Annotated in this window: 34 protein-coding genes and 1 pseudogene (2 of these 35 only partly in view); 12 read left to right on the forward strand and 23 right to left on the reverse strand. The window is 74.7% G+C overall.

Going from position 1 to position 57,671, the window contains the following annotated elements:
- On the reverse strand, window positions 1–385 hold the 5' portion of the coding sequence (locus ACTEI_RS24685) for a carboxylate-amine ligase (RefSeq protein ID WP_122979839.1). 752 nt of this gene lie to the left of the window's left edge; 385 of the gene's 1,137 nt are visible here — the first part of the coding sequence; the start codon lies at window positions 383–385; the stop codon falls past the left edge of the window.
- Window positions 386–745: 360 nt separating this feature from the next.
- On the opposite strand from ACTEI_RS24685, the gene ACTEI_RS24690 reads away from it, so the two are divergent.
- From ACTEI_RS24690 to ACTEI_RS24705, 4 genes are all read left to right on the forward strand, one after another.
- Window positions 746–1,522, forward strand: a complete 777-nt coding sequence (locus tag ACTEI_RS24690; RefSeq protein WP_122979840.1) for a SigB/SigF/SigG family RNA polymerase sigma factor — start codon at window positions 746–748, stop codon at window positions 1,520–1,522.
- Window positions 1,523–1,565: 43 nt separating this feature from the next.
- Complete coding sequence (locus tag ACTEI_RS24695; RefSeq protein WP_145830927.1) at window positions 1,566–2,297, forward strand: GAF and ANTAR domain-containing protein; 732 nt, start codon at window positions 1,566–1,568, stop codon at window positions 2,295–2,297.
- A 131-nt stretch (window positions 2,298–2,428) separates the two neighbouring features.
- Window positions 2,429–3,553, forward strand: a complete 1,125-nt coding sequence (locus ACTEI_RS24700; RefSeq protein ID WP_122979842.1) for a baeRF2 domain-containing protein — start codon at window positions 2,429–2,431, stop codon at window positions 3,551–3,553.
- A 122-nt stretch (window positions 3,554–3,675) separates the two neighbouring features.
- On the forward strand, window positions 3,676–5,721 hold the full coding sequence (locus ACTEI_RS24705; RefSeq protein WP_239082519.1) for a cellulose binding domain-containing protein: 2,046 nt from the start codon (window positions 3,676–3,678) through the stop codon (window positions 5,719–5,721).
- 480 nt (window positions 5,722–6,201) lie between these two features.
- Here ACTEI_RS24705 and ACTEI_RS24710 read toward each other — a convergent pair whose 3' ends face one another.
- Both ACTEI_RS24710 and ACTEI_RS24715 read right to left on the reverse strand, forming a co-directional pair.
- Window positions 6,202–7,419 carry an SMP-30/gluconolactonase/LRE family protein gene (locus ACTEI_RS24710; RefSeq protein ID WP_145830928.1) on the reverse strand — a complete coding sequence of 406 codons (1,218 nt, stop codon included), beginning with the start codon at window positions 7,417–7,419 and terminating at the stop codon, window positions 6,202–6,204.
- Window positions 7,420–7,486: 67 nt separating this feature from the next.
- Entirely contained in the window at window positions 7,487–8,476 is a 990-nt protein-coding gene (locus ACTEI_RS24715) for a LacI family DNA-binding transcriptional regulator (protein WP_122979844.1), read from the reverse strand.
- 116 nt (window positions 8,477–8,592) lie between these two features.
- On the opposite strand from ACTEI_RS24715, the gene ACTEI_RS24720 reads away from it, so the two are divergent.
- On the forward strand, window positions 8,593–11,907 hold the full coding sequence (locus ACTEI_RS24720; RefSeq protein WP_122979845.1) for a GH92 family glycosyl hydrolase: 3,315 nt from the start codon (window positions 8,593–8,595) through the stop codon (window positions 11,905–11,907).
- A gap of 50 nt (window positions 11,908–11,957) precedes the next feature.
- On the opposite strand, the gene ACTEI_RS24725 is transcribed toward ACTEI_RS24720, so the two are convergent.
- From ACTEI_RS24725 to ACTEI_RS37870, 3 genes are all read right to left on the reverse strand, one after another.
- Window positions 11,958–12,410: a hypothetical protein gene (locus ACTEI_RS24725; protein ID WP_145830929.1), complete on the reverse strand. Its 453-nt coding sequence runs from the start codon at window positions 12,408–12,410 to the stop codon at window positions 11,958–11,960.
- Window positions 12,411–12,554: 144 nt separating this feature from the next.
- Window positions 12,555–14,069 carry a serine/threonine-protein kinase gene (locus tag ACTEI_RS24730; protein WP_203723734.1) on the reverse strand — a complete coding sequence of 505 codons (1,515 nt, stop codon included), beginning with the start codon at window positions 14,067–14,069 and terminating at the stop codon, window positions 12,555–12,557.
- Window positions 14,066–14,827 carry a serine/threonine protein kinase gene (locus ACTEI_RS37870; protein ID WP_239082520.1) on the reverse strand — a complete coding sequence of 254 codons (762 nt, stop codon included), beginning with the start codon at window positions 14,825–14,827 and terminating at the stop codon, window positions 14,066–14,068. The genes ACTEI_RS24730 and ACTEI_RS37870 overlap by 4 nt, the downstream gene beginning before the upstream one ends.
- A gap of 168 nt (window positions 14,828–14,995) precedes the next feature.
- Between ACTEI_RS37870 and ACTEI_RS24735 the strand changes: the two genes are divergently transcribed.
- Window positions 14,996–15,742 carry an AfsR/SARP family transcriptional regulator gene (locus ACTEI_RS24735; protein ID WP_122979847.1) on the forward strand — a complete coding sequence of 249 codons (747 nt, stop codon included), beginning with the start codon at window positions 14,996–14,998 and terminating at the stop codon, window positions 15,740–15,742.
- 56 nt (window positions 15,743–15,798) lie between these two features.
- On the opposite strand, the gene ACTEI_RS24740 is transcribed toward ACTEI_RS24735, so the two are convergent.
- A complete protein-coding gene (locus ACTEI_RS24740; protein WP_239082521.1) occupies window positions 15,799–16,707 on the reverse strand; it encodes a peptidase inhibitor family I36 protein in 909 nt (302 codons plus the stop codon).
- A gap of 353 nt (window positions 16,708–17,060) precedes the next feature.
- On the reverse strand, window positions 17,061–18,020 hold the full coding sequence (locus ACTEI_RS24745) for an NBR1-Ig-like domain-containing protein (RefSeq protein WP_145830930.1): 960 nt from the start codon (window positions 18,018–18,020) through the stop codon (window positions 17,061–17,063).
- Between the two features lie 136 nt (window positions 18,021–18,156).
- Between ACTEI_RS24745 and ACTEI_RS24750 the strand changes: the two genes are divergently transcribed.
- From ACTEI_RS24750 to ACTEI_RS24770, 5 genes are all read left to right on the forward strand, one after another.
- On the forward strand, window positions 18,157–18,573 hold the full coding sequence (locus ACTEI_RS24750) for a hypothetical protein (RefSeq protein ID WP_122979850.1): 417 nt from the start codon (window positions 18,157–18,159) through the stop codon (window positions 18,571–18,573).
- A 49-nt stretch (window positions 18,574–18,622) separates the two neighbouring features.
- On the forward strand, window positions 18,623–20,248 hold the full coding sequence (locus ACTEI_RS24755; protein WP_239082522.1) for a serine/threonine-protein kinase: 1,626 nt from the start codon (window positions 18,623–18,625) through the stop codon (window positions 20,246–20,248).
- Window positions 20,249–20,483: 235 nt separating this feature from the next.
- Window positions 20,484–21,317, forward strand: a complete 834-nt coding sequence (locus ACTEI_RS24760) for a metallophosphoesterase family protein (protein WP_122982386.1) — start codon at window positions 20,484–20,486, stop codon at window positions 21,315–21,317.
- Window positions 21,317–21,976 carry a 4'-phosphopantetheinyl transferase family protein gene (locus ACTEI_RS24765; RefSeq protein ID WP_122982387.1) on the forward strand — a complete coding sequence of 220 codons (660 nt, stop codon included), beginning with the start codon at window positions 21,317–21,319 and terminating at the stop codon, window positions 21,974–21,976. The genes ACTEI_RS24760 and ACTEI_RS24765 overlap by 1 nt, the downstream gene beginning before the upstream one ends.
- A 119-nt stretch (window positions 21,977–22,095) precedes the next feature.
- The gene (locus ACTEI_RS24770) at window positions 22,096–23,502 is read left to right on the forward strand and encodes an MFS transporter (RefSeq protein ID WP_122979851.1); all 1,407 of its coding nucleotides are present in this window, start codon (window positions 22,096–22,098) and stop codon (window positions 23,500–23,502) included.
- A 53-nt stretch (window positions 23,503–23,555) separates the two neighbouring features.
- Here ACTEI_RS24770 and ACTEI_RS24775 read toward each other — a convergent pair whose 3' ends face one another.
- The 4 genes from ACTEI_RS24775 to ACTEI_RS24790 form a co-directional block, all read right to left on the reverse strand.
- Window positions 23,556–24,185 (reverse strand): malonic semialdehyde reductase, encoded by a 630-nt coding sequence (locus ACTEI_RS24775; protein WP_122979852.1) that lies wholly within the window; start codon window positions 24,183–24,185, stop codon window positions 23,556–23,558.
- Between the two features lie 25 nt (window positions 24,186–24,210).
- Entirely contained in the window at window positions 24,211–24,954 is a 744-nt protein-coding gene (locus ACTEI_RS24780) for a class I SAM-dependent methyltransferase (RefSeq protein WP_122979853.1), read from the reverse strand.
- Window positions 24,951–26,468, reverse strand: coding sequence for an FAD-binding oxidoreductase (locus tag ACTEI_RS24785; protein ID WP_239082523.1), 1,518 nt, complete (start codon window positions 26,466–26,468; stop codon window positions 24,951–24,953). The genes ACTEI_RS24780 and ACTEI_RS24785 overlap by 4 nt, the downstream gene beginning before the upstream one ends.
- 279 nt (window positions 26,469–26,747) lie before the next feature.
- Entirely contained in the window at window positions 26,748–27,749 is a 1,002-nt protein-coding gene (locus ACTEI_RS24790) for a LuxR C-terminal-related transcriptional regulator (protein ID WP_122979855.1), read from the reverse strand.
- Window positions 27,750–28,297: 548 nt separating this feature from the next.
- Here ACTEI_RS24790 and ACTEI_RS24795 point away from each other — a divergent pair.
- Window positions 28,298–31,015 carry a helix-turn-helix transcriptional regulator gene (locus ACTEI_RS24795; RefSeq protein ID WP_122979856.1) on the forward strand — a complete coding sequence of 906 codons (2,718 nt, stop codon included), beginning with the start codon at window positions 28,298–28,300 and terminating at the stop codon, window positions 31,013–31,015.
- On the opposite strand, the gene ACTEI_RS24800 is transcribed toward ACTEI_RS24795, so the two are convergent.
- The 11 genes and pseudogenes from ACTEI_RS24800 to ACTEI_RS37645 all read right to left on the reverse strand — a co-directional run.
- Window positions 30,990–31,931: a 3-deoxy-7-phosphoheptulonate synthase gene (locus tag ACTEI_RS24800; RefSeq protein WP_122979857.1), complete on the reverse strand. Its 942-nt coding sequence runs from the start codon at window positions 31,929–31,931 to the stop codon at window positions 30,990–30,992. The genes ACTEI_RS24795 and ACTEI_RS24800 overlap by 26 nt on opposite strands.
- Entirely contained in the window at window positions 31,928–32,662 is a 735-nt protein-coding gene (locus tag ACTEI_RS24805) for a thioesterase II family protein (RefSeq protein ID WP_145830931.1), read from the reverse strand. Before ACTEI_RS24805 ends, ACTEI_RS24800 begins: the two co-directional genes overlap by 4 nt.
- Entirely contained in the window at window positions 32,659–33,528 is an 870-nt protein-coding gene (locus ACTEI_RS24810; RefSeq protein WP_122979859.1) for a 3-hydroxybutyryl-CoA dehydrogenase, read from the reverse strand. The genes ACTEI_RS24805 and ACTEI_RS24810 overlap by 4 nt, the downstream gene beginning before the upstream one ends.
- A complete protein-coding gene (locus ACTEI_RS24815) occupies window positions 33,525–34,538 on the reverse strand; it encodes a 3-oxoacyl-ACP synthase III family protein (protein WP_122979860.1) in 1,014 nt (337 codons plus the stop codon). Before ACTEI_RS24815 ends, ACTEI_RS24810 begins: the two co-directional genes overlap by 4 nt.
- Window positions 34,535–35,896 carry a crotonyl-CoA carboxylase/reductase gene (gene ccrA, locus ACTEI_RS24820; protein WP_122979861.1) on the reverse strand — a complete coding sequence of 454 codons (1,362 nt, stop codon included), beginning with the start codon at window positions 35,894–35,896 and terminating at the stop codon, window positions 34,535–34,537. The genes ACTEI_RS24815 and ccrA overlap by 4 nt, the downstream gene beginning before the upstream one ends.
- A gap of 14 nt (window positions 35,897–35,910) precedes the next feature.
- Window positions 35,911–36,675 (reverse strand): arylamine N-acetyltransferase family protein, encoded by a 765-nt coding sequence (locus ACTEI_RS24825; protein WP_203723735.1) that lies wholly within the window; start codon window positions 36,673–36,675, stop codon window positions 35,911–35,913.
- A gap of 41 nt (window positions 36,676–36,716) precedes the next feature.
- Window positions 36,717–41,933: pseudogene (locus ACTEI_RS24830) on the reverse strand (type I polyketide synthase); the annotation flags it as partial.
- Window positions 41,934–41,962: 29 nt separating this feature from the next.
- Complete coding sequence (locus ACTEI_RS24835) at window positions 41,963–47,092, reverse strand: type I polyketide synthase (protein ID WP_122979864.1); 5,130 nt, start codon at window positions 47,090–47,092, stop codon at window positions 41,963–41,965.
- A gap of 1 nt (window position 47,093) precedes the next feature.
- Complete coding sequence (locus ACTEI_RS24840; RefSeq protein ID WP_392390166.1) at window positions 47,094–50,351, reverse strand: type I polyketide synthase; 3,258 nt, start codon at window positions 50,349–50,351, stop codon at window positions 47,094–47,096.
- A 35-nt stretch (window positions 50,352–50,386) separates the two neighbouring features.
- A complete protein-coding gene (locus tag ACTEI_RS24845) occupies window positions 50,387–56,629 on the reverse strand; it encodes a type I polyketide synthase (RefSeq protein WP_122979866.1) in 6,243 nt (2,080 codons plus the stop codon).
- Between the two features lie 28 nt (window positions 56,630–56,657).
- Window positions 56,658–57,671, reverse strand: partial view of a type I polyketide synthase gene (locus ACTEI_RS37645; RefSeq protein ID WP_122979867.1) — the end only. Its footprint extends 5,148 nt past the window's final position; 1,014 of the gene's 6,162 nt are visible here — the last part of the coding sequence; the start codon falls outside the window, past its right edge; it ends in the stop codon at window positions 56,658–56,660.

The raw sequence follows: 57,671 nt of genomic DNA on the forward strand, positions 1-57,671 counted from the left end.
GGCCGTACCGCTGCGCCATGGTGTGGTACCGCGGCCGGTCCGGCACCGCGCGCTCGTCCTCCGCGACCGGGGTCGCGCCGACCGCCACCAGCCAGGTCCCCATGCCGGCGGCGGCGCCGGAGGCCGCCCGGCGCAGGCCGGTGAGGGCCCGGCCGGCCTGTGCCAGGTCGGCGCAGACCGGCGTCACCATCTCCACCATGCTGTGGCGGAACTCCACCCGGCTCTGCGCGCGCGCCTGTTCGGGCAGAGCGTCCAGCACCCGCGCGGCCATCGGGACGTTCCGGCCGGTATCGGGGTCGAGCAGCATGAACTCCTCCTCCACCCCGACGGTGAGCGCGCCGGTGACCGTCAGGGTGGGTTCCGCAGCATGGATGGTCGTGTACATCGTCGCCACCGTTCAGGCGGGCGACGCGCGGACACCGCGTCGCAGGAATGCCTGGGTTGCCCCCCTCTGTGCCCGTCAAACGTGGACACTTCAGCCAGCTGCCCCGGGGCCGCGCGACGGGTCGCCACGGGTGCCGCCTCCAGGTCCGGCAGCGTGGCCGGCGGATCCTCCGTTCGGGCCACAGCGACTCGTCCGCGCGGATAGTGTGTGAGTCATCGGTCGCGTAGATGCCGAGAACCCCCCGGGGCTGACAAGGGTGTCAGGGTGGCATCTCGCCGAGACCGTGGACGACAGTCGTCCTCCCCCGCGTTCCCGGCTACCGCGGACAGCTTCACGCCGCATCCGGTGAGGGGAGTTCCGATGCATCTCTCCACTGCACCATCCGCCGAGGACCACGCTGCCGGCCTGATCCTCGCCATGACGCAGCGGGCGCAGACCGACCCGGCGCGGCCGTTGCTGCGCGAGGCGGCGATCACCGCCTGGACGCCGATGGCCCAGCGGCTGGCGCGCCGCTACGCCAGCCGGGGCGAGTCGCCGGAGGACCTGAGCCAGATCGCCGTGGTCGGGCTGATCAAAGCCGTCGACGGGTTCGAGCCCGGGCGCGGCGCCGACTTCACCAGCTATGCGATCCCGACCATCCTGGGTGAGCTGAAGCGGCACTTCCGGGACCGGACCTGGAACATCCGGGTCCCGCGACGGCTACAGGAGATGATCATGGCGACCGCCAAGGCGCGCGAGGCGCTGATGCAGGCGCACGGCCGCGAGCCGACGGTCGCCGACCTGGCCGAGCATCTGGGCGTCGGCGAGGAGGCGGTCATCGAGGGGCTGGAGGGCTCGTACGCCTACCGCGCGACCTCACTGTCCAAACCGATCGGCGCCGACGGCGAGGTGGAGCTCAGCGACACCCTGGGCGCCGACGAGCACGGGTACGACCTCGCCGAGCTGCGCCTGGTGCTGGGCCCGGCGATGGCCTGCCTGACCCCGCGCGAGCAGCGGGTCGTGACGCTGCGCTTCTACGGCAACCAGACCCAGATCCGCATCGCCGAGCAGATCGGCGTGTCCCAGATGCACGTGTCCCGCCTGCTGACCCGGGCGCTGGCCAAACTGCGCACGGAACTCGCCCCGGACGCCTGGTGAGCAGCCGCGCACGGGTGTGACCGCGACCGAGGGGAGCGGCGCCATGGCGCCACCGCAACCGGCTGCCGACCCGGGCGGCGCGCACCGGCAGCCGCTGGCGGAGGCCGTCGTCGCCCTGGTGGAGCACCCGGAAGGCGCCGGGGACCGCCTGACCCGGATCGCCCAGCTCGCCGTCGAGCGGGTGGCCGCCGCCGACTACGCGTCCATCACCACCCTGCACGGCGACGCCTACACCACCGTCACGGCCAGCGACGACATCGTGCGGGCCGTCGACGAGGCGCAGATCGCCGACCGGTCCGGCCCGTGCCTGCAGGCGCTGCGCACCGGTGAGCCGGTCACGGTGCCGGACACCGGCGCCACCATGCAGTGGCCCGGCTTCCACCGGATCGCGCCCGCGCTGGGGCTGGTGGCCTCGGTGTCGGTCCCGCTGCACACCGGCTGCGGCCCGCCCGAGGCCGTGCTGAACCTGTACGGCCGGGACAGCACCGCGATGACGCCGCTGATCCTCGGCCTGGACGGCGCGCACGGGACCCAGCGCGATCCGGACCCGGCCCTGGAGCGGCTGCTGCAGCGGGATCCCGGCGCGGCGGAGCTGCTCACCGGGTACGCCGAGGCGCTCGCCGCGCGCGCCACCATCCGGCTGGCCGTGCGGGTCCTGGCCCGGGACACGAACAGCACCGACGACGACGCCTACCGGGTGCTGCGGGCGTGCGCCGCGGACGAGCACACGCCGCTGAGCGCCGCCGCGGCCGCCGTCCTCACCGGGCAGCGCTGACCGGCCGTACCGGACAGGCCGCCGGGTGTACGGAACATCCCGATCCGACGTGATTTCTGACGATCGCCGGGTACGCCCACGTCCGGGAAGAACCTTCGCTTTGCCGCGATCAGAGGGGAAAGGGCCCCGGCATGAATCTCGATTTCCTGCGCCCGCTGCTCGACACTCCGGGCAGCTGGGTGTCCGTCTACCTGGACGCCACCCGGGCCGGCGAGAACGCCGACCACGAGGTCGGCCTGCGCTGGCGCGCCCAGCGCGAACGGCTGGCCGGGCAGGGCGCCGACCCGGCCACCCTGGAGGCGGTGGACGCCGCCGTCCGCGACCACCCCTACCAGCCGGGCCGGTACGGGCTGGCGGTCTTCGCCCGGGACGGGGAGGTCGCCCTGGTGGAGACGCTGCCCGCGCCGCCGGGCGTCGACGAGGCCGACCTCGCGCCGCTGCCACACCTGATGCCGCTGATCCGGCAGCGGCACGCGGAGGTGCCGTACGTCCGGGTGCTCATCGACCGCACCGGCGCCGAGCTCGACGCGCTCTCCGCCGGCGGCGTCCCCCGGCACCGGGAGGTCACCGGCAGCGCCACCTTCCCGCTGCGCAAGGTGAACGCCGGCGGCTGGTCGCACCGGCGGTACCAGCAGGCGGCCGAGGAGTCCTGGAAGCGTAACGCCGGCGACGTGGCCGCGGCCGCGGCCGACCTCGCGGAGGCCGTCGACGCGGAGGTGATCGTGGTGGGCGGGGACGTCCGGGCGGTGCAGACGTTCGCCGGGCGGCTGCCCCGACGCTGGCAGGACCGGGTGGTGCAGACCGACGCCGGGTCCCGCGGCGCGGGCGCCGACGAGAGCGCCCTCGACGACGTGACCGTCCAGGCCGTGGCCGAGCTCGCCGACCGGCACGCCGGTGAGGTCATCGATCGCTACCGCGCCCAGCGGGCCGGCGACACGGCGGGCCACGGCCTGACCGACGTGGTCACCCGCCTCCAGCGCGGCCAGGTCGACACGGTGCTGCTGGCCGACGACCCGTCCTCCACCGACACGCTCTGGATCGCCCCGGACGACCCGTCGCTGATCTCCGTCGACGACCACGTGCTGCGCGAGGCCGGGGTGGCCGAGCCCTGCCGGGTCCGGGCCGACGCCGCGCTGGTGCGCGCGGTCGCCGGCACCGGGGCACGCCTGGTCCTTCTCGACCCGGACGAGGTCGAGCTGGAGCACGGCATCGGCGCGGTCCTGCGTTACGCCGACGCCGATACCGCTGCCGGCTGACCATCGGCGGTGACGCGCCGCGGGCCTGGCGCGTCACCGCCGGCTCCCGGATTCATTGACAGACATTGGTACGAGCATCACGATGGGAACGCTCCCACCCGTCCCATGCCGTGGAGACCCTCGTGCACATCCCCACCCTGCGGCGTGCCCTGGCGAGCACCGTCCTGCTCGCCGCGGTCACCGCCACCGCCATCGCGCCACCGGGCGCCCACGCCGCCGGCCCCGCCACCGACACCCGCGTCGACGTCGACGTCCGAGCCGGGCTCGCCACCGTCGGCAACGCGGCGCTCGGCGTCAACCACGCCATCTGGGACGCCCAGCTGGGCACCTCGGCCGTCGCCGAGCTGCTGCAGGACGCCGGCGTGCGGATGCTGCGCTACCCGGGCGGCTCGTACGCCGACATCTACCACTGGCGCGACCACACCGCGCCCGGCGGCTACGTCGCCCCGGGCACCGACTTCGACACGTTCATGGCCGCCGCCCAGCGCACCGGCGCGGAGCCGATGATCATCGCCAACTACGGCACCGGAACCGCCGAGGAGGCCGCCGACTGGGTGCGGTACGCCAACGTCACCAAGAACTACGACGCCACGTACTGGACCATCGGCAACGAGAACTACGGCAACGGCCACTACGGCAGCGCCTGGGAGGCCGACGAGCACGCCGACAAGAGCCCCGAGGAGTACGCGGCCACCGTCGTCGCGTACTCGCGGGCGATGAAGGCGGTGGACCCGACGATCAAGGTCGGCGCCGTGCTCACCATGCCCGGCAACTGGCCGGACGGCATCGTCGGCGCCGGCGACCAGGGCACCTGGAACCAGGAGGTGCTCACCCGGGCGGGCGCGGCCATCGACTTCGTGGACGTGCACTGGTACCCGGGCGGCACCACCCCGGCCGAGACGCTCACCACACCCGCCCACATCCGGGACGCCGTACACCTGCTGCGGCAGCAGATCGACCGGTACGCCGGCGGCGACGCCGGCCGGATCGGCATCAGCATGACCGAGACCAACGTGGAGATCGGGCGCAACACCCAGCCCGGCGCCCTGTTCCTGGCCGACGTCTACAGCGGCCTGCTCGCCCAGGGCGTCTTCACCGTGCACTGGTGGAACGTGCACAACGGCATCGGCGACGTCACCACGGTGGCCGGGCACCCCGACTACGACGACTACGGGCTGCTGTCCAGCGGCAACTGCACGGCCGACAACTCGGTCTGCCAGCCGCCGCTGAACACCCCGTTCGCGCCGTACCACGCGCTGTCGCTGATCGGCGACCTCGCCCGGACCGGCGACCGGTTCGTCGGCGCCGGCACGGACAACGAGCTGGTCAGCGCGCACGCCGTACGGCGCGCCAACGGCGACGTCGCGGTGCTGCTGATCAACAAGGACCCGGACGCCGCGCACACCGTCGCGCTGAACTACCAGGGCTTCACCCCGGCCGCCGCCGCCCCGGCGGTCGCCACGTTCACCAACGGCGCCGACGGCGTGACCACCACCACCGGCGGCACGGCGGCCGCGCAGACGCTCGCCCCGTACTCGCTCACGCTCGTCACGCTGCACCCGGCGCGTGCCGAGACGGCCGGGCCGAAGGCTCCGGCGCAGCCCACCGCCACCGTGACCGACCGGACCGCCACGATGTCCTGGCCGGCCGCCGGCTCCGGTCTCAAATACGAGGTGTACCGGCAGAACGGCGGCACCGCCGAGCTGCTCGGCGAGACCACCGGCACGTCACTGACCGCACGCAACCTGGAACCCGGGCGTCGTTACACGGTCAACGTGCTGGCCCGCGACGCCGCCGGGCGGGTGTCGCCGCCCTCGCCGCCGCTGACGTTCACCACGGGCACTCCCGCGGACGCGGCCTGCACGGTGACCTTCCGTGACACCAACGACTGGGGCAACGGCTTCGTGGGCTCGATCGACATCACGAACAACACGGCCGCCGCGGTGGCCGGCTGGACGCTGGCGTTCACCTGGCCGACCGGGTGGCAGAGCGTGAGCAGCGGCTGGAACGCCACCTGGGCGCAGAGCGGGCGCACCGTCCGGGTGACCGGCGACGCCGGTCTGGCCGCCGGGGCGTCCACCTCGGTGGGATTCGTCGGGTCGTACAGCGGCCCGAACGTGCTGCCCCGGGCGTTCACCCTCAACGGCACCGTCTGCACGACGAAGTGACGGCGCGGCCGATGGCCCGGCGTGGGCGCGATGCCCGCCGCGGTCACCGGCCGCCTCCCTCTTTGCGGTACGCCCGGTCAGGCCCCGTCCGCAGCCCGCCGGCCGAGCCCCGTCCGCGGCCCCGGAGACCGAACCCGGTGCGTACCGCGCCACCCGAGCCCGGACATCCGGCGACCGAGCCCCGTGCCTGTCCGCGCGAGGCCGCCACGCCCCCGGACCGCAGCGCGACGCACGCTCTCGGGCTGGTGCTGACGGTGGTCACCCGCCGCGCGTGCGCCCGGGACCGCGCTGCAGGGAGTGATCCCCTCCAGCGGGGGCGGGATCAGGGCGGGGCGGGATCAGGGCGGGGCGGGTGGGCGCCGGCGGGGAGCCGGTGTGGGGTGGGGCGGGCGACGGGCGCGACCGGCACGGGGCTCGGCCGGGCGGCCTGCGCACGGGGCCACCAGGGCGTACCGGGAATGGGTTCGCCGAAGGCGCGCGTCACGGGGCGCGTTCGGGCGGACGGCTGCCGCAGCCGTAGCGGCAGGTGCGGAACTGGGCGAAGCGCGGCCGGTCGTGGCTGCCGAAGGAGGTGAACTCGCCGCCGACGGTGATCACGCCGAGGCGGGGGTTGGCGTTCATGGTGAGCACGCCCCACTTGCCGTTGCTGCGCGGGTTCCAGTCCAGCAGCGCGCCGGTGGCCGCGTCCCAGGCCGCCAGCTTCGGCTGCTTGCGCAGCGTGGCCGGGCACCACGAGGTCGCCGTGCGGGAGCGCTGCGGGCAGGCGACGGTGAAGTGCCCACCGGCGTAGACGGCGCCGTTCAGGTAGGCGATGGCCTGGATGTCACCGTCGGTGACGCTACTCCACAGCATGGCGCCGTCGGGCCGATAGGCGACCACCCGGCCGCCGACGCCGGACAGTCCGGCGTACACCCGGTCCGCGGTGACCGTGACGGCCAGGGCCGGGTACGGCGTGGCCGGGTGGAAGCCGCTGTCCACCTGCCCGTCGCTCAGGCGCAGCGCGCCCAGCCGGGCGGTGGCGGTGTCGTTGAGGTGCTTGAAGCCGCCGCCGACGTACAGCCGGGAGCCGGCCGAGGTCAGCGACTGCACCTTGCCGTCGGCCTCGCCGCGGAACCCGGTGTCGAGGGTGGCGTCGGAGAGCCGGAACGCCGCCAGGTTGCGCGCCGGTTTCGCGTCCACGGCGGTGAACTCGCCGCCCAGGTAGAGCCGCCCGCCGCCGGCCGCGAGCGCCTTGCCGGTCCCGGCGATGGTGTGCCGGATCGGGCCGACGGCGCCGGTGGCCAGGTGGATGCCGGCCAGGCCGGGGCGGGGCTGGCCGGCCACGGTGGCGAACTTGCCGGTCGCGTACAGCGACGACCCGGAGGCGGCCAGCGCGAAGACGGTGCCGTCCGCCGGTGGCGCCCAGGGCAGCAGGTCACCGGTGCGCACGTCGACCGCCGCCAGGCGCTTGCGGGGCACCTGCCGGCCGCCGACGATCGCGTTCCGGAAGCTGCCGCCGACGTACACCGTGGTGCCGACCTGGACGCTGGCGTAGACCAGGCCGTCGAAGCCGACGGTGCGCGCCGGCGTGGCGGACGCCAGCGGGATGGCGGCGACGGCGGCGGTGGCCGGTCCCGCCGCGAGCAGCGCGGCCAGCAGCAGCACCGGCAGACGCCGCCACCGGGAACGGGACGATCGGGTGATGCGTACTCGATACATTCGAGTGACGGTAAAAGCGTTGATCACCCGGTGAGCGGCTGTTCGCCGGGCTTACCCCCAAAGTGCGTCAGGGCCGTGCGGGGCGTTCGCCGGAGCCGCGGGCGATCAGCGTCGTGGGGATGACCACGGTGCGCGGCGGACCGGTGTGACCGCCGATCCGCTCGTACGCCAGGCGCGCCGCCGCCCGGCCCAGCTCGGTCATGTCGTGCGCCACCACGGTCACCCCGACCACGTCGGCCAGTTCGAAATCGTCGAAGCCGACCAGCGCCGGGGGCCGGGCACGCCCGCGCAGCGCCCGCAGCGCGCCGGTGGTGAGCCGGTTGTTCGTGGTGAACAGCGCGGTCGGCGGCTCGGGCCCGGCGAGCAGCTCGCCGACGACGCGTTCGGCGGTGGCCGCGTCGTGCACGTCGGTGCGCAGGTACGGCTCCCACTCCGGGTTGCCCGCGGCGCGCATCGCCGCGGCGAAACCGTCGATGCGGGCCCGCTGCGATGCGGTGCGCAGCAGGTCGGCGACCAGCGCGATGCGACGGTGGCCGCCGGCGAGCAGGTGCTGTGCGGCGGAGCGGGCGCCTCCGGCGTTGTCGATGAGCACGCTGTCGGCGGCGTGGTCGACGGGCGGGCGGTCGAGGAACACCAGCGGCACGTCGTGGCCGCCGATGACACCGTCGCCGCTGGGCACGATCAGCAGGGCGCGGACCCGGCGTTCCAGCAGGGCCTCGGCGAGGCTGCGCTCCAGTTGCGCGTCCTCGTCGTTGTTGACGGTGACCAGCAGCAGGCCGTGCCGGCGCAGTTCGCGTTCCACGCCGCTGGCCACGGCCGAGTAGAACGGGTTCGCCAGGTCGCCGCTGATCAGGCCGACCAGCGCCGAGGTGCCGCCGGTGCGCAGCTCACGGGCCAGACCGTTGAGGCGGTAGCCGAGCTCGTCGGCGGCCTCACGCACGCGCCGGCCGGTGGCGCGGGAGACGTACGGCTCGCCGTTGAGCGCGCGGGACGCGGTCTTGACGCTCACCCCGGCGCGGGCGGCGACCTGGCTGAGGGTCGGCGGCCGGATGTTCATGGGGACAGTATGGCGGTTGCACAATTCGTGTAGGTGAATACGTTGACAGGGGCGAGTCGACAGGGCAGGTTACTGACAACGATGACATAGATGTACTCCATTGTCTGGAGCGGCTCATGGACCTCCGCGTTCGCCTCGGCGCCGGCATCCTGCTCGCCGGATTCCTGGTCGCCACCCCGGCCGCCGCGGCGGACCGTGACCCCGGACCGCCGACCGCCACCCCGGCCACCGCCACGGACCGAGACTCCGGACCGCTCACCGCCACCCCGGGCGCCGCCGCGGACGGCGACCTCAGCACCGGCTTCGAGACCGGCCAGCCGCAGCCGACCTGGACCGACAGCACCGAGGCGAGCACCGGCGTCGGTGGCTACTGCTGCGGGCTGACCGGGATGCAGAGCGGTGTCCGCACCGAGCGGGCGCACACCGGCTCGGCCGCCCTGATGTACTCCGGCAGCGACCAGAGCGCCACCGCGTCCTACTCGTACCAGCGGATCTTCGACGTGAACCTGCCGGTCACCGCCGCCAGCCGGCTGTCGTACCGGGTGTACCCGCAGTCCGGCGGGCATCTGGACGTCGCGGTAGACCTGGCCTTCACCGACGGCACGTTCCTGCGCGACTCCGGCGCGCTCGACCAGCACGGCGTGCGGGTGCACCCGGCGTTCCAGGGCAGCGGCAGCGTGCTGCGCTTCGACACCTGGAACAACGTCGTCTCGGACATCGGCCGGTACGTCGCCGGCAAGACGATCGACCGGATCCTTCTCGGGTACGACCAGCCCGCCAACACCGGCACGTTCCGCGGCTACCTCGACGACGTCACGATCACCCGCGACGCCGCCCCGGCCCGGCTCAGCGACTACGTGGAGACCCGGCGCGGCTCGGACTCGACCAGTGCGTACTCGCGCGGCAACACCTTCCCCGGCGCGACCGTCCCGCACGGCTTCAACTTCTGGACACCGATCACCAACGGCAACAGCGACACCTGGCTGTACGAGTGGGCCGACACAGGCGTGCAGGGCTTCGGGATCAGCCACGAGCCGAGCCCGTGGATCGCCGACTACGCCCAGTTGCAGGTGATGCCGATGACCGGTGCGGTCAAGTCCACCCCGGACGCCCGCAGGTCCACGTTCCGCCATGCCGACGAGGTGGCCCGGGCGCACTACTACCGGACCCGGCTGGACACGTACGGCATCACCGCCGAGATGGCGCCCACCGACCATGCCGGGGTGATGCGGTTCACCTTCCCGGCCACCAGCGAGGCGGTGATCCTGTTCGACACGGTGGACAGCGGCACCGGCTCGCTCGCCGTCGACACCGCCGCCCGCACCGTCTCCGGCGAGATCACCCATCGGGGCCAGCGGATGTACGTGCACGCCACGGTCGACAGGGCGATCACCGCGACCGGCACGGTCACCGGGCAGGGCGTGACCAGCTGGGTGCGGTTCGCCACCGGCGCCGGCGAGCCGGTCACGCTGCGCATGGCGACCAGCTTCATCAGCGTGGCGCAGGCGCGCGACAACCTGGCGCAGGAGGTCGGGACGAAGAGCCTGGACACGGTCCGCGAGGAGGCGGCCGCGCTGTGGGACGCCCAGCTCGGCAGCGTACGGATCGAGGGCGCCTCCACCGACCGGATGATCACCTTCTACTCGAACCTGTACCGGGCGCTGATGTACCCGAACAACCGGTCCGAGCTGGTCGGCGGGGTGCGGCGGCACCGGAGCCCGTACGACGGCCAGGTCCACGACGGCCAGATGTACGTCAACAACGGCTTCTGGGACACCTCGCGCGCGGCGTGGCCGCTGTACACGCTGCTCACTCCCACGCGCACCGGCGAGATGCTGGACGGTTTCGTCAACGCGTACCGGCAGAGCGGCTGGACGCCGCGCTGGTCCGGCCCGCACAACGTGGGCATGATGGTCGGCAGCAATCAGGACCTGGCGTTCGCCGACGCCTACGTCAAGGGCGTGCGCAACTTCGACCACCGGGCGGCCTACGCCTCGATGGTGAAGAACGCGACGGTGTACTCGGCGAACGGCGCGAACGGCCGGATCGGCAACCAGGTGTCACTGTTCAAGGGGTACGTGCCCACCGACGTCGCCGGGGAGTCCGCGGCCTGGACGCTGGAGGACGCCAACAACGACTTCGGGATCGCGCAGCTGGGCGCCGCCCTCGGCTACGGCGAGGACGCCGCGTACTTCCGCAACAAGGCGCTCGACTACGCCCAGCTCTTCTCCCCCTCGGTCGGCTTCTTCCGCGGCCGGCAGAGCAGCGGCGCGTGGCGCACCGGGGACGCCGACTTCGAGCCGCACCTGTGGGGCTGCGAGTTCACCGAGGGCGCGCCCTGGCACTACGCGACGCCGGCGCCGCAGGACCCGCAGGGCATGGCCAACCTGTACGGCGGCCGCGCCGGGCTGGCCGCGAAGATCGACTCGGTGTTCGCGGCGCCGCGCGACTACCTGCCCGGCTGCTACGGCGGCGTCATCCACGAGATGAGGGAGGCCTACGACGCGAACCTCGGCCAGTACGCGCACTCCAACGAGCCGATCCACCACATGATCTGGATGTACAACTACGCCGGCGTCCCGTCGAGGACCCAGGACCGGGTCCGCACCGTCCTGACCACCCAGTACGGCCCCGGCCCCGGCGGCGGCTATCTCGGCGACGAGGACAACGGCCAGATGTCGGCCTGGTACGTCTTCGGCACGCTCGGCTTCTACCCGGCGCGGATGGGCAGCACCGACTACACCATCGGCGCCCCGCTGCACCCGCGGGCCACGATCACGCTGGAGAACGGCCGCACGTTCGCGATCTCCGCGCCCGGCGTCAGCGACACCAACCGGTACGTGCAGAGCGTGACGCTCAACGGCGTCGCGTACTCGAAGAACTACCTGACCCACGCCGACCTGGCCGCCGGCGGCACCCTGGAGTTCGCGATGGGCCCGAACCCGTCGTCGTGGGGCAGCGCCGCCGCCGACCTGCCGCCGTCGCTGACCACCGGCTCCGGGCCCCCGGCGCGACTGACCGATCGGGCCACCGGCGGCACGCTGACGGTCACCGGCGAGAACCCGCCGAACGAGGGCAGGGCCGCGCTGACCGACGACACCTCGCTGACCAAGTGGCTCACCACCGCGGGCACCGCCACCCTCACCGACCGCCTCGCCGGGAACCCGGTCGCCGTCCGGCAGTACACGCTCACCTCGGGGAACGACTCCCCCGAGCGCGATCCGCGGGCGTGGACGCTGCAGGGCTCGGCGGACGGGGTCACCTGGGTGACGCTGGACAGCCGCAGCGACGTCGACTTCGCCGACCGGCGGCAGACCCGCGCCTTCGTCGTCCCCGGCACCCCGCCCGCCTACCAGCACTACCGGTTGCAGATCACCGCCAACCACGGGGCGCCGATGACCCAGCTCGCCGAGTGGCAGCTGCTCGGCTGACCGCGCCACCCGCCCGTCCCGGCCGGGACGGGCGTCGCCCGTGCGCGACCTCAGTGCCAGACCGTGTAACGCACCTGCTGGATGGTGGGCTCGATGTACTCCACGGCGTACAGCACCCGGTACACCGCGCCGTCGGGCACGCCGGACGCGAGCACGGTCCGGGTCGAGGGCCGCTCGGCGCACGCCGTGACCGGATCGGTGTAGGTGGCCGCGGAGCCGTCCGCCGGGAAGAATCCGACCAGGAACGTCTGACAGCGGTCCGACGCGTCGGCCACGTCCCGGATGTGCGAGACGCTGATCGTCGAGCAGGCCGACCGCGGCACGATGAGCGGCTGGCTGGCGACCCGGCCGCCCGCGTAGAAATCGGTGGCCGGACGTGCCGGCGCGCACTGCGGCGCCGTCGCCTGCCCGCGGCCGGGCGAGGCGGTGGCCGCGGCGGGCGCCGCCACCGCCGTCAGGGCCGCCGAGACGACCGCCGCCGTCACGCTCCACGCTCTGCTCATCGGAACTCCCTCCAACGCTATGTGACTCAGGTCACAACAGCTTTCTCCCGGGTTCCGCCGGAGGCAAGTCGTGCACCGTGCCAATCCGTCCGCCCGGTGACCGGTGCCGGCGGAGCGGGTCCGGGCGTGACCGGCGCCCGGACCTCACGGCGTGTACAGCGCGCGGTAGCGGGCCACCTCGGAGGTGTACCTGCGCCACTTCGGCGAGATGCCCCTCGCCTGGATCACGCTGGTCGCCGACGAGCGGTAGGCCGCCGCCAGCAGCAGGCCGGGGTCACCGGGCACCGACTTGAGCTTGTCCGCCTGGAAGCACAGCAGCCGGCCCATCGGCGGGATGGACATCTCCGGCGGGAACGGCGGCTTCGGCGGAACCGCGGGCGGGGTGCCCGGCAGATAGCCGGCGAGCACACTCGGGGTCCAGCGGGCGATGCCGTACTCGTCCTTGGCCGGGTCGCTGAGATCCGGGTCGAAGTTGCTCTCCACCTTCAGCATCGCCGCGATCAGCGGCGGGTTCAGCCCCTCGGCGTCGCACATGGTGCCCGCCGCCACGATCAGCGGACGGTACTGCTCCGGGATGCCGACGCCGCGCTTGAGCAACTCGTCGCCCGCGAAGCTGGGCGACGGCGCGGCGTCCGGCCGGTCGTCCCGCCGCGACACGGTCACCGCCGTGGCCGTCCCGGCGGTGGCCAGGATCAGCGCCGCCGCGCCGGCCGCCACGAGCCGGCGAGGCACCCGCGACGCGCGCGGCGCCGGCTGCTGGCGCATCCGGGCCAGCAACTCGGCGGCCGGGTGCCGGGCCCGCTCCCCGTGGGTGGGCGCCAGGCAGTCGCGGATGATCGAGCGCCACGCCTCCGGCACGGTGTCCGGGACCGGCACCTCGGCGCGGGTCCGCACGTACTGCGCGGCGGCCAGCGCCCACGCCCGCTGGCCCGCGCCCGGGAACGGGAAGTCGCCGGTGAACGCCTGGTAGGCCAGCACGCCCAGCGCCCAGATGTCGGAGGTGGTGCGTACCGCGATGCCCCGCTCGCCGAGCGATTCGGTCCAGTACTCCGGCGGCAGGTAGCCGGAGGAGCCGATCGGCGGCAGGTAGCCGTGGGTGCCCTCGATCTCGGCGGTCAGCCCGAAATCGGCCAGGCGCACCGATCCGTCGTCCATCAGCAGCACGTTGGCCGGTTTCAGATCGCCGTGGATCCAGCCGTTCCCGTGCATGTACGCGATGCCCTCGCACACCTGGGTCACCAGCGCGGCGGCGTCCGGCAGCGGCCGCCCGGCGTGCTCGCGCATCAGGTCGGCGAGCGAGCCCCGGGCCCGCTCCATCACGATGACGGCCGCCCCGTCCAGGGCGGGAGCCTGCGGATCGTCCACGACCAGGGTGTCGTAGCAGCGGATCAGCCGCTCGTGCGCACCGCCGCGGTGGAACCGCACCTCCCGGCCGGCCATCGCGGCGAGGTGGCTCAGCTGGCGCGACGTGACCGTTCCGGTGGGCAGGAACTTGAGCGCCGCCCGTGCCGGGAGGCCGTCGGCGCCGGCGCCGACCCACCGGGCGTCGTAGACACTGCCCCAGCTTCCGGTGGCGATGCCGCCGGTGACCTCCCACCCGCCGACGCGATAGCCGGCCGGCACCTCGACCGCCCAGGCGCCGGGCCGCGGCGGGCTCACCCGGCCCCCACCGGCGTGGGCAGCAGCCGCAGATGGTCCTCCCGGACCAGGTTGAACCGCAGCGCCAGCGACACCAGCGCGGCCCGCTTGGTGTCCAGCCGCCGCGCCCCGTCGACCGCGTCCTGTTTCACCCGCAGTTTCGTGCGGGCCAGGTAGTCGATGTGGAAGTTGACCGCGGCGACCGTCAGGTCCGCGCAGGCCGGCAGCGGCCGCAGCCGGTTCACCACGTTCTCCACCGTCGGGATCGCCACGTGCGAGCGGTCGCGCAGCCGTGGCTCGCAGAGCGCGACCAGCACCAGGAAGTACTTCGCCGACTCGTCCAGCGGGAACGCCGCCAGCGTGCCCTCGCCGTCCGGCGCGCCGGCCGCGGCGCGGTCCAGGTAGGCGTGCATCGGCGCGAAGACACTGAACCGGACGAAATCCAGCCCGGCGGGCAGCACCACGCGGGAGATCTCGAACGGGATCGGCGCCGCCAGCCGGCCGGGCGGCACCTTGACGTGCTCCCCCGCGCCCTCCGGGTTCTCCACCACATAGGTCTTGTCGGCGCTGAAGTTGCTCAGCAGCCAGTGGTCGGCGGCGCCCTGGATCTCCCCGGCCAGCCGCGGCACACCCGGATCGGCGAGCCGCACGTCCACCGCGACGCCCGGGGCCCCGCGCCCGAACCGGACCTTGGCCCCCGGCCCCAGCGCCACCGTCGTCGTGCGCGGCCTGCCGTCCCGATCGGTGCCGTCGGCGAGATGGATGAGCACCGTATCCATCGACCCACACCTCCGCGTCGCACAGTGCCGTCGCCGAGCAGCCAGTCTACATATGCCGCGGTCTATCCCGGTCCGCGCCACCCGATCTTCCCTAAGAATTCGCAGGACCGCTGACCTGGGCTTCCGTGCGTCAATGGGGGTACCACCGTCCCCTCGGGAGCGAGGCAGATGAACACTCTCACCGCCAGCGGGCTGCGCTTCGGCGTCCTCGGCCCGCTCGCCCTGTGGTCCGACGGCGCCGGTGACACCCTGACCGCGCCGAAACTCCGCGGCCTGCTCACCCTCCTGCTGCTCGACAGCGCACCGGTGCCGGCGGCGCGGGCCCGTTCCGTGCTCGACGAGGACGAGCGCCGCCGCGACAGCACCGGGGCCCTGCACGTCGCCGTCCACCGCCTGCGCCGCTGGCTGGTGCAACACGGCGGCCACCGCCTCGACCTGGAACCGGCCGGCTACCGCCTGACCGTCGCCGGCGGCGAGGTGGACGCACAACGCTTCCGCCGCCTGCTCGCCGCCGCCCGGGGCGGGACCGACCCGGCCGAGCGGGCCGAGCACCTGATGCGGGCGCTGGCGCTGTGGCGCGGCCCGGTCGGCGCGGACGCCCCCTGCGCGGTCCGCCGGCAGTACGCGGCGCGCCAGCTGGAACGCCTGCGCCGCCAGGCGACCGTCGCGCTCGCCGACACCTGCCTGGAGGCCGGGCTGGCCGACCGGGCGCTGCCGCTGATCGAGCGGGCGGCCGCGGAGTCGCCGTACGACGAACGGGCCCAGTCGCTGTTCGCGCTGTCGCTGGCCGCGTGCGGGCTGCCGGCCGAGGCGCTGCAGGTGATCGAGGGCACCCGCCGCACCCTCGCCACCGAGCTGGGCATCGACCCGGGCCCGCACCTGCGCGACGCGCAGCTGCGCATCCTGCGCCCGTGACGGGGGTGCGCCGCCCGCCGCGGTTCGCGGCGGGCGGCGCGGCGCGCGGGGGCCCGTCAGGACAGGGCCATGTCGCTGTAGTAGTGGCGCAGGATGGCCCGGTGGTCCCGGCCCGCGTTGGCCAGGTCACGCGAGCCGTACTGGGACATCCAGTCCCCGTCCACCCAGGCCGGGCACTCGGTCGTGGTCGCGCAGTAGTGCGCCTGCAGGATGTCGCCGCCGCGGGTCATCCGCGTCGACCAGGTCCGGTCCACCGCGGAGGACGTCGACGCCTGCGCCGACGACGGCCGGTAGACCTGGTCCTGGACGTCGTCACGCACGTCGTAGCACTGCCCGGCCGGGGTCTTGCGGGTCGAGTGCAGCGCCCAGTACCAGCCGTAGCTCTTCACCGCCATCGCGCCGGCGTCCAGCGAGGCGGCCGGCCAGCTCGCCACCCACTCGTTCGGCAGGACGTTCTTGACGTACGTCTTGAAGTCCACCCGGTCGACCCGGCCGAGGCCGACCCGGTAGACCAGGATCGTGCTCGGCAGCGTGCTGTTCGTGCCGTCGGTGCTGCACCCACCCGTGGCCGCCAGCAGCTCGTGCGAGGCGTTGTTGTTCTTCAGCGTGGCGTTCAGGTTGCCCTTCGCCCCGGGCGCGAAGTCCTGGCCGGCGCCGGCGTAGTTGCTGTTGAAGTAGACCCGCACGGTGTGGCCGGTGCGGTTCCACACCGACGCGGCGTTGTTCTTCACGCACACGCCGTTGCCCTCGCCGGCGCCCTTGAACTCGTAACAGGACGGCTGGGTGGTGCCGTAGTCGTCCAGCGAGCCGGTGAAGTCGGAGACCGAGCCGGCCTGGTTGCTGTTGTAGTAGTAGCAGAACTCGCCGCTGTCGCACGCCCCGTCGCGGTCGGCGGCGGACGCCGCGCCCGGCGCCACGACCGTCCCGGCGAGCACCGCCACCACGAGAGCCAGGATCCCCGACACGCCACGGTGGACGGCCGTGCGCCTCGCGGTCCCTCGTGGAGCGCGCGCGTCACCTCCGCCCGCGCGGCGCTCGGGTACGCCTGCGAAGTCGTGCCGGGTTACGGCGATGGCCGGCCGGGAACGACGCATGATCGGTCCTCCTCGTGGGGTGGCAGTCGTGGGAACGGGCAACACCCTGCGAGACGGAACCGGCTGTCCGGTAGTGCCACTGTCCTGTCAGATCTGTCAGACGCACGCTGACCTCGGCAGACACCGGTGTTGTCAGGTTGGCCGGCACGGGTTGACATCGCTCGTCGCGCCCGCCGGGGCTCGGGCGCGGCGACCCGGGCCACCCGGGCCGGCCGCGGCCGGGCTCAGGCGACGACGTTGACCAGGAAGTACACCGGCCGGCGGCTGGGGAAGAACGGCCGGCCCTGCTCGTCGACCATCTTCCAGCTGACCCAGCATCGCCCGGGCGCGCTCGGCGCGGTGACCGGAACACTGATCATGACCTGTTCGCCGGGCAGCGTGTCGCCGATCGGCACCCGCTCCGGCGTGCGGCAGCCGCCGCCGTCACCGGGCGGGTTGATCCGGGCCAGGAACCGGTTGTGCCAGCCGACCGTGCCCACGTTCGCGATCGCCCACACCTTCGTGAACTCTTCGCCGACCTTCACCTCCATACCGTCGGGCACGGTGATGTCGGCGACGAACTGGCTCGCATCCCCGGGCAGCCGCGGGCCGGAGGAGGGCGCCGCCTGGCCCGCGTCGTCCCGGGGGCGGCCACGGACGGCGAGGACGGCGACGGCGGCGGTCACCAGCACGACCACCGCGACCACCGCGGCGGCGAGCCACCGCGGGCGGCGCCGCCGCGCGTCCGTGACCGCGGCCGCGCCGGCCGGCTGCGGGTCCGCCACGGCCGGACCGGGCTCCGGCGCCGCCGCATCGGCGCCGGCGGCCGGCGTCCCGGCGTCCTGCCCGCCGGCCTGCGCGGCGCCGGCGGCGACCGGGGCGGCCGGTCCGGGACCCGGCGCCGGGCCGGCCGGCGGCGCGGCCGGGGCCTCGCCGGTACGCTGCGCCTCCTCCCAGCGGCGCCGCCACTGCGCCTCGTCCGCCTCGCACGCCCGGACGAACTCGCGGGTGGTCTCCCAGGACGGGAAGCGTGCCCCGGCCGCGGCCTCGTGCAGGGTCGTGTGCGAGATGCGGCCGGACCGCCCGGCCATCTTCCGGAACGACGGGTTGCCCACGGAGGCCCGCAGCGCCCGCAGCTGTCCGGCGAAGCGCTCGGCGGCCGCCCGGTGCCCCACCGGCTCCGCGGGCACATGCTGGTCTTCCATCGTCCCCCCATGTCAGACACCGTCGTCAGGCGTTGTCAGAGCGCGTAAGAGGCTACCGAACGAGCCCTCGCGTTGATCAATGTGGTCACTGACGACGCCGGCCACGACGGTTCCGGCGCATCGAAGGAGGTCAACAATGAAGAGCCTTTCCCGGCGCGGCGTGCGGGTCCTGGCGGCCGCCGGACTGGCCGTGCCCGCGGCGCTGGCGTTCGCCGGTCCGGCCCAGGCCGAGACCAACCCGCGCTGTGCGAGCTCGGTGCAGATCGGCGCGACGGCGTACGTCACCGTCGGCGGGCAGACCGCCGCCTCGGTCAAGCAGTACAAGGGGTGCGGCAAGAACTACGCGTACACCTACGTGTGGCAGCAGTACCGCAACACCCACGGCTCGTACCAGGTCTGCACCTCCATCGTGACCGGCAACACGCTGCGCGATCTGCAGTGCTCCAGCGGCCCGGACGTCTGGTCGCTGGGCGCCAGCACGCTGTCGGTGTGCACCCGGGCCCTCGGCGGGATCTCCGACGTGGCGCAGAAGGAGACCGAGGAACGCTGCTGACGAGCCGCCGGACGCGCCGGCCCGACTGGGGGGTTTGGGCCGGCCGCCGGTGGGCATCGGCAGGTTCGTGGAGAGCGGCTTCCTGATCGGCGAGCGGTACCGGCTTCTCGAACGGCTCGGTCATGGCGGCATGTCGGTGGTGTGGCGCGCCGACGACGACGTGCTGGGTCGCCAGGTCGCCGTCAAGGTGCTGTCGGCGAGGCTGGCGACCGATCCGGGGACGCTGCACCAGCTGCGCGCGGAAGCCCGGGCCGCGGCCGGACTGCGCCACCCCGCGGTCGTCGAGGTGTACGACTACGGCGAGACCACGCACCGCGGCAAGCTCCTGCCGTACGTGGTGATGGAGCTGGTCGACGGCCGGACGATGGCCGATCTGCTCAGCGGCGACCGCATCCCGTGGCGGCTGGCCGTGCTGATCTGCGCGCAGGTGGCGGCCGCCCTGGCCGCGGCACACGCGCGCGGTGTCGTGCACCGCGACGTGAAACCGGGCAACGTCATGGTCACCTCGTCCGGGGTGAAGCTGGTCGACTTCGGCATCTCGGCCGCCGTGGGCGTGATGGACGGCGCGGACGGTCAGCTGCTGGGCACGCCGGCCTACCTGGCGCCGGAACGCATCCGGGGCGGCCCGGTGCGCCCGGCCACCGATGTGTACGCCCTTGGCCTGCTGCTGTACCTGAGCCTGGCCGGGCGGATGCCGTGGCGCGCCTCGACCGCCACGCAGATGCTGAAGGCGCACTACTACACCGAGCCGGCCCCGATGCCCGCCGTGCCGGGCCTGCCGTCCGAGGTGGTCCGCCTGGTGTCGCGCTGCCTGGCGAAGAAGCCGGACGAGCGGCCGGCCGCCGCGCAGGTGGCCCGGGTGCTCGGCGAGATCGCCGGACTGCCACCGGCGGAGTTGATGCGGGCGGCGGCGGCGCCCACCGTGTCGATCCCCCGGTCCCGCCGGCTCGCCGGCCGGGCCGCGGCGGGCCTGGCCCGGGTGCCCGGCGGGCGCCGGACCGTGGTCGCCGGGAGCACGGCCGGCGCATTGATCGTGGCGGGCCTTGTCGCGTGGCCGGGCAACGGCCCCCGGACCGCGCCGCCGGCGGCCGCCGCGGCCGCGCCGCAAGCGTGCGCCGTCCGGTACGAGGTCGAGCGTCCCGCGCGGGACGGGCGGACACCGGTCGCCGTCTCGGTGCGCAACACCGGCGCGGCGGCCATGCCGGCCTGGCAGCTCAGCTTCGCGCTGCCCGGCCGGCAGCGGCTGCTCCACGGCTGGTCGGCCAGCTGGCAGCAGCAGGGCGAGACGATCCGGGCCGGCGGCGGCGCCCTGCCGGCCGGCGGCTCGGTCACGGCCGGCTTCGAGACGACAGCGGATCCGGGCGGTGTGGCCGTTCCGCGATCCTTCACGGTCAACGGCACAGTGTGCCGGAGCGAGACGTCGACGCCGCCGCCCGCTACCGGGGCTGCCGGGGCCGGGGCCGCCGGGGCCGGGGCCGCCGGGGCAGGGGCCGCCGGGGCAGGGGCCGCCGGGGCAGGGGCCGCCGGGGCCGGGGCCGCCGTCCGGCCGACCGCCGCGGGCGCGGCGCCGGCCGGGGCGCGCGCGGCCGTCGTCGCGCCGAAGCCCGGCAAGGGCCCGGCGAAGCCCAGGACCAAGGTCAAGGACAAGGGCAAGGCCAAAAAGGGCAAGGACTGACGCCGGGCACGACACCCCGGGATTCCCGGAGGCGGGCCCGGGGTTCTCGCTCGGGCACCCCCCGGAGGCCGGTTCCGGTCGCCTGACCGGCGGGCCGGCCGGTGCGGACCACCGGCGGCGTCCGCGGCCGGCGCGTCGCGGACACCGGCCGGCCCGCCGTCCGCGGCGGGGCACGGCGCCGGGCGTGACCGCCGCCGCCTTCCCGATCTCCACCCACTGTGGAAAGATCGGCGGTGTGGCGGGGGCTCTGCTGGCAGTCAGCGATCTGCACGTTTCCTATCCGGAGAACCGCCAGGTCGTCGACCGGCTGCGACCCGGATCGCCGGACGACTGGCTGATCGTGGCCGGTGACGTGGGCGAGATCTTCGCCGACGTCGAGAAGACCCTCCGGGCCCTGCGTGACCGGTTCCAGCAGGTGATCTGGGCGCCCGGCAACCACGAGCTGTGGACCCACCCGAACGACCCGGTGCAGCTGCGCGGCGAGCAGCGCTACCGGGCGCTGGTGGGGATGTGCCGCGACGCCGGGGTGCTCACGCCGGAGGACGACTACCCGGTGTGGGAGGGCGACGGCGGCCCGGTCGCGGTGGCGCCGCTCTTCCAGCTGTACGACTACTCGTTCCGTGTCCCGGGCGCCGACACCAAGGAGGAGTCGCTGCGCCGGGCCTACGACGCCGGGGTGGTGTGCACGGACGAGGCGCTGCTGCACCCGGACCCGTACCCGAGCCGGGAGGAGTGGTGTTTCCAGCGGCTGCGGGAGACCGAGCGCCGGCTCGACGCGCTGGACCCGGCGCTGCCCACCGTCCTGGTCAGCCACTGGCCCCTGGTCCGGCAGCCGACCGAGGTCCTGTGGTTCCCGGAGTTCGCGCAGTGGTGCGGGACGGAGCGCACCGCGGACTGGCACCTGCGCTACCGCGCGGTCGCCGCGGTCTACGGCCACCTGCACATCCCCCGCACCACGCAGTACGACGGGGTGCGCTTCGAGGAGGTCTCGCTGGGCTATCCGCGCGAGTGGCGCCGCCGCGGCGACCGGCCGGAGCCGATCCGGCGCATCCTGGGGCCGGTCCGGTGATGCTCGCCGGCCTGCTGCCACCGGCGGTCGTGGCCGTGGAGGCGTTCGACGACATCGACGGGGAGCCGCCGTTCCCGGGCGAGGAGGGGCTGGTCGCCCGGGCCGTCGAGGTCCGCCGCCGCGAGTTCGTCACCGCCCGTCGCTGTGCCCGCCAGGCGCTCGCCGGGCTGGGCCACCCACCGGCGCCGATCCTGGCCGGGCCGCGCCGGGAACCGCTGTGGCCGGCCGGCGTGGTCGGCAGCATCACGCACTGCCGCGGCTTCCGGGCGGCTGCCGTCGCCCGGCGCGCCGATCTGGCCGCGCTGGGCATCGACGCGGAGCCGCACGGGCCGCTGCCGGAGGGCGTGGCCGAGCAGGTGACCCTGCCCGGCGAACGCGAGCACCTGGCCCGGCTCGCCGCCACGCACCCGGCCGTCCACTGGGACCGGCTGCTGTTCAGCGCCAAGGAGTCGGTCTACAAGGCCTGGTTCCCGCTGACCGGACGGTGGCTCGGCTTCGAGGAGGCGCGCCTGACGTTCGACCCGGCGGCGGCCGCCTTCCACGCCCGGATCCTCATCGACGGCCGGCGTGCCGACGGCGGGGCGCCGCTGACCGAGCTCACCGGACGCTTCCTGGTCGAGCGGGGGCTGGCGCTGACCGCGCTGCACGTTGCGTCCTGAACCGGCAACCAGCCGTGACGACCGTCACGATCTTGCCACGAGCCGGTCGCCGGACGAACACCCATCAATCATGAAATGATCGACCATCCGCAATGTCTTGACGCTTGCCGGAGGTAGAGATGGATGTGACCGAGGTCCCGGCCGGACCGGACGGGGGCAGGCGTCCGGGTCGTGTGGGCGGCCCCATCACGCTCGCGGTGATCGTCGGTTTCCAGCTGATGCTGGTGGTGGACATCACCATCGTCAACGTCGCGCTGCCGGCGATCCAGCGGGCCCTCGACTTCTCCACCGCCGATCTGTCCTGGGTCGCCAACGCGTACACGCTCGCCGTCGGCGGCCTGCTGCTGCTGGGCGGCCGCGCCGGCGACGTCCTCGGCCGGCGCCGGGTGTTCGTCGCCGGGGTTGTCGTCTTCACCGTCGCCTCGCTCGCCGGCGGGTTCGCCACCGACCCCGGCTGGCTGATCGCCACCCGGGCGTTGCAGGGCGTCGGGGCGGCGCTGGCCGGGCCGAGCACGATGGCGCTGATCGCGAACAACTTCCGGGAGGGCACCGAACGGCACCGGGCGCTCGGCGTGTTCGCCGCGGTCTCCGGCGGCGGTGGCTCGCTGGGCATCATCGGCGGCGGCATGCTGACCGAGTGGGCGTCCTGGCGCTGGGTGATGTTCGTCAACGTCCCGATCGGCCTGGCGATCCTGCTGCTCACGCCGCGCTTCGTGCGCGAGGCCGACCGCCGCCCCGGCCGCCTCGACGTCACCGGCGCGCTGCTGTCCAGCGTCGGCCTGACCGCCCTGACCTACGCCTTCATCCGCGGCGCCTCGGACGGCTGGACCGACCCGCTGACCCTGGGCGCGTTCGCCGCCACGGCCGTGCTGCTGACCGCGTTCGCGGTGCTGGAGCGGCGCGCCGACCAGCCGATCCTGCCGCTGGGCCTGTTCCGCGGGTGGCTGCGCGCCGGCGCGTACCTGAACATGTTCCTGCTCGCCGCGGCGATGATCGGGGTGTTCTACTTCCTGACCCTGTACATGCAGAACACCCTGTCGTTCAGCCCGGTCGAGACCGGGCTGGGCTTCCTCGCGATGACCGTGCCGATGTTCGCCGCCGCCCGCTGGGCGCCGCAGCTGCTGGCCCGCCTCGGGCCGAAGCGGCTCGCGGTCGTCGGCACGCTGCCGGTGATCGCGTCGATGGGATGGCTGACCACGCTGTCGGACCACAGCTCGTTCGTGGCGCACCTGCTCGGTCCGCTGCTGCTGATCGGCATCGGGGTCGGGCTCACGTTCATGCCGCTCAACGCGATCATCCTGGCCACCGTGGAGCCGCGGGACATCGGCTCGGCGTCCGGCCTGCTGCAGGCGGTGCAGCGGGTGGGCAGCTCGCTGGGGCTGGCGATCCTGGTGGCGGTGGCCGCGCACGCCGGCACCGCGTCGTTCGCCGGTCAGGCGGCCCGGGCGTTCCAGGTGGCCGCGGTCCTCGCCGTTCTCGCGCTGCTGGTGACCGTCTTCGTGGTCCGGCCCAAGCCGGCCGGGTGAGCACGGAAGAACCCCGCACCGGCCTTGCGGTGCGGGGTTCTTCCGGCAATTGCTCAGAGCAGGCGTACGACCTGGTCGTACTCCGGCCGGGGCAGCCGCTCGGTGGCCTCGGCGTCGGCCGGCTTGCCGATGTTGACCACGAGGATCGAGCGCCACCGGCCGTCCGCGAAGAACTCCCGGTCCACCGCCGGCGCGTCGAATCCCTTCATCGGGCCGGCGGCCAGCCCGGTCGCGCGTACCGCGAGAAGGAAGTAGGCCGCCTGGATGGCGGAGTTGAACGACGCCATCGCATCGCGCATCGCAGGCGCGGCGGCCAGCGCCTCGCGCATCCCGGGCGTGGCCGGCGACAGCTGGGGGACGTACTCGTCGAACTCGCTGTCGAGCGCCAGGACGGCGACGACCGGGGCGGACGAGCTCTTCGCGCGGTTCGGGGGCGCCAGCAGCGGCAGCAGCCGCTGTTTCGCCTCCGGCGTACGCAGGTAGAGGATCCGCATCGGGTTGACGTTGTTGGCGGTGGGCGGCCACTTGGCCAGTTCCCAGATCGCCCGGAGCTGGTCGTCGCCGACCGGCTCGTCGCTGAACCGGTACGCGGTGCGCGCGCCGGTGAACAGCAGGCTGCGCGCCTCCTGGTTCAACGCGTAGAGGTGCTCGAGATCGGCGGTGGCGGTGCGGTCGGCCGGCATGGCGGTCCTTCCTCGGCTCGGGGTTTCAGTCGACGCGGGTGGCGTGCACCGCCCACACCGGGACGTGCGCGCTGTCGTCACCCAGCAGCGGCTCCAGCACCTCCAGCCGGTTCACCAGGTCCTTGACCCCGGGGTTGTCGGCCGGGTGGTGCCCGGGCGTGCCCTGCAACGCGGCCACGCTCAGGTTCGCCAGGTACGACGAGGGGCCCAGGTAGGTGATCTCCCAGCCGGCCGCGGGCAGCACCCGGCGGAAGTTCTCCGCGGGCAGCCCGAGCGGCAGCGTGAGGCCGTTGATGTTGTGCACGCCGAACTCGAACAGGTACCAGCGGGCGCCCGGCCGGGTCGCGCGGTGCAGCGCCCGGGCGTAGCGGCCCTGGGTCTGCTCGTCGTGCCCGAAGACGTGGTAGAAGGCGCTGTCCACGACGGTGTCGAAACGGTTCTCGTAGCCGGCCAGCTCGGTGGCGTCGGCGACCTCGAAGTTCACCTTCACCCCGGCGGCCGCCGCGTTGGCGCGGGCCAGCTCGATCGCCGTCGGGGAGCTGTCCACCGCGGTCACCGAGTAGCCGCGGGAGGCGTACAGGATGGCGTGGTGGCCGGGGCCGGTGCCCGGGTCGAGCACCTCGCCGCGCAGCGCGCCGTGGGCGACCAGTTCCTCGACGACCGGCTGCGGGCGGCCGATGTCCCACGGCGTGCCCATCTTGGCGCCGCGGACCCGCCGCTCGTCGCGGTAGGAGTCGTCGAACCGTGCCGGATCAAGCTGTTCCGTCATGCCACCGTGTCCCTAGGTCCGGCCACCGGCTGCCCGGTGGCTCCGTCTTCACCGGCAGATGCCAGCCCTTCCACAGACAATGCGTGCCGGAATACGTTGCGCGGGTCCCAGCGCGACTTGATCTCACGCAGTCGCGGATAGTTGTCGCCGTAATAGAGCGTCGACCAGGGAACGCCAGACGTATTCCATTCCGGGTCGGCGAGATCGCCGTCCGGCCAATTGATGTACGAGCCGTCGGTGCGCTCGTCGCGGACCGGAACGCCACCGGTCGCGGCGAACAGCTCCCGATAGAACGACCGCACCCAGGCGAGGTGACGCTCGTCCTCGCCGGCCTCGTCCCAGGCGGTCACGACCGACATGAGCATGGTCGAGTCGCGCTGCGAGGTGGCGGTGTCCGCGGGGGCCACCGCGTTGATCCGGCCGCCCCAGCTGGCCAGCACGATCGCGCCGGCCGGGTGGGCGTACCCGGGATCGGTGAGGTGCCGGTACGCGGCGCTCAGTTGCGTGCCGTCCAGGCCGGTCCGCAGGTACGCCGCCTTGAGCTTGGACCGCAGCCGGGAGGACTGCATACCGAACGTGGCGGCCGGGTCCGGCACGTTGATCATCTTGTACAGCCAGGGCTCGTCCTCCAGCGTCCGGGCCACCGGCTCGGGCATCCCGGCGGAGACCTCGGCCAGGTAGGCGTCGAGCAGCTCCCGGCTGCCCGGCTCGGACGGGTCCAGCCGGCCCATCAGGGTGACCAGGCCGAACTCCTTGCGGAACGCGACCACCTCACCGTGTACCGCGGCGGCCGCGGTGTCCGGGGCGCTGTTGCGCGCGCACCAGCCGGCGAAGTTGTCCAGCAGGGTGGCGAACCGCTGCTCGTCGAGGTCCTCCCAGCGCCAGGCGGCGGTCGCCAGGACGAAGCGGGACGGCCGCCGCGGCAGGAGCGTGGCCGGGTCGGTCACGTCGGCGCCCGGGGTACGGAACCAGAACCGGGTCACGATGCCGAAGTTGCCGCCGCCACCCCCGGTGTGCGCCCACCACAGGTCGTGGTTGGGGTCGTCCGGCTCGCGGGTGGCCACCACCGCGCGCGCGGTCCCGTCGGCGCCGACCACGACCACCTCCACCGCGTACAGGTGGTCGGAGGCGTGCCCGTGCAGCCGGGACAGCACCCCGTTGCCGCCGCCGGGAACGTGACCGCCCACCCCGACCGCCGGGCAGCTGCCGGCCGGCAGGGTCACCCCCCAGCCCAGGTCGAGGGCGGTGTAGACGCGGCCGAGGGTGGCCCCGCCGCCGACCGCGAAGGCGCCCATCAGCGGGTCGTAGCGGACGTCGTCGAGGCGGGACAGGTCGATGACCACCTGTACGGCCGGGTCCTCGACGAAGTTCTCCAGGCAGTGCCCGCCGCCGCGGACGACCACCCGCTTGTCCTGGCGTACGGCCTCGGTCAGGGCCGCGATCACCTGCGCGGTGTCGGTTACCACGTACACGCTCTCCGGGGCGCCGATGAACCGGCGGTTGTACCCGCGCATCTGGAAATCGGCGTACCGGGGATCGCCGGACCGAATCTCGACCGGCTTGGAAGACAATTCCTGATCGCGTTTGTCAACGGGCGAATGCGATAGCTGAACCATGTGCGGCGGGGACTCCTGATCTGGTCGTCCGACGGCAGAGCCGAATTGCAGCGACTCGCCACGCGCGCCACTTCTTCACAAATGACCCGCGCTATTCACCGACCGAGGCTAATGTCGGTCACCGCCGGCTCACAATCCCCTACCGCCACCCCCTTAACCGCCCCCTTAGGACGGTCCTCACCCGGCGGCGGCGGCGTTGTGCTTGGCCAGCTGCTCGTACAGCAGGTAGCCGGCATGCAGCCGGTTCTTCGCGCCGAGCGCCTGCATCAGCTCGGCGATGTGCCGCTGGCAGGTCCGCAGCGACAAGCCGATGTGCGCGGCGATCCGCCTGTCGCTCTCGCCGGAGACGAGGAGCCGGATGATGGCCTGTTTCACCTCGCAGGAGACGCTGACCGTCTGCCCGCGGCTGTGCTGCAGCGGGAACGGGCGGGCGCCGTGCCAGGTGCGGTCGAACGACTCGGCGAGCGCGGCGACCACCTGCTCGTCGCGGACCACGGCGATGCCGGGCAGCCCGCCACGCAGGCCCAGGACGGCCACCCTGCGGTCGAAGACCAGCATCCGGGTGAAGCCGTTCGCGGTCGTGCGCACCTCGGCGCCGCCCGCGCACAGGTGCAGGACCAGGGTGGTGGCCTCGTGGTTGTAGCGCGCGCTGTGCTGGTAGAGCAGGCGCAGCCGGGGACCGCCGGTCCGGTGCCGGATCAGTTCCTGGGCCTCGTCGAGCTGCTCGGTGGAGAGTGCCCCCGGCTGCGACGCCAGGATCTCCTCCCGGGTGCCGCCGGCCAGCTCCGCGACCAGCACCCGCACGGTCGGGCCGTGGCGTACCAGCTCGACCGGTGCGGCCACCTCACGGCGGGCGGACGCGGTCGCGAAGACCGGGGCGAGCGAGGCCAGGTCGGCTCTGATCCCGTCGATCGCGTCCTGCCGGGCCATCAGGTCCCGCTCCAGCGGGCGCAGCAGCTGCAACCGGGCCGACTCGGGCGTGGCCGCGGCCAGCCGGACACCGTCCTCGTCGGGATGCAGCAGCCGCAACTCCCGTAGCTCGTCGAGCAGCCGGGTGGCGTCCTGGCGTTCCATCCCCAGCTCGGCGCCGAGTTCGTCGGCGTCGATCGACCGCCGCCGCACCGCCACGGCGTAGGCGCGACGCATCTGCGAGGTCACACGGACCGGCTGAGCAACCATGGCTGTCCCCCTGAATGAGCCAGGCTTGGGTGGGCGAGAGCTGTCCCTACCCGGTCCGGCCGCGTTCAGCGGGTGACGCCGGCACTCGACGCGCTGCCGGGAGGGCAACACCGCGTCACCTTCGACTCACCGAGGGTAGGAGGCAGCTCAAGTTGATGTCCAGTGTGATCAATTCGTCACATTGAAACGCCCGGTTACGAGGAGAAAGTACGTTTCTGGCGGTATGTCGCCGTCGGTTTTCCGCCACGCGGATAGTGGATCCCCACCGGACATGGACAGAGATCATGACCACTGCCGAGAGTGGAGAGGCGCACGGCCCTTGATCGCCGGGTTCGTCCGGGGGACGGCCGGATGCGCTGACCACGACAAGCGCCGGCTACACGCCGCCGGCCACGCGGACGCCGCCGTCCGCGTCACCTGCCGGCGCCACCACCGCCGCCCGGGCCGATCGTCCGCGCCGGTGCCGCAGTCGGTTCCTACTTCCTACCGGGGGGCACGCCATCGAACTCCACGACCCACTGTCCGATCTCGTCGAACGGCAGGACGCGATGGCGGCGATGGACCGGCTGCTCGCCGAGTCCGCCACCGGCCACGGTCGCGTGGCCGTGGTGCACGCGCCACCGGGCGGCGGCAAGACCCAGTTCCTGCACAGCGTCCTGCAGCGGATCGGCCTCTCCGACGCGCTGGTGCTGCGCGCCACCGCCCTGCGACACGAGCGCACCGCGCCGTTCGGCGTCGCCTCGCAGCTCTTCCAGACGCACCGGATCTCCCGGCCGGACCAGGACGAGTTCGGCTCCTCGCTGGCCGCGATGGCGCAGGCGGCCGGCGACCGTGCCGCCGCCGCGGCCCGCACCGCCGCCGCGCTGCACCGGATCGGCGGACGCCTGGCCGACCTGGCCCAGCACCGCCCGCTGGTCATCGGCATCGACGGCCTGCACGACGTGGACGAACCGTCGCTGCGCTTCCTCGCCTCGATCCTGCCGCGGCTGCGCGACACCCGCGCCCTGGTCGTGCTGACCGACGACGCCAGGCGGCGCCCGGTCGACCCGGCGCTGCACGCCGAACTGCTCCAGCAGCCCAACGCGTACCGCATCGACCTGCCCCTGCTCACCCGGACCGGCATCGACCGGGTCCTCACCGACCGCCTCGGCGCCGCCCGGGCCGCCGAGCTCGGCCCGTCGTTCGCCGCCCTGTGCGGCGGCAATCCGATGATCCTGCAGGCGCTGATCGGCAACTACCACGCCGATCGGCGACCGCCCTGGGGATACGGCCGCGCGCTGGTCGGCTGTCTGTCGCGCGGAGAACCCGAGCTGCGCGCGGTGGCCCGCGCCCTCGCCGTGCTCGGCGCGCACACGTCCCCGCAGCGGCTGGCCCGGCTGTCCGGGCTGAGCGCCGAGACGTGCGCCGGGGCGCTGCGCACGCTCGACACCGCGGGGCTGCTCGACGGCGGCGCGTTCCGGCATCCGTCCGCCGCGGACGACGTCCTGGACGACATGCCGGCCGACGAGCGATCCGCGCTGCGGCTGCGCGCCGCCGAACAGCTCAGCAGCGAGGGCGCGCCGGCCATCACGGTCGCGCACCACCTGGTCGTCTCGGCCAACGCCGACTCGCCCTGGGCCGGCGACGTGCTGGTGGACGCCGCCCGCCACGCGCTCGCCGCGCACCAGCCGCGAGCCGCCGCCGACTATCTCGAACTGGCCCAGCGGACCCCGGCCGACGAGCGGTCCCAGGCGTCGCTGCGGGCCTGGCTCAACCGGCTGCGATGGCAGCTGCAACCACCCTGCACGGCGCACTCGCTGACCCGGCTGGTCGCCGACGCCGAGGCCGGGCACACCACGCCCGGCGACCTGATGGACCTGTTGTGGACCCTGGCCTGGCACGGGGACCAGGAGACGGCCGAGAAGCTGCTGGCCGCCGCGCGGTCCCGGCCGGACCGGCGCGACGACACCGGCGCCGCCGCCCTCGCGAGCGTCCCGGTCTGGCTCGCCGGGCTCTTCGCCACCCGCCCGGAGGGCGACGCCGGACACCCCGCGCCGGCCACCGGCCCGGCCCACGCCGACGACCTGCCCCGTGCCCCGTGGCAAACCGCGGCGGCACTGACCGGCGCCCTCCTGCGCGGCGACGCCGCCCACGTCGCGGACCACGCGGAGGGCGTGCTGACCACGGCCGGACCGGCCTACCGATCGCTGTGGAACGGTGAGGAGGCGCTGCTCGCCCTGCTCGGCCTGGTCTACGTGGACGCCCTGGAGCGTGCCGCCGGATGGTGCGGGCACCTGCTCGCCGAGGCGGAGCGGCTGCGCACCCCGCTGTGGCAGGCCGCGTTCACCGCGGTCCGGGCCGAGGTGGCGCTGCGCGAGGGCAGCCTCCCCGACGCCGCGGCCATCGCCGCCGAGGCGCTCGATCTGCTGCCCCGCGGCAGCTGGGGGACGATGCTGGGCCTGCCGGTGAGCACGCTGGTGCTGGCGAAGGTGCGGATGGGCCGGTACGACGAAGCCGGCGCCCTGCTGTCCGAGCCGATGCCGGAGGCGGTGCTGCGCACCCGCTACGGCGCGCACCTGCTGCACGCGCGGGGCCAGCACCGGCTGGTCACCGGCAATCCACGGGCCGCCCTGGGCGACTTCCTGCGCTGCGGCGAGCTACTACGGCGCTGGTCGGCGCACGGCATCGTCCCGGTGCCCTGGCGGGTGGCGGCGGCCGAGGCGTCCGTGCAGGTGGGCAACCACCGGCAGGCCGACCGGCTGCTCCGCGACGAGGCCGGCCGGCTGCCCGCGCTCGGGCCGCGGGCCCGGGGCCTGTCGCTGCGGGTGCTCGCCGCCGCGTCCCCGGCCACCGACCGGCCCGGGCTGCTGGAGCAGGCGGTCGCGGCGCTCAAGGAGTGCGGCGACCAGTTCGAGGTGGCGCGCGCGCTGGCCGAGCTGTCCCGGGCGTACCAGGAGGTGGAGGACCAGGGCAACGCCCGGCGCGCCGCGCGGATGGCCTGGCCGCTCGCCCGGGCCTCGGCCGCCGAGCCGCTGAGCAGCGAGATCGCCCCGGCCGCCGGGACCGCGACGGCGAACGCCAAGCGCGGCGGCGACGGGTCGAAGGCCGATCGCGGCCGGCCGCAGCCGCTCACCGCGCGCGAGACGCACGTCGCGGCGCTCGCCGGGCGCGGCTACACCAACCAGGAGATCGCGGCGCAGCTGCTGATCACGCCGAGCACGGTGGAGCAGCACCTCACCCGGGTGTTCCGCAAGCTCAAGGTCAAGGGCCGCCAGCAGCTGCCCTGAACGCGTCGGCGAAGTCCAGCGCCAGATCGAGCGCCGGGCCGGGGCCCGCGGACATCTCCAGGTGCACGCCCCCGGCGTGCCCGCCGGCCGAGCGCAGCGCCTCGGCGAACGCCCGGACCGCGGCGCCGGACCGCCCCGGATCGCCGACCCAGCACACCTCGGCGCCGGCCGCGCGTACCTTCTCGACCAACGGTGGCAACCGGTCGCGCAGCTCGGCCGGATCGAGCCGGACCACGAACGTCAGGCGGCCCGGCTCGCGCCCCGGGTCCAGCCGGTCCACCGCCCGCAGCACCGCGTCGGCGCCGGTCGCGGGCCCGACCCGGACCGCGAGCGCGTTGGGCGAGCGGGACAGCGCGGCCAGGTGCTCCCACTGGGCGCTGTCGTGCGCCGGGTCACGCAGCTCACCGCTGAGCCAGAGCAGGTGCCCGGCGGTGGCGCAGGCGGCACAACCCCGGCACTCGTGCCCGGCGAAGACCTCCCGGTCGGCGGCGCGGCGGCCCAGCCCGTGGCCGGCGAGGAAGGCCAGGCCGCGGGTGATGGTGTCCAGCCGGTCCCGGTGCCGGATCGCGGCCTCCGCGCCGGCCCGCTCCCAGGCGAGGTGCCGCAGATCCTCGGCCGGCCCGGCGACCAGCGCGCGGACCAGGTTCAGCACCGCCGCCGAGGCCGGGTACTCCCCCGCCGTCCAGCCCAGCGTCACCACGGGCAGGCCGGTGGCGTACCCGAGCACCACCTCCATCCGGGTCAGGGTCCGCAGCCGCTCGCGGACCGTCCCCTCGTCGATCCGCCCGGCCGCGAGCACCCGGCCGCCGCCGGAGAGCAGGACCGCGCCGCCGCGGGCCACCGCCGCGATCCGCTGCCGCAGCCGGGCGCACTCGTCGGCCAGCACGAGCGGCGGGACCGGCATGGTGCCGGTCATCGCCAGCGCGCCAGCCGCTGGCTCAGCACGCGGATGACCGCCTGCTGCTGCTCCACCAGGTAGAAGTGCCCGCCCGGGAAGGTGATCACCTCGAAGTCCGCGGTGGTGTGCCGGCGCCAGGCCTGCGCGTCCTCGGCCGTCACCTCGGGATCGTCGCGCCCGGTCAGCACGGTGACCGGACAGCCGAGCGGAGGCCCCGGCTCGTGCCGGTGCGTCTCCACCGCCCGGTAGTCGGCGCGCAGCACGGTCAGGGCCATCCGGATCAGCTCCTCGTCGGCCAGCACCCGGGGGTCGGTGCCGCCCAGCGTGGCGATGTGGCGCAGCAGGTCGCGGTCGGCCAGCAGGTGCCGGTCCCCGGCCCGGATCAGGTGCGGGGCGCGCCGGCCGGACACGATCAGCCCGGCCGGCGGGTGGCCCTTCGCGCCGAGCAGCCGGGCCACCTCGAAGGCCAGCAGCCCGCCGAGGCTGTGCCCGAAGAGGACCACCGGCCGGCCGGTGCGCGTCAGCAGTTCCTCGGTGACGTGCCCGGCCAGCTCGTCGATCGAGTCGATCAGCGGCTCCGACCGGCGTTCCTGGCGGCCCGGGTACTGCACCGCGAGCACCTCGGCGGCCGGGGCCAGCGCGCCGGCCAGCGGGTGGAAGAACGGCGCCGAGCCGCCCGCGTGCGGCAGGCAGACCAGCTGCACGGGGGCCTCGGGGGTGGGCCGGTACGCCCGGATCCAGTCGGTCACGATGCTCCTTCGGGGGCGGGGGTCCGGTCGTACCGGAAGAAGCCTTCGCCGCTCTTGCGGCCGAGCCGACCCTCGGCGGTCATCCGGCGCAGCGTCGCCGGCACCTCGGCGACCAGGCCCTCGGCGACGGCGGTGAACGTGTCGATGCCGATCATGTCGAGCAGGGCGAGCGGGCCCATCGGGTGCCCGCAGCCGAGCGTCATGCCGCGGTCGATGTCGGCCGGGGCGGCCACCCCGTCCTCGACCATCCGGACCGCCGCCACCAGGTACGGCACCAGCAGCGCGTTGACCACGAAGCCGCGGCGGTCACCGGCGCCGATCGCCTGCTTGCCCAGCACCTGCGTCACGAACGCCGTGGCCCGCGCCACGGTGGCCGGGTCGGTCTGCCCGGTGCGGACCACCTCGACCAGCGGCATCGCCGGCACCGGGTTGAAGAAGTGCATGCCGACCACGGCGCCGGCCCGGCCGGTCACCCCGGCCAGATCGCTCACCAGCAGGCTGGAGGTGGTGGTGGCGAGGATCGCGCCGGGGTCGGCCAGCACCGCGTCGAGGCCCTCGAACACCCGGCGTTTGCGGGCCGCGTCCTCGGTCACCGCCTCGATCACCAACTGCCGGTCGGCCAGCTCGTCGAGGCCGGCGACCACCCGCAGCCGCCCGGCCGACCGGGCCCGCTCGGCGCCGCTCATCCGCCCCTTGGCGACGGCCCGGTCGAGCTGCCCGGCCATCCGGTCCGCGGCCCGGCGCACGCCCGCGGCGGAGGAGACCGCGACGCGGACGTCGAGACCCGCCCGCAGGCACACCTCCGCGATGCCGGCGCCCATGGTTCCGCAGCCGACCACGCCGACCCGGCTCGGGTGCGCGGTCATGCGCCGCCGCCCGTGCCGGACCAGCGCAGCAGTCCGGCGCCCACCGCCATGCCCGCGCCGAAGCCGGCCAGCAGCACCAGGTCCCCGTCGCGCAGCGCGCCGCCGCGGTTGGCCTGGTCCAGCGCGACCGGCACCGAGGCCGCCCCGATGTTGCCGGAGTAGCGCACCGGCAGGTGCAGCCGGGCGTCGCCGAGCCCGCTGGCGTCGGCGAGCGCGCGCACCAGCATCCCGTTGGCCTGGTGCGGCACGAAGTGATCCACGTCGGCCGGGCCGTGGCCGCAGCGCTTGACCAGCCCGGTCAGGAACTGCGGCACGTTCGCCAGCACGAACTCCTTCACCGCCCGGCCCTGCATGTGCAGGGTGTGGCCGGCCTCGGCGACGGTCCGCGCGGAGGCCGGCAGCCGGCTGCCGCCGGCCGGGGTGGTGATCAGCCCGGCCGAGTCGGCGTCGCTGAGCAGGTCGACGTCGAGCAGGCCGCGGGCCGCCCCGGGCCGGTCCGGCCGGCGGCCGACGACCGCGGCGCCCGCGCCGTCGCCGAACAGCACGCTGGTGGCGCGGTCGGTGAAGTCGACGAACCGGGTGTACAGGTCGACGCCGACGACCAGGGCCCGGGCGCCGGGACGCCGGGCGACGAACGCCTGTGCGATGGCCAGCCCGGCGACGAACCCGGCGCAGGCCATGTTGATGTCGAAGCACGCCGCCCGCCCGGCGCCCAGCGCCCCCTGCACGAACGACGCGGTGGCCGGCACCGGGGTGTCGCCGGTCGTGGTCGCGACGATGACGTAGTCCAGCTCCCCGGCGGCCAGCCCGGCCTGCTCCAGCGCCGCCCGGGCGGCGTGCACCGCGAGGTCGGACGCGGCCTCCCCGGGCGCGGCGTAGCGCCGTTCCAGGATGCCGGTGCGGCTCTCGATCCACTCGGCCGAGGCCGCCGGGACCAGCTCTTCGATCTCGGCGTTCGTGACCACCCGCTCGGGCAGATAGGAGCCGGTGCCGAGGATGTCGACGCTCACGCGGGGTCCTCCTGACCGGCGCTACGGGTGCCGAACGCGCGCAGGGCGGTGAGCCGGTCCTCGCCGATCCGGGCGCGCCGTTCCGGATCGGTGACGCCGAGCCCGGGCCGGTCGGCCAGGCACAGCACGCCGACCTTGCCCAGGTGCTCGTTGAGCTGGACCAGCCGGGTCGCCTCGCCGACCCCGTCGAGCGGGTACAGCTCGGTCAGCGCCGGCACGATGCTGCCCTGGGTGAACAGCCGCGCGCACTCCACCTGCTCCTGCAGGTTGGCGACGTGGCTGCCGATGATGCGTTTGAGCCGCATCCACAGGTAGCGGTTGTCGAAGTGGTGCTGGTAGCCGGTGCTGGAGCCGCACGTCACCACGGCGCCGCCCCGGCGGACCACGAAGACCGAGACCCCGAACGTGGAACGCCCGACGTGGTCGAAGGCGATGTGCGGATCCTCGCCGATCGCCCGCCGGATCAGCCGGCCCAGCGCCCGGCCGTGCTCGACCACCCGCTCCGGGTCGGCCCCGTCGTCCCCGCCGATCCCGATCTCCGCCCGGTTGATCACCAGGTCGCAGCCGAGCATCCGGGCCATCTCCGCCTTGCGCTCCGAGCCGACCACGCCCACGGCGATCCCGCCGCCGTTCTTGACCAGCTGGACCGCGTACGCCCCGAGCCCGCCGGAGGCGCCCCAGATGAGCACGACGTCGCCCTGCTTCATCCGCGCCCCGCGATCGCTGACCAGCATCCGGTACGCGGTGCCGGCACACGCCGGGACGGTCGCGGCCTCCTCCCAGGTCAGGTGCGGCGGCTTGGGGATGAGCTGACTGGCCCGGGCGATCGTGTAGTGCGCCAGCCCGCCGTAGTTGGTCTCGAACCCCCACGCCAGCTGGTGCTCGCCGAGCATCCCGTCGTGCTGGACGGAGGCCTCCTGATCGTCCACGCAGGCCGCGCTGACCAGCACGTGATCGCCGATCCGCCAGTGCCGCACGCCGCTGCCGACCCGGACGACGACCCCGGCCGCGTCCGACCCGAGCACGTGGAACGGCTGGTCGTGGCGGGCCGCCCAGCCGCCCTGCCGGCCGTACGAGCGCAGGAAACCGAAGGTGGGCAGCGGCTCGAACGTCGCCGACCAGACCGTGTTGTAGTTGATCGAGCTGGCCATCACGCCGATCAGCACCTCGTCCGGCGCCAGCTCCGGCATCGGCACCGGGCCGACGTGCAGCGTCTTGCGGACGTCGCGGTCGGCCACGCCGTCGAAGATGTTCTGGTCCTCCGCCCGCAGGTGGGCGGCGAGGAACTCGGCCGGCAGCGGGGCCGCCGCCAGCTCGGCCGGGGACGCGCCGGCGAGCAGCGCCTCGGACAGCGACATGGGTGGCACCTCTCTCACCGGGTCGGGGCGGGCTGGAAGTAGGTGGCGTCGATCTCGCGCAGCTCCTGCTCGGTGCGGATCGGGCGGGGCCGCTCGACGCCGTCCTCGATGGCCAGCAGGATGTTGGCGATCTGCACCACCTGGCCGTTCGCCGTGCCCCGGCGCCGGCGACGGACGAACCGCTCCTCGGGCTGGGCGGCGATCAGCTCGGCGAGCACCCGCCAGTCGCCCGGATCGCGGGGCTGGGTGGTGAACCGGTAGGCGTTGCGCCAGGGCTTCTGCCGGGTCCGGTACTCCAGCCGGTGGTGACCGCCCTGCCGGGTGACCCGGAAGTCGACGCCGTGCTGGGTGACGGTCTCGCCGGACAGCGGCACCGGCTCGGCGATGGAGATCCCGCCGTTGCCGACGTCGACCAGCCAGTCCTGGCCGTCCAGGGCGACCACCATGACCATGTGCTCGACGTCCGGGCCCCACTGGCCGCCGGCCAGCTGCATGCTCGCCGACAGCAGCGCGACGTCGTAGCCCAGCTCGGTCAGCAGCCGGTGGAAGAGCAGGTTGAGATCGGTGCAGATGCCCCCGCGACCCTTCAGCACGATGGTGCCGAAGACGGTGTCCGGGTCGAACTCGACGAAGTCGGTGGTGCGGATGTAGCCGTTGTCGTAGTGGAACCGCGTCTGGTGCCGGTGGTGGATGTCGCGCAGCGTGGCCAGGTCGGCCGGCGCGGCGCCGCGGTGTCCGATGTGGTCGAGGTATGTCTCCTTGTCGAACAAGGTCCTCATCCTCCTGGGGGTCGTCTCGGGAAGGGGCACGGCCGGTGTGCTCACTCGGTGGCGGCCGCGTCGATGCGGCGCAGCAGTTCCTCGGCGAGCATCCCGACGGTGGGGAATTCGAAGGCGAATCCGGCCGGCAGCCGCAGCCGGGTCAGTCCGGTCAGCCGGTTGCGCAGCTCGACCGAGGTCAGCGAGTCGAAACCGACCTCGAACAGCACCGTCTCCGGGCCGAAGTCGTCCGCGGACACGTGGCCGAGCACGGCGGCCGCCTCCTGCCGGACCACGTCGAGCAGGATGGCCGGGCGCTGCTCCGGCGGCGCCGTGGCGAGCGCCTCGGCCAGCCGGCCGGCGCTCGCCGCGGTGCTGCCGCCGACCGACCGGCGGCCGACCCGCAGCAGGCCGCGCAGCAGCGGCGGGACGTGTTCCGGCTCGGTGTTCGCGCGCATCGCGGCCAGGTCGAACTTCGCCGGCACGAGCACCGGGTCCGGCGCGCGCAACGCCACGTCGAACAGCTCCATGCCCTCGCGCTGGGTGAACGCCAGGATGCCGAGCCGGTCGATGCGTTGCAGCTCCCGGTCGCCGAGGTGCTCGACGATCTCCGAGGTGCGCCCCCACCAGCCCCACGCGAGCGAGGTGGCCGGCAGACCGGCGGCGTGCCGGTGCCAGGCGAGCGCGTCGAGGTAGCCGTTCGCCGCGGCGTAGTTGCCCTGCCCGGGGTTGCCCAGCGTGCCGGCCGCCGAGGAGAACAGCACGAACGCGTCGAGATCCCGGCCGGCGGTCAGCTCGTGCAGGTGCACCGCGGCGTCGACCTTGGGCCGCAGCACCGTGGCCAGCCGCTGTTCGTCCAGGGCCGGCAGGACGCCGTCGTCGAGCACGCCGGCGGTGTGCACCACGCCGCGCAGCGGGGCGGTGGCCGGGATCGCGTCCAGCACCGCGGCCAGCGCGGCCCGGTCGGCCACGTCGCACGCCGCGACCCGCACCTGCGCGCCGAGCGCGCTCAGCTCGGCCACCAGGGCGGCGGCCCCGGGCGCGTCCGGGCCCCGGCGGGAGACGAGCGACAGATGGCGTACGCCGTGCTCGCGCACCAGGTGCCGGGCGACCATGCCGCCCAGCGCGCCGGTGCCGCCGGTGATCAGAACCGTGCCGGCCGGCGGGAAGACCGGTCCCGGCCGCTGCGCGGTCACCGCCCGGGCCAGCCGGGGCACGTAGCAGACCCCCTTGCGCAGCGCCACCTGCGCGTCGCCGGCGGCCAGCACGTCCGGGAGCACGCGCAGCGACTCCTCGGTGTCGTCGGTGTCGACCAGGACCACCCGGCCCGGGTTCTCCGCCTGCGCCGAGCGCAACAGGCCCAGCACCGCCGCGGCGGACAGGTCGGCGACCTCGCCGCCGTCCTCGGCGGCCACCGCGCCGTGGGTGACGGCGAGCAGCCGGGTGTCGGCCAGCGCCGGCTCGGCCAGCCACGCCTGCAGGGTCGCCAGGACGTGGGCGACGGCGTCGTGCACCTCGGCGGCGTCCACCCGGTCGCCGCCGAGCACGTCGAGCAGCAGCAGCTCGGGATCGGTGCCGGCGAGCGCGCGCAGGTCGTCCGGGCCGGCCACCGCGACCGCGTTCAGGGTGGCCTGCCGGGCCCGGATGGTGGTCGGTTCCCAGGCGACCCGGAACATCTGCTCGGCCGTCACGCCGGAGGCGGCCCGCAGCGCCTCGGCGGCCACCGGCCGGGCCAGCACCGACTCGACCGAGGCCACCGGGGTTCCGGTGGGGTCGGCCAGTTGCAGGGTGACGGTGTCCGGCCCGCCGGGGGCCAGGCGCAGGCGTACCGCGCCGGCCCCGGCCGCGTACAGCCGGACGTCGGTCCACGCGAACGGCAGCACCAGCCCGCGGTCGTCGCCGCCGCGCAGGAACCCGGCGTGCAGGCAGGCGTCCAGCAGGGCCGGGTGCAGGCCGTACCCCTCGGCGGTCGCGTCGGCGGGCAGCGCCACCTCGGCGAAGATCTCGTCGCCGCGGGTCCAGGCCGCGCGCAACCCCCGGAAGACCGGCCCGTAGCCGTAGCCACCGGCGGCCAGTGCCTCGTACAGGGTGGTGGCGGCGTCCTCGACCGGCTCGGCGCCGCGCGGCGGCCACACCGTCAGGTCGAAGTCCGGCCGGGCGTTCTCCGGCGCGAGCCGGCCGGAGGCGTGCCGGGTCCACGGCGTGGCCGGGCCGGCGTCCGCCCGGCGGGAGTGCACCGTGAAACCGCGGTGCCCCACGGCCCCGGGCTCGGTGACCTCCAGGCGCAGTTGCACGCCGCCACGGTCCGGGATCGGCAGCGGCGCCTCGATCACCAGCTCGGCGAGCAGCTCGCAGCCCAGCTCGTCACCGGCGCGCAGCGCCAGCTCGGCGAACCCGGCGCCGGGCAGCAGGACCGTGCCGCCGGCGACGTGGTCGGCCAGCCACGGGTGGGTGAGCAGGGAGAGGCGGGAACTGAAGACGACCGAGCCGGACTCCGGGATCTCGGTCATCGCGCCCAGCATCGGGTGGTCGACACCGGTCAGGCCCAGACCGGCCGGGTCGTGGCCGCCGGCGCCGGTCTCCAGCCAGTAGCGTTCCCGCTGGAAGGCGTACGTGGGCAGGTCGACGGCCGGACCGGCGGCGGCGCCCAGCACCGGGGTCCAGTCCACGGTCGCGCCGCGTACGTGCAGCGAGGCCAGCGCGGCGAGGAACTGGCGCGGCCCGCTCTCGTCGCGGCGCAGCGTCCCGGTGATCAGCGCGCCGGTCTCCTCGAGGATCGCCTCCACCGCGGGCACGAGCACCGGATGCGTACTGACCTCGATGAACACGCCGTGGCCGGCCTCCGCCAGGTCGGCCACCACCGGGGCGAACCGGACCGTGTCGCGCAGGTTGCGGTACCAGTAGGCGGCGTCGAGCCCGGCGGTGTCCACGGCGCCGCCGGTGACCGTGGAGTGGAACGGCACCGTCGAGCCGCGCGGCGTGATCCCGGCCAGGGCGTCGAGCAGTTCCGCCTCGATGGCCTCGACGTCGCCGGAGTGGGAGGCGTAGTCGACCGGCAGCCGGCGGGTGCGCAGGCCGGCCTGCTCGGCGGCGGCGACCAGCGCGTCGACCGCGGCGGACGCGCCGGAGACGACCGACGCGTCGGGGCCGTTCATGGCCGCGAGCTCCACCCCGGGCAGCGGCTCCAGCAGCTCGGCGACGCGGTCCGGGCCGGCGGCGATCGACGCCATCGCGCCGCGGCCGGAGAGGCGGGCGCCGATGACGCGGCTGCGCAGCGCCACGATCCGGGCGGCGTCGGCCAGGCTCAGCGCGCCCGCCACGCAGGCCGCGGCGATCTCGCCCTGGGAGTGGCCGACCACCGCGTCCGGCGTCACGCCGCACGCCCGCCACAGCGCCGCGAGCGACACCATCACCGCGAACGACGCCGGCTGCACCACATCCACCGCGTCCAACGCGCGCCGCTCGCGCAGCACGTCCAGCAGCGACCAGCCGGTCAGCGGGTCCAGAGCGGCGGCGCACTCACGCATCCGCTCGGCGAAGACCGGCGAACTGTCCAGCAGATCCGCGCCCATGCCCACCCACTGAGCGCCCTGACCCGGAAAGACGAACACCCGGCGGGACCGCACCGCCGGACCGCCGCCGGTGATCACCCCCGGCCGCGGCTCGGTGGCCGTCAGCAGCGCGATCGCCTCGTCCCGGTCGGCCGCCACCACGACGGTCCGTTCCGGCAGCGCGGCCCGGGTGCCCGCCAGCGCCCGGGCGATGTCGAGCAGGTCCAGGTCGGCCCGGTCGGCGAGGAACTCGGCCAGCCGCCGGGCCTGGCCGGTGAGACCGCCCCGGCCGCGCGCGGACAGCACCAGCGGGATCGCGTCGCGGATCACCGGGTCCGTCCCGCCGCCGTCCGGTTCCGCGGCCGGCGGCGCCTCCTCCAGCACGACGTGGGCGTTGGTGCCGCTGACGCCGAACGAGGAGACCCCGGCGCGCCGGGGCCGGTCGGCACGCGGCCAGTCCCGCTGCCCGGTCAGCAGCCGCACCCCGCCCGAAGCCCAGTCGACCTGCGGCGTCGGCTCGTCCACATGCAACGTCCGCGGCAACACACCGTGCCGCATCGCCATCACCATCTTGATCACCCCGGCCACCCCCGCGGCCGCCTGCGTGTGACCCAGATTCGACTTCACCGACCCCAGCCACAACGGCTCACCCACCCGATCACGGCCATAGGTGGCCAGCAACGCCTGCGCCTCGATCGGATCCCCCAACGCCGTCCCGGTCCCATGCGCCTCCACCACGTCCACGGTGGCGGCCGGCACCGCCGCGTTCGCCAACGCCGCCCGGATCACCCGCTGCTGCGCCGGACCACTCGGGGCGGTCAGGCCGTTCGACGCACCGTCCTGATTGACCGCCGACCCACGCACCACCGCCCAGATCCGCCGCCGGTTACGCACCGCGTCCGACAACCGCTCCAACACCAGCACCCCGGCCCCCTCGGACCACCCCGTCCCGTCCGCCGACGCCGCGAACGACTTGCACCGCCCATCCGGCGCCAGCCCACGCTGCCGGGAGAACCCGACGAACGCCGCCGACTTCGCCATCACCGTCACCCCGCCGGCCAGCGCCAGCGAGCACTCCCCCGAGCGCAGCGACTGCGTGGCCAGGTGCACGGCGACCAGCGAGGACGAGCAGGCGGTGTCGAGCGTGACGGCCGGCCCCTCCAGGCCGAGGAAGTAGGCGACCCGGCCGGACACGATGCTGTTGGCGCCCCCGGTCATCAGGTGTCCCTCGACGCTGTCCGGGTCGCCGGCGGCGCCGTCCATGTAGCCGACCGCGTAGTCCTGGTACATGTCGCCGGTGAAGACGCCGACCGGTGCGCCGCGCAGCGTCGCCGGGTCGATGCCGGCCCGCTCCAGCGCCTCCCAGGAGATCTCCAGCATCAACCGCTGCTGCGGATCCATGGCCAGCGCCTCACGCGGCGAGATCCCGAAGAACCCCGCGTCGAACTCGTCCGCGTCGTGCAGGAACCCGCCGGAACGCACGTAACTGGTGCCCGGGTGGTCCGGGTCCGGATGGAACAGCCCCTCCAGGTCCCAGCCCCGGTTCACCGGGAACTCGGAGATCCCGTCACCGCCGGCGGCGAGCAGATCCCACAGCTGCTCCGGCGTGCCCACGCCGCCCGGGAACCGGCACGCCATGCCGACGATCGCGACCGGCTCGCCGGTACGCGCCCGGAGCCGGGCGTTCTCCCGCTCCAGCCGTTCGTTCTCGGTCAGCGACGCGCGCAGCGCCTCGACCACTCTGGTGTCCGGGCTGGTCATGCCGAAACTCCTTCTCCGGTGTGCCGACCGGCGCCGCGCAGCGCCCGCGCGATGAGGTCGTCGAGGCTCATGTCGGCGATCGGCGAGGCGTCGCCCGGCTCGGGGCGCGACGCCGGCTCGGCGCCGGGGGGAAACAGCTCGCCGAGCAGCGCCCGGGTCAGGGCGGCCGGCGTGGGATGGTCGAAGATCGTGGTGGCCGGCAGCCGCAGCCCGGTGATGGCCGAGAGACGGTTGCGCAGCTCGACCGAGGTCAGCGAGTCGAAGCCGACCTCGCTGAGCGCCCGGTCCGGGTCGACCCGCGCGGCGGAGGGGTGGCCGAGGATGGTCGCGATCTCGGTACGCACGGTCTGCAGCAGGGTCTCCTCGCGCAGCTCGGCGGAGAGCCCGGCCAGCCGCTCCGGCAGGTCCGGGCCGGCCGGTTCGGCACGCCGCGCCGCGGGCCGGGCCGGCGCGGCCAGCTCGCGCAGCAGCGGATGCACGGCGTCGCCCTGCTCGCGCAGCGCGGCGAGGTCCAGCCGCATCGGCAGCAGCACCGGCTCGGCCGAGCGCAGGCCGAGGTCGAACAGCGCCAGACCGTCGCGGGGACTGAGCCCGGCCCCGCCGCCCCGGGCCACCCGGCGCAGGTCGGCCTCGGTCAGGTGCGCGGCCATCCCGGCGTCGGTGGACCAGCCGCCCCAGGCCAGCGAGACCGCCGGCCGGCCCCGCTCGCGGCGGGCCCGGGCCAGGGCGTCGAGCGTGGCGTTCGCGGCGGCGTAGTTGGCCTGGCCCGGGCTGCCCAGGGTGCCGGCCGCCGACGAGAACAGCACGAACGCCGACAGGTCGAGGTCGCGGGTGAGCTCGTCGAGGACCAGCGCGCTGTCCACCTTGGAGCGGAACACCGCGTCGAGCCGCCCGGCGGTCTGCGCGGTCAGCACACCGTCGTCGAGCACCCCGGCGGTGTGCACGACGGCGGTCAACGGCAGGTCGGCCGGCACCCGGTCGAGCACGCCGGCCGCGGCGTCGCGGTCGGCCATGTCCGCGGCCAGGATCCGCACCCGCGCGCCGAGCGCGGCCAGCTCGGCCTCGAGTTCCCCGGCGCCGGGCGCGTCCGGGCCGCGGCGGGAGACCAGGATCAGGCCGCGGACCCGGTGCTCGCGGGCCAGGTGCCGGGCGACGAGGCGGCCCAGGCCGCCGGTGCCGCCGGTGATCAGGACGGTCCCGTCCGGGTTCAGGGCGGTCCCGCCCGCGACCGTGGCCCGCACCAGCCGTGGCGCCAGCAGCACGCCGTCCCGGACGGCGAGTTGCGGCTCCGCCGGCGGCAGCGCCGGCAGGTCACCCGGCCGGTCCGTGGCCACCAGCGTGAACCGGTCCGGGTGCTCCAGCTGGGCGGTCCGCAGCAGGCCCCAGGCCGCCGAGGCCGCCGGGGTCTCCGGCGGGCCGGTCACCACCACCAGGCGGGCGTCGTCCGGCGTACGCCCGGCCAGCCAGGACTGCGCCTCGGCCAGGGCCCGGGCGGCCGCCTCGCGCGGGTCGCCGGTGTCGCGCAGGTCCACGACGGCGGCCGGGCCGGTGGGGACACCGGTCGGCGCGGCCACCGGCGTCCAGTCCAGCCGCAGGAGCAGGCCCGGGGTGAGCGCGGCGGCGTCCACCGGGCGGGTCAGGACGGACCGCACCGAGGCGATCGGGCGGCCCCGCTCGTCGCTCAGGCGCAGGCTCACGGTGTCCGGGCCGGTCGGCACGACGTGCACCCGGGCCGTGGCCGCTCCCGGTGTGTCCGCCCGCACGTCGGTCCAGGCGAACGGCAGCGCGAGCCGGCGTCCGGCCCGGTCGGTGCGGAAGACGCCGGCGTGGAAGCAGGCGTCCAGCAGGGCGGGGTGCAGCACGAAACGGTCGGCCGGGCCGGCCTCGGCGGGAAGGGCGACCTCGGCGAAGATCTCGCCGTCGCGGGTCCACGCCGCGCGCAGCCCGCGGAACGCCGGGCCGTAGTCGTAACCGCCGGCGTCCAGCTCCCGGTAGGCGGCGACCGCCGCGTCGGCGACCGGTTCGGCGCCCGGCGGCGGCCAGGCGCCCGGTTCGGCGCCGGGCTGCCCGGCGGCGCGGACCAGCCGCCCGGACGCGTGCCGCACCCAGCCCGCGCCGTCGCCGCGCGCGAACACCTGGACCTCGCGCTGCCCGGTCCCGTCCGGCGCGTCGACCCGCGCCCGGATGTCGACGCCGCCGTCGGGCACCACGAGCGGCGCCTCGATGAGCAGTTCGGCCAGCTCCGCCGAGCCGGTCTCGGCGCCGATGCGCAGCAGCAGCTCGACGAAGGCCGCACCGGGCGCGAGGACCGCCCCGCCGACCACGTGGTCGGCCAGCCACGGCTGCGTCCGAACCGACCAGCGGGCGCCGAAGACCAGCTGCTCGGTACCGGGCACCTCGGTCATCGCGCCGATCAGCGGTTCGCCGGGCCCGGCCGGGCGCGCGTCCGCGGTCAGCCAGTACCGCTCGTGCTGGAAGGGGTAGGTGGGCAGCTCGGCGGCCGGGCCGGCGCCCAGCAGCGGGTTCCAGTCCACCGGGACGCCACGGACGTGCAGGCCGGCCAGCGCGCCGAGCACGGCCCGGGTCTCGTCGTGGTCGCGGCGCAGTGTGGGCACGAAGGCCGCCGCACCGTCGTCCAGGCAGTCCGTGCCGAGCGCGCAGAGGACCGGGTCCGGGCCGAGTTCCAGGAACGTCGTCACGCCGGCCTGCCGCAGCGCCCGTACGTTGTCGGCGAACCGGACCGGCTCCCGGACCTGGCGCACCCAGTAGTCCGGCCGGGCCATCTCGTGCGGATCGGCGATCCGGCCGGTCACGTTCGACACCATGACGATCTGCGGCGCGCCGAACGCGAGGCCGTCCAGCACGGCGCGGAAGTCGTCGAGCATCGGCTCCATCAGCGCCGAGTGGAAGGCGTGCGACACGGCCAGCCGGCGCGTCTTCACGCCCCGCTCGGCCAGCCGCCCGGCGATCGTGAGCACGTCCTCGCCGCCGGTGAGCACGACCGAGGTCGGCGAGTTCACCGCCGCGATCGACACGCCCGGCGGCAGCAGCGGGGCGACCGTCTCCTCGGACGCCGCCACCGACACCATCACCCCGCCCGGTGGCAGCGCCTGCATCAGCCGTCCGCGCGCGGCGACCAGGGTCGCGGCGTCCGCCAGGGACAGCACCCCGGCGACGTGGGCGGCGATCACCTCGCCGATCGAGTGGCCGCCGACGAAGTCCGGCCGGACGCCCCACGAGCTCAGCAGACGGAACATCGCGACGCCGAGCGCGAACAGCGCCGGCTGGGCGTGCCCGGTGGCGTCCAGCGGCTCCCCGCCGAGGATCAGCCGGCGCAGCGGCGGCTGATCCGCGACGGCGGCGCACACCTCGTCGAAGGCGTCGCGGAAGACCGGGTACCGGTCGTACAGCTCGCGGCCCATCCCCGGCCGCTGGCTGCCCTGTCCGGAGAAGAGGACGGCGAGCCGCCCGCCCTCCACCGCCGTGCCGGTGACCACGCCGGGGGCCGGCTCGCCGCGGCCGAGCGCGGCCAGGCCGGCGCCGTCGAGCACCACGGCCCGGTCGGCCAGCGCGCCCCGGGTCCGGACCAGCGCCCGGGCCACGTCCGGCAGGCTCTCGGTGGCCAGCACGGTCCGCACCCGGTCGGCCTGCGCGGCCAGCGCGGCCCGGCCGCGCGCCGACAGCACCAGCGGGACCGGCCCGGGCAGCGCGGCGCCGGCGCTCTCCGGGTCGGCCGCGGGCGGCTCCTCCAGGATCACGTGGGTGTTGGTGCCGCTGGCCCCGAACGAGGAGACCCCGGCGCGCCGGGGCCGGTCGGCACGCGGCCAGTCCCGCTGCCCGGTCAGCAGCCGCACCCCGCCCGAAGCCCAGTCGACCTGCGGCGTCGGCTCGTCCACATGCAACGTCCGCGGCAACACACCGTGCCGCATCGCCATCACCATCTTGATCACCCCGGCCACCCCCGCGGCCGCCTGCGTGTGACCCAGATTCGACTTCACCGACCCCAGCCACAACGGCTCACCCACCCGATCACGGCCATAGGTGGCCAGCAACGCCTGCGCCTCGATCGGATCCCCCAACGCCGTCCCGGTCCCATGCGCCTCCACCACGTCCACGGTGGCGGCCGGCACCGCCGCGTTCGCCAACGCCGCCCGGATCACCCGCTGCTGCGCCGGACCACTCGGGGCGGTCAGGCCGTTCGACGCACCGTCCTGATTGACCGCCGACCCACGCACCACCGCCCAGATCCGCCGCCGGTTACGCACCGCGTCCGACAACCGCTCCAACACCAGCACCCCGGCCCCCTCGGACCACCCCGTCCCGTCCGCCGACGCCGCGAACGACTTGCACCGCCCATCCGGCGCCAGCCCACGCTGCCGGGAGAACCCGACGAACGCCGCCGGGGTGGACATCACCGTCACGCCGCCCGCGAGCGCCAGCGACGACTCGCCCGAGCGCAGCGACTGCAGCGCCAGGTGCAGCGCGACCAGCGACGAGGAGCAGGTGGTGTCGACGGTCAGCGCCGGGCCCTGCAACCCGAGGACGTACGCGATCCGCCCGGACAGCACGCCGCCGAGCACCCCGGTCATCAGGTAGCCCTCGACGCCGTCCGGCACGGCGGGCAGGCCGGTGCCGTAGTCGCTGCCGACCGCGCCGGTGAACACCCCGACGGGCTGCTCGCGCAGCGTCGCCGGGTCGATGCCGGCCCGCTCCAGCGCCTCCCAGGAGATCTCCAGCATCAACCGCTGCTGCGGATCCATGGCCAGCGCCTCACGCGGCGAGATCCCGAAGAACCCCGCGTCGAACTCGTCCGCGTCGTGCAGGAACCCGCCGGCCCGGGTGTAACTGGTGCCGGCCCGGTCCGGGTCGGTGTCGAACAGCGACGACAGGTTCCAGCCGCGGTCGTCCGGGAAGTCGCCCATGACGTCGGTCCCGTCGGCGACCAGCCGCCACAGGTCCTCCGGGGACGCCACCCCGCCCGGGAACCGGCAGGCGACGCCGACGATGGCGACCGGCTCGGTCTCGGCCGCGGTCAGCGCGGCGATGCGCTGCCGGGCCTCGTGCAGGTCGGCGGTGACCCGTTTGAGGTAGCGGACGAGTTTCTCGTCGGTCGGCTGCTGGGTCATCTCAGACCTCCCCGAATTCGGCGTCGATGAAGGCGAGCACCTCGTCCGCGGAGGCCGTGTCCAGGCCGGCGGCCACGCCGGTGGCCGGTCCGCGGGCGGCTTCGAGGCTCGCGGTGAGGGCGCGCAGCCGCGGGAGGAGGTCCGTGGCGATCCGGTCGGCGTCCGCCGAGCCGGCCGATTCCTCGAGCACCCGGAGGCTGTCGAGCAGCGGGTCCGCGGCGCCCAGCAGATCCCGCAGGTGCCGCATCAGGGCCACCGGGTTGGGGTGGTCGAAGACCAGCGAGCTGGGCAGCCGCAGGCCGGTCCGCCGGGAGAGCCGGTTGCGCAGGTCGATGGCGGACAGCGAGGTGAAGCCGGCGTCGCTGAAGGCGCGGCCCGGCGGCACGGCCTCGGCCGACTCGTGGCCGAGCACCGCGGCCGCGACCTCGCGGACCATGGTCAGCAGCCGGTGATCGCGTTCCGCGGGCGGCAGCGCGGCCAGCTGCCGGGCGATGTCGGCATCCGGCGCCGCCTCCTCCTCGATCCGGACCGGCGCGGCGGTCCGGCCGCCGCCGCCCCAGACGTTTCCCAGCCAGTACCGGCGGCGCTGGAAGGCGTAGGTCGGCAGGTCCGGCGCCGGCCCGGAGCCGCCGCCCAGCACGGCCGCCCAGTCGACCGCGACGCCACGGCTGAACAGGGCGCCCAGCGCGGTCAGGAAGCAGCGGCGGCCGTCCTCGTCCCGGCGCAACGTCCCGGTGATCGCCCAGGAGGTGGTCGCGGCGCCGTCCTCCAGCGTGCGTTCGATCGCCGAGACCAGCACCGGATGGGTGCTGACCTCGACGAAGACGCCGTGCCCGGCGGCCGCCAGGGAGCTGATCGCGGGGCCGAACCGGACCGGCCGGCGCACGTTGCGATACCAGTAGCCGGCGTCGAGCCCGGCCGTGTCGAACGGCTCCCCGGTCACCGTCGACCAGAACGGCACGGTCCCGGGCCGGGGACGCAGACCGGCCAGCGCCGTGGTCAGCTCGTCCTCGATGGCCTCCATCTGCACGGAGTGGCCGGCGGCGTTGTTCAGTTGCAGCCGGCGGGCCCGGATGCCGTCGGCCGCGCAGCGGGCCAGCAGCTCGTCGAGCGCCTGCGGCTCGCCGCTGACGACGGTCGACGTGGCGCTGTTGAGCGCGGCGACGTCCAGTCGGCCGGGCCACGCCGTGATCAGCGCGGCCACCGTGTCGGCATCGGCGGCGAGCGAGGCCATCCCGCCCTCGCCGGGCAGTCCGGCGATCGCCCGGCTGCGGGCCACCACCAGGGCGCTCGCGTCGTGCAGGGTGAGGCCGCCGGCCACGCACGCGGCGGCGATCTCGCCCTGGGAATGACCGACGACGGCGTCCGGGACGATCCCGGCGTCCCTCCACATCGCGGCCAGCGACACCATGATCGCGAAGGTGAGCGGCTGGACGACGTCGAGGCGCGCCGGGTCGGCGGCGCCCGCTTCGCGGCGTACGGCGGCCAGCAGCGACCAGCCGGTCAGCGGGTCCAGGGCGGCGGCGCACTCGGCCATCCGGGCGGCGAACACCGGCGAGGACTCCAGCAGGTCGGCGGCCATGCCGGCCCACTGGGCGCCCTGGCCGGGAAAGACGAACACGGTACGGGCCGCGGGCGGCACGACGGCGGGCTCGGGCGGTTCGGCGGCCAGCTCCCGCAGCGCGTGTACCGCCTCGGCGCGGTCGAGCGCCACCACCACGGCCCGGTCCGGCAGCGCCGTACGGTGGTGCACCAGCGCCCGTGCCACGTCCACGAGCCGTACGTCCGGGTTCTCCTCCAGGTAGGCGGCCAGTTGCCGGGCCTGTGCGGGCAGTCCGGCCGCCGATCCGCGAGCCGACAGCGGCAGCGGGACCGGGCCGGTGTGCACCGCTTCGGGCTCCGCAGTCTGCGGCGGCGGCGCCTGCTCCAGGATCACGTGCGCGTTGGTGCCGCTGACCCCGAAGCTGGACACGCCGGCCCGGCGCGCCCGGCCCGGCTGCGGCCACGGCCGGGCGGTGGTCAGCACCTCGACGCCGCCACGGTTCCAGTCGACGTACGGCGTCGGCTCGTCCACGTGCAGCGTGCGGGGCAGCACCCCGTGCCGCATCGCCATCACCATCTTGATCACTCCGGCCACTCCGGCGGCGGCCTGCGCGTGCCCGATGTTCGACTTGAGCGAGCCGAGCCACAGCGGCCGGCCCGGTTGCCGGTCCCGGCCGTACGTGGCCAGCACCGCCTGCGCCTCGATCGGGTCGCCGAGGGCGGTCCCGGTGCCGTGCGCCTCCACCGCGTCGACGTCGGCGGCCACCAGCCCGGCGTTGGCCAGCGCGGTCCGGATCACGCGCTGCTGCGCGGGCCCGTTCGGCGCGGTCAGGCCGTTGGAGGCGCCGTCGGAGTTGACCGCCGAGCCGCGGATCAGCCCCCAGATCCGCCGCCCGTGCCGCACCGCGTCGGAGAGCCGCTCCAGCAGCAGCACCCCGGCGCCCTCGGCGAGGACGGTGCCGTCGGCCGCCCCGGCGAACGCCTTGCAGTGCCCGTCGTGGGCCAGCCCGCGCTGGCGGGACGAGCCGATCAGGGTGAACGGCGTGGCCATCACGGTCACACCGCCGGCCAGCGCCAGCGACGACTCGCCGCTGCGCAGCGACTGGGCCGCCCAGTGCAGCGCCACCAGCGACGACGAGCAGGCGGTGTCGAGGCTGACCGCCGGGCCCTCCCAGCCGAGCACGTAGGAGACCCGGCCGGCCAGCGCGCTCAGCGAGGCGCCGGTCATGAGGTGGCCCTCGATGCCCTCCGGAATGGCTTGCGGGTCGGCCCGGTAGTCGGCGCCGGTGGTGCCGGCGAAGACCGCGGCGTCGGATCCGCGCAGCGTCGCCGGGTCGATGCCGGCCCGCTCCAGCGCCTCCCAGGAGATCTCCAGCATCAGCCGCTGCTGGGGGTCCATGGCCAGCGCCTCACGCGGCGAGATCCCGAAGAACCCCGCGTCGAACCCGGCCGGGTCGTCCAGGAAGCCGCCCACCCGGCTGTAGGTGGTGCCCTCGTGGTCGGGGTCGGGGTGGAACAGCGCCTCGGTGTCCCAGGCCCGGTCCTCGGGCAGGCCGGTGAGCACCTCCGATTCCGCGGCCACCAGGTCCCACAGCTGTTCGGGCGTGGTCACCCCGCCGGGCAGCCGGCACGCCATACCGATGATGGCGATCGGCTCGGTCTTCGCCGCCTCCAGTTCGGACACCCGGGCGCCGAGCCGCCGGGCATCGGCGACCACGCGCCGCAGGTAGTCGCGTAGTTGCTGCTCGCCGGTCATGCCCGCGGTCCTTCCGGAAGGCCGAACTCCTGGTCGATGAGCTGGAACATCTCGTCGTCGGTGGCCGAGTCCAGGTCGATCCCGGCGTCCCGCGGTCCGGTGTCCGGTTGCCAGCGGGCGACCAGGGCCGCCAGCCGGGCCAGCGCCCGGCGCAGGGACGTCTCGTCGGCTTCGGCCGCGCTGAGCGCCGCGGCCAGGTCGTCGATCCGGGCGGTCAGGTCCTCGCCGCCGCCGGCATCGCCGTCGGTGACCAGTTCCGCGTGCAGGTACGCCGCCAGCCGCGCCGGGGTGGGATGGTCGAAGATCAGCGTGGCGGGCAGCCGCAGGCCGGTCAGGGCGGCGAGCCGGTTGCGCAGCTCCACCGAGGTGAGCGAGTCGAACCCGATCTCGTGCAGCGCCCGGTCCGGCTCGATCTGGTCGTCGGCGCCCATCCCGAGGATCGCCGCGGCCTCGTGCCGGATCACCTCGACCAGCATCCGGTCGCGTTCCGGGCGGGACGCGCCGGCGAGCCGCCGGGCCAGCGTGCCGGGGTCGGCGCCGCCGCTCTGCGCGGTGCGCCGGCCGGCCGTGACCAGCCGGCGCAGGATCGGCGGCACCGGCGCCCGGCCGGCGCGCAGCGGAGCCAGGTCCATCCGGGCCAGCACCGCGACCGGTTCGGTGCCGCGCAACGCGGCGTCGAAGAGGGCGAGGCCGTCCTCGTCGCCGAGCGGGAGCATCCCGCCGCGGCCGATGCGGTCGTGGTCGGCGTCCGCGGTCATCCCGGTACGGGTCTCCCAGAGGCCCCAGGCGAGCGACAGCGCGGGCAGTCCGCGGTGGCGGCGTTGCTGGGCGAGCGCGTCGAGGTAGGCGTTCGCGGCGGCGTAGTTGCCCTGCCCCGGTGACTCGAACGTGCCCGCGGCCGAGGAGAACACCACGAACATCGCCAGATCCCGATCCCGGGTCAGCTCATCCAGATGAGACACCGCATCGACCTTCGGCCGGAACACCGTGTCCAACCGCCGCGCGTCCAACGACGTGATCACACCGTCGTCCAACACCCCCGCCACATGCACCACACCACACAGATCCGGAATCGAGGCCACCAGATCAGCCACCTGCCCCCGATCCGCCAGATCACAGGCCACCACCCGCACCTGCGCCCCCAGACCGGCCAACTCCGGCACCGACCCCCCACGCCGGCTCGCCACCACCAACCGGCGCACCCCATGCCCGGTCACCAACCGCCGCGCCACCAACCGGCCCAACGTCCCGGTCCCACCCGTGACCAGCACCGTGCCCGCACCCACCACCTCACGCGGCAACACGAACACGTTCTTGCCCACATGCCGGCCCGCACTCATGAACCGGAACGCCGCCGGCGCCTGCCGCACATCCCACCCGGTCACCGGCAACAACCGCAGCGCACCACGCTCGAACAGACCCACCAACTCGGCCAGCATCGCCGCGATCCGATCGTTGTCCACCTGCGCCAGAACAAACGCCGTGTACCGCACCCCGACCGGCTCACGCACATCGGTACGACCCAACTCCACGAACCGGCCACCCGGCGCCAGCAACCGCAACGACGCATCCACGAACTCACCCGCCAGCGAGTTCAACACCACATCCACCGGACCGAACCGCTCCGCGAACTCCAACGACCGCGAACTGGCCAACCGCTCCGGCTCCACATCCAGCACACCCCACTTCGACGGACTCGCCGTCGCGAACACCCGCGCACCCCACAACCGCGCCAACTGCGTCGCCGCCATCCCCACACCACCCGCCGCGGCATGGATCAACACCGACTCACCCGCCACCAACCCCGCCACATCACGCAAGGCGTAATAGGCGGTCAGGAACACGGTCGGGACGGACGCCGCCTCGGCGAACGACCAGCCGCACGGGATGCGGGTCACGGTCCGGGCGTCCGAGACGGCGGTGCGGCCCACCGCGCCGGGGAAGACGCCCATCACCCGGTCGCCGACCGCGAGGTCCCGCACCTCGGGGCCGACCTCGACCACCACGCCGGCGCCCTCGTTGCCGAGCACCGCGTCGGGATCGGGGTACAGGCCGAGACCGATCATCACGTCCCGGAAGTTCAGCCCGGCGGCACGCACCTCGATGCGCACCTCACCCGGCGCCAGATCGGCGTGCGGCACCTCCACCAGGCGCAGGCCGTCCAGGGTCCGGTCCGGGCCGGGGGCCAGCCGCCAGGCGGCCGACGCCGGGACGGTCAGTTCCCCGGCCCGCGACGCCCGGACCAGCCGGCGCACGTAGCCGACCCCGGCCCGCACCGCCACCTGCGGCTCCCCCAACGCCACCAACCCGGCGACCAACGCCTCCGACTCCGGCAACCCATCCGAATCCACCAACACGAACTGACCCGGACTCTCCGCCTGCGCCGACCGCACCAGACCACACACCGCCGCACCCACCGGATCAGCCGCCTCCCCGGCCACCACCGCCACCGCACCACACGTACGAACCACCAACACCGGACCCGACCACCCCCGCACCACCTGCAGAACCCGGCCGGTCACCTCCCGCACATCACCACCACCGACCTCCAACACCTCCCACCCGGCCGACGGCACCACCGGCGACGGCACCGCGACCCGCTCCCAGGCGATGCGGAACTCCGCGTCCGTGACGGTGCTCGTGGCGACCGGGGCGGGGCGGGAGCTGAGCGCTCCGATCGAGGCGACCGGCGCCCCGGTGGCGTCGGCCAGCCGCAGCGTGACGGTGTCCGGCCCGGTGGGGACGGCGTGGACGCGCAGGGTGGTGGCCCGGGCGGCGTGGATGCGCACGTCGCTCCAGGCGAACGGCAGCAGCAGCGCGCGGTCCGGACCGGCCAGCACGCTGCCGGCGTGCAGGGCGGCGTCGAGCAGGGCCGGGTGCAGGGTGTAGCCGTCCGGGGAGCCGGCCTCCGCCGGGAGCGTGACCTCGGCGTACGTCTCGTCGCCGCGGGTCCACGCCGCCCGCAGGCCGCGGAAGGCGGGGCCGTAGCCGTATCCGGCATCGGCCAGGTCCGGGTACGCGGTCGTGGCGACGCCGTCGACCGCGGTGGCCCCGGGCGGCGGCCAGGCGGTCAGGTCGAAGTCGGCGCTCTCCGCCGCCGGGGCCAGCCGACCGCTGGCGTGCCGGGTCCACGGCAGGTCGGGCGCGGCGTCCTCGGGGCGCGAGTGCAGGCGTACCGCCCGGTGGCCGTCGCCGTCCGCCTCGTCGACCTCGATCCGCACCTGCACGCCGCCGCTCGCCGGCAGCTCCAGCGGCGCCTCGATGACCAGCTCGGCGACGGCGCCGCAGCCGGTCTCGTCACCGGCGCGCACCGCGAGCTCGACCAGGACGGCGCCGGGCACCAGCACGACGCCGGCCACGACGTGGTCGGCCAGCCAGGGCTGCGCGGCGCGCGACAGCCGGGCGGTGAGGACGGCGCCACCCCGGCCGGGCGTCTCGGCCATCGCCGACACGAGCGGGTGCTCGACCGGGGTGAGGCCGAATCCGGTGGCGTCGCCCGCCCCCGGCCGGCCGGTCAGCCAGTAACGGCGCCGTTGGAAGGCGTACGTGGGCAGGTCCACCGGCGGCCCCGGGTCCCGGCCGGCAACGGTCGGCCAGTCCACCGGGACGCCGCGTTCGTGCAGCGCCCCCAGCGACTGCAGGAACCGGCGCGGCCCGTCCTCGTCGCGGCGCAGCGAGCCGGCGGCCAGCACCGGTGTGCCGGGCGCCGCGTCCTCGGCCACCTGCTCCACCGCGGCGACCAGCACCGGGTGGCTGCTGACCTCGACGAAGACGCCGTGTCCGGAGGCCAGCAGGCCGCGCACCGCCGGGTCGAAGCGGACGGTGTGCCGCAGGTTGCGGTACCAGTAGCCGGCGTCCAGGGTGGCGGTGTCGACCGGCTCGCCGGTGACCGTCGACCAGAACGGGACCGTGCCGGTGCGCGGCGCGATCGGCGCCAGCGCGTCGAGCAGTTCCCGTTCGATCGCCTCGACGTGCGCCGAGTGGGAGGCGTAGTCGACCGGGATGACGTGGGCCCGGATCCCGTCGGCCTTGCAGGTGGCGGCGAGCTCCTCGACGGCGTCGCGGAATCCGGCCACCACGATCGAGGTGGGCGCGTTGACGGCGGCCACCTCCAGCCGTCCCGGACGGCGGGCGAGCAGCTGGGCGACGTGGCCGGCGTCCGCGGCGATCGACACCATGCCGCCCGGCCCGGAGAGTTGCTCGGCGATCGCCCGGCTGCGCAGCGCCACGATCCGGGCGGCGTCGGCCAGGCTCAGCGCGCCCGCCACGCAGGCCGCGGCGATCTCGCCCTGAGAGTGGCCGACCACCGCGTCCGGCGTCACGCCGCACGCCCGCCACAGCGCCGCGAGCGACACCATCACCGCGAACGACGCGGGCTGCACCACATCCACCGCGTCCAACGCGCGCCGCTCGCGCAGCACGTCCAGCAGCGACCAGCCGGTCAGCGGGTCCAGAGCGGCGGCGCACTCACGCATCCGCTCGGCGAAGACCGGCGAACTGTCCAGCAGATCCGCGCCCATGCCCACCCACTGGGCGCCCTGACCCGGAAAGACGAACACCCGGCGGGACCGCACCGCCGGCCCGGGCGCGCCGACGGCGTCGAGCCGGTTGCGGGCCTCGGCGTGGTCGGCGGCGACGACGACCGCCCGGTGCGCGAAGGTGGTCCGGGCCCGCGCCAGCGAGCGGGCGGTGTCGAGCAGGCTCACCTGCGGGTGGGCGGCGAGGAAGCCGGCCAGTTCCCGGCCCTGCGCGGCCAGCGCGGCGGTGCTGTGCGCGGAGAGCGGCAGCGCGACGACGCCGGAGCCGAGCACCGGCGGCACCTGCTCGCCGGTGGCGGCGGCTTCGGCCGGCTGTTCCAGGACGACGTGCGCGTTGGTGCCGCTGACCCCGAAGCTCGACACCGCCGCCCGGCGCGGCCGCCCGGTCCGCGGCCACGGCCGCTGCCCGGTCAGCAGCTCGACCCCGCCGGCCGCCCAGTCCACCTGCGGCGTCGGCGCGTCCACGTGCAGGGTCCGCGGCAGCACGCCGTGCCGCATCGCCATCACCATCTTGATCACCCCGGCGACCCCGGCGGCGGCCTGGGTGTGGCCGATGTTCGACTTCACCGAGCCGAGCCACAGCGGCTCGCCCGCGCGTCCCTTCCCGTACGTGGCGAGCAGCGCCTCCGCCTCGATCGGGTCGCCCAGCGGGGTGCCGGTGCCGTGCGCCTCGACCGCGTCCACGTCGGACGGCTCCAGCCCGGCGCTGTGCAGCGCGCTGCGGATGACCCGCTGCTGGGCGAGGCCGTTCGGCGCGGTCAGCCCGTTGGAGGCCCCGTCCTGGTTGACCGCCGAGCCGCGCACCACACCCCAGATCCGGCGGCCGTTGCGTACCGCGTCGGAGAGCCGTTCCAGCAGCAGCACGCCCGCGCCCTCGGCCCAGCCGGTGCCGTCGGCCGCCGCCGCGAACGGCTTGCACCGGCCGTCGCGTGCCAGCCCGCGCTGCCGGGAGAAGTCGACGAACACGTCGGCGGCGGACATCACGGTGATCCCGCCGGCCAGGGCCAGCTCCGACTCGCCGGAGCGCAGCGACTGCGCGGCCAGGTGCAGGGTCACCAGCGAGGACGAGCAGGCGGTGTCGACGGTGACGGCCGGGCCCTCCAGGCCGAGGAAGTAGGCGACCCGGCCGGACAGCACGCTCGCGGCGCCGCCGGTCATCAGGTATCCCTCGATGCTGTCCGGGCCGGCGCCGGCCGAGCCGGCGAAGCCGGCCGGGTAGTCGTGGTACATGTCACCGGCGAAGATCCCGACCGGCCGGCCGCGCAGCGTCGCCGGGTCGATGCCGGCCCGCTCCAGCGCCTCCCAGGAGATCTCCAGCATCAACCGCTGCTGCGGATCCATGGCCAGCGCCTCACGCGGCGAGATCCCGAAGAACCCCGCGTCGAACTCGTCCGCGTCGTGCAGGAACCCGCCGGAACGCACGTAACTGGTGCCGGGATGGTCGGGGTCCGGGTGGTACAGGCGGTCCAGGTCCCAGCCCCGGTTCACCGGGAACTCGGAGATGCCGTCGCCGTCCGTGGCGAGCAGGTCCCACAGCTGTTCCGGCGACCGCACCCCGCCCGGGAACCGGCACGCCATCCCCACGATGGCGATCGGCTCGGACCGCCCGGCGACGACGCGGTCGTACTCCTCGCGCAGGCGGGCGTTCTCCTTGAGCGAGGCGCGCAGCGCGTCAACGATCTGGCCGCTGTCGGCGTTCATGTCGGTCTGTTCCCTTCCCGGCCGTCGGTCACCGCTCGGTGGTGTCGAGTGCGCGCTGGACGAGGTCGTCGATGGTCATCGCGTCGATCAGGTCGTGCTGGGCGCCGACGCTCGCCGGGACCGGCCCGGCGGCGCCGGCGGACGGTTCGGTGCGGGCCAGGTCCAGCAGGGTGTCGAGCAGGCCGGCCGCACGGATCCGGGCGACCGGCACGGCGGCGAGCAGCCGGCGCGCCTCCTCGTCGTCCACCGGACCGGGCCGCACATCCGGTACACCCAGTTCGGCGCGCAGGTACGCGGCGAGCGCGGCCGGCGTCGGATAGTTGAAGATCAGCGTGGCGGGCAGCCGCAGGCCGGTCCGGGCGGCGAGCCGGTTGCGCAGCTCCACCGAGGTGAGCGAGTCGAAGCCGAGCTCGTGCAGGGCGCGGTCGGGCTCGGCCTGCTCGTCGCTGGCGTACCCGAGGATCGAGGCGGCCTCGTGCTGGACCGTCTGGAGCAGGATCCGGTCCTGCTCCTCGGCGGAGGAGGCCCGGGCCAGCCGGTTCGCCAGGCTGTCCGCGCCGGCGCCGGCGTCACGGGCGGAACGCCGCCCGGGCCCGGCCAGGCCACGCAGCAGCGCCGGGACGGCGGGCTGGTCGCGCAGGCCCGCGGTGTCGAGGTTGAACAGCACGACGGCGTCGTCGGGCAGCCCGAGCGCGGTGTCGAACAGCGCCATGCCCTCGTCCACCGACAGCCCGATCATCCCGCCGCGGGCCATCCGCTGCTGGTCGGTGTCGTTGAGGTGGCCGCTGAGGCTGGTCTCGGCGTTCCACAGACCCCAGCCCAGGGAGATCGCCGGTAGTCCGCGGTGACGGCGTTGCTGGGCGAGCGCGTCGAGGTAGGCGTTCGCGGCGGCGTAGTTGCCCTGCCCCGGTGACTCGAACGTGCCCGCGGCCGAGGAGAACACCACGAACATCGCCAGATCCCGATCCCGGGTCAGCTCATCCAGATGAGACACCGCATCGACCTTCGGCCGGAACACCGTGTCCAACCGCCGCGCGTCCAA

Source organism: Actinoplanes teichomyceticus ATCC 31121 (genome assembly GCF_003711105.1).
In the GTDB taxonomy this organism is placed as follows: domain Bacteria; phylum Actinomycetota; class Actinomycetes; order Mycobacteriales; family Micromonosporaceae; genus Actinoplanes; species Actinoplanes teichomyceticus.

Excerpts from the sequence above, each read along its gene's own strand:
- ACTEI_RS24790 (WP_122979855.1), bottom strand. The coding sequence starts at position 27,749 with ATGGTTGCTCAGCCGGTCCGTGTGACCTCGCAGATGCGTCGCGCCTAC.
- ACTEI_RS24725 (WP_145830929.1), bottom strand. The coding sequence starts at position 12,410 with ATGAGCAGAGCGTGGAGCGTGACGGCGGCGGTCGTCTCGGCGGCCCTG.
- ACTEI_RS24775 (WP_122979852.1), bottom strand. The coding sequence starts at position 24,185 with ATGCCGGCCGACCGCACCGCCACCGCCGATCTCGAGCACCTCTACGCG.
- ACTEI_RS24845 (WP_122979866.1), bottom strand. The coding sequence starts at position 56,629 with ATGAACGCCGACAGCGGCCAGATCGTTGACGCGCTGCGCGCCTCGCTC.
- ACTEI_RS24825 (WP_203723735.1), bottom strand. The coding sequence starts at position 36,675 with ATGAGGACCTTGTTCGACAAGGAGACATACCTCGACCACATCGGACAC.
- ACTEI_RS24700 (WP_122979842.1), top strand. The coding sequence starts at position 2,429 with ATGAATCTCGATTTCCTGCGCCCGCTGCTCGACACTCCGGGCAGCTGG.
- ACTEI_RS37870 (WP_239082520.1), bottom strand. The coding sequence starts at position 14,827 with ATGGATACGGTGCTCATCCATCTCGCCGACGGCACCGATCGGGACGGC.
- ACTEI_RS24800 (WP_122979857.1), bottom strand. The coding sequence starts at position 31,931 with ATGACCGGCACCATGCCGGTCCCGCCGCTCGTGCTGGCCGACGAGTGC.
- ACTEI_RS24835 (WP_122979864.1), bottom strand. The coding sequence starts at position 47,092 with ATGACCCAGCAGCCGACCGACGAGAAACTCGTCCGCTACCTCAAACGG.
- ACTEI_RS24695 (WP_145830927.1), top strand. The coding sequence starts at position 1,566 with ATGGCGCCACCGCAACCGGCTGCCGACCCGGGCGGCGCGCACCGGCAG.
- ACTEI_RS24715 (WP_122979844.1), bottom strand. The coding sequence starts at position 8,476 with ATGAACATCCGGCCGCCGACCCTCAGCCAGGTCGCCGCCCGCGCCGGG.
- ACTEI_RS24710 (WP_145830928.1), bottom strand. The coding sequence starts at position 7,419 with ATGTATCGAGTACGCATCACCCGATCGTCCCGTTCCCGGTGGCGGCGT.
- ACTEI_RS24785 (WP_239082523.1), bottom strand. The coding sequence starts at position 26,468 with ATGCGCGGGTACAACCGCCGGTTCATCGGCGCCCCGGAGAGCGTGTAC.
- ACTEI_RS24750 (WP_122979850.1), top strand. The coding sequence starts at position 18,157 with ATGAAGAGCCTTTCCCGGCGCGGCGTGCGGGTCCTGGCGGCCGCCGGA.
- ACTEI_RS24690 (WP_122979840.1), top strand. The coding sequence starts at position 746 with ATGCATCTCTCCACTGCACCATCCGCCGAGGACCACGCTGCCGGCCTG.
- ACTEI_RS24810 (WP_122979859.1), bottom strand. The coding sequence starts at position 33,528 with ATGACCGCGCACCCGAGCCGGGTCGGCGTGGTCGGCTGCGGAACCATG.
- ACTEI_RS24720 (WP_122979845.1), top strand. The coding sequence starts at position 8,593 with ATGGACCTCCGCGTTCGCCTCGGCGCCGGCATCCTGCTCGCCGGATTC.
- ACTEI_RS24795 (WP_122979856.1), top strand. The coding sequence starts at position 28,298 with ATGGCGGCGATGGACCGGCTGCTCGCCGAGTCCGCCACCGGCCACGGT.
- ACTEI_RS24765 (WP_122982387.1), top strand. The coding sequence starts at position 21,317 with ATGCTCGCCGGCCTGCTGCCACCGGCGGTCGTGGCCGTGGAGGCGTTC.
- ccrA (WP_122979861.1), bottom strand. The coding sequence starts at position 35,896 with ATGTCGCTGTCCGAGGCGCTGCTCGCCGGCGCGTCCCCGGCCGAGCTG.
- ACTEI_RS24735 (WP_122979847.1), top strand. The coding sequence starts at position 14,996 with ATGAACACTCTCACCGCCAGCGGGCTGCGCTTCGGCGTCCTCGGCCCG.
- ACTEI_RS24745 (WP_145830930.1), bottom strand. The coding sequence starts at position 18,020 with ATGGAAGACCAGCATGTGCCCGCGGAGCCGGTGGGGCACCGGGCGGCC.
- ACTEI_RS24770 (WP_122979851.1), top strand. The coding sequence starts at position 22,096 with ATGGATGTGACCGAGGTCCCGGCCGGACCGGACGGGGGCAGGCGTCCG.
- ACTEI_RS24780 (WP_122979853.1), bottom strand. The coding sequence starts at position 24,954 with ATGACGGAACAGCTTGATCCGGCACGGTTCGACGACTCCTACCGCGAC.